This window comes from Arthrobacter sp. RT-1 (assembly GCF_003367205.1).
In the GTDB taxonomy this organism is placed as follows: Bacteria; Actinomycetota; Actinomycetes; order Actinomycetales; family Micrococcaceae; genus Arthrobacter.
In genome coordinates this window covers 431-55,428 of the sequence record NZ_QRGQ01000038.1, presented here as the reverse complement: position 1 = coordinate 55,428, position 54,998 = coordinate 431, and the positions used below count along the sequence as shown (strand labels likewise).

Genomic DNA, 54,998 nt, shown 5'->3' with positions numbered 1-54,998 from the left:
GGCGAGGTCGTCGCGGGAGACGGTCAGCGGGCCGGTGAACTCGGGGGCGCTGCCCTTGTTCGCGAGGTTCTGGGCGTACCACTCGCGGTAGCGCGGGGTGTTCAGGCCCAGCGACATCTGCAGTGACTCGTCCTCGCCCCGGACCGTGAAGCGCTCCTGGAACTCGGTGTTTTTGATGTCCAGCGTCAGCACGCCCGGCAGGCCGCCGTCGCGCTGGTAAGCGAGCGGGTAGCCCTCGGCGGTTTGGCGTCCGGAGTACCAGTCACCGGAGATGGCGCCGGCGGTGATGTGGGTGAACGGCAGGGCGTCGATGCCAAACAGTTCGGACCAGCCTGCCAGGGAGTCGCCTTCGCGGAGGTTCTCGATGCTGTGGGTGTGTCCGCCCAGCGCAACCACCTCACGGCCTTCGAGGATCTTGTAGATCTCCTTGACCTGTTCCACCTGGTGCTTGCTGCTGCCCTGGTCGGCGTAATCGAGCAGCGGGATGTGTGCCGCGAGGACGATCAGCTGGTTCTGCGGTACCTGGGCGATGTCGTTGCGCAGCCATTCCAGCTGCTGCTCATCCAGCGAACCGGTGTAGTCGCCCTTGGCGGCCGGAAGCTTGGTGGGGAATTCCACGGTGTTCAAGGCCACGACGTGTGCCTTGCCGGCGTCATAGGAGTAGTACTCCGGACCCAGGTTGGCCTTGAAGGTGTCGAACGTGTGCTCGCTGCTGGTGGCATCAAAGTCAAGGTCGTGGTTGCCGGGCAGGAAACGGGCCGGGCCGTTCAGCATGCCGGCCAGTTCCCTGGTCTGCGGGTAGAGCGAGAGGTCGTCGCCCACCACGTCTCCGATGAACAGGGCGCCGCAGCCTGCATAGTCCGTCCGCGCGGCCAGGTCGGCGAAGGCGCCGGTGCGGGCGTATCCCACCTCGTCCTGATCGTAGGTCTGGACGTCGCCGCCGATGACGCAGTGCTGTTCCGGCGACTGGGTCAGGCCGCTCTTGGCCAGCGGGAAGTTCACCTGGTCCGGCAGCTCTCCGGTCGGCTCGATACCGCCGAACTTCAGCTCCGGGGAACCGGCCGGCAGATGGTGGTAGAAGAACTGGGCCACGTTGTCCCCGTCCACCGGAACCTGGTAGCCGCGGGGCTGGGTCACGAAGACGGTCATGTTGTCGAAGGCCGGCAGCTCGTAGCGGCCCTGGCTGTCCGTTGTCGTGACGTCACGCCCATTGGACACGGTCACTGCCGCCAGGCCGCGCTCGTTTCCGTCCTGCACGGAGTCCTGGTCATCGTCCACGAAGGCGACGCCGTCGATCACCTGCTGGTTCTCGTCAGGCCCTTCGACGACGTTGACGCTGCCGCGGTAGGCGGTGGCGTCCCAGTCGGCAGGCTCGGCGGCGTTGCCGGCGGAAGGGTTCATCAGGGACGCTGCGGCGATGACGGCCAGGGTGCTGGCGGTCAGCGCCAACGGCCTGGCGGGATGGAACTTGGACGGTCTGGCAATCAGGTACACGAAGGTCCTCCGGGTCGAGTGAATGCTGCCGGCCGTTCCAGCCGGCGCATCCACCCTCACAGGACCAGGTAAACGGTTACCCACGGGTAGGCCACGGCAAGTGGACGTACACGTAACCACTCGTAAAGCGGCAGGACCCGCCCAAGCTGCCTGCCGCCGTCGGACCCGCTCTGAGGTGAGGGAACGCTGTTCCCCTGTTTCAGGCCGCGGGTTTGATGTTCTGGTTGACATGGAACAGGTTGCCGGGATCGTACTTCGCCTTGATCCTGGCCAGCCTGGCGTAGTTGCCGCCGTAGTTGTCCTCGATGCTGGACTGGTCGTCGGCATCAAGGAAGTTGACGTAGCCCCCGCCGGCTCCATAGGGATGCAGGGCCTGGTGGTAGTCCTTGACCCATCTCGTGTTGGCCGCGTTGTCCTCAGGGGACTCCCACATTCCGGCGATGGCTACCGAGAAGTTGGCATCCCGGTAAGGAAAGGCAGTCTCATCCTGTCCCACACGTTGCGCCGCACCGTTAATCGGATAGAAATGATTGGCGGTCTGGGGACTGGGCACCCCGGCTCCGAACTTCCGGGCGACACCGATCACATCGTCGCTCAGCTCCGGAAGGAACTCCGCCTTCCAATATGCCTGTAGGCCCTTCGGGAGCATCGGGTCGAACAACGTGTTGAGCACCGGGTACGGGAGCGGGCCGACAAAAGACCCTGCTACCGGGGCGACCTCCAGGAACTGCTGCCATTGCCGCTCGCCTTCATCGTGGGGACCGGTCCAGCCGCCCACCACAACCACCACAGGTTTGCCGTGGTGCTCCTCCGGTAGGAAGGGAACCGGCGGGCCCTGGTGGAATCCGAGGAAGATGCCCATGTCTTCGGGAGCTGTGGCGATGTAGTCCCGGTACAGCTGCCCAACAGCCTCGGCGTGCTCGAGCAGGTAGATCACCACACCGCCGTAGACCACGTCCACCGGATGCAGGGTGAATTCCAAGGACGTGACCGCGCCGAAGTTTCCGGTGCCGCCGCGTAGCGCCCAGAAGAGATCGTCGTTCTCGGTGGCGCTGGCCGTGAGAAACTTCCCGTCCGCGGTGACCACGTCCGCGGATATGAGGTTGTCGCAGGACAGGCCGTGCTTGCGGGCGAGGTAGCCAATGCCGCCGCCCAGCGTCAGTCCGGCAACACCTGTGGATCCGATAATGCCGCCGGTTGTTGCCAGGCCGAACGCGTTTGTGGCGTGGTTGAAGTCGGCCCAGGTGGTGCCTGCCTCGGCCCGGGCCGTCCGGGCAGCAGGATCCACCCGGACGCCCGTACGGTCCGCGAAGTCCAGCACCAGGCCGCCGTCGCAGGTTCCGAAGCCGGGGGCGCTGTGACCACCGCCCCGAAGCGCGAGGTCCATGCCGTTGTCGCGGGCAAAATTCACGCCGGCGATGACGTCCGCGACTTGCGACACCCGCAGTATGGCTGCGGGGCGTTTGTCGATCATGCCGTTATAGACGGTCCGTGACGCGTCGTACTGGGGGTGGTCTGAAGTGATGACGTGGCCCCGGACTTTGTCCTGCAGGGCCTGGAATCCGTTGTTGTCCATGGAGACTTCCATTCGCCCCGAGCATGGCCGCTCGGGGACTTGGCACGGCATCCCCCGGCCGTGCGGGTCCTTCATGATGCAGCCGCTGCGGTCCCGGAAGAGTCCGGGAACAGGCCTGGCGGCCCTGAAGCAGCGGCGGAGACCGGATGCGCCGGTGCTGCATGCAGGTGGCATGCAGCACCGGCGTGATTCTCGAATATGCGCCTGCCGGCGACGCTGCCGGGCGAAGCTTGGGACACCCTTGGGCCGACGACTAACCGTAAGCTACGCCTGCCCGTTTTCAAGGTCAAGAAGCGGTAGGAAAAGGTACGTCCCGGCATGGGTGGCCGGGACGATGCGGACCGTGCGCCGCGGGAACGGCGCGGCGCACGGTCTACTCGTGCTAGATCCGCGCGGTTTCCTTCTCGCGGTCGGCCTTCTTGTAGGACTCCCAGAAGGTGGCCCCCGTGATGCTGAGGGGCTGCGGGTCGAAGACGGGGTCGAGGCCGAGCTTCTGCTGCCGCTCGAAGTCCTTGAGGGCCTTGAGCGCGGGCTTCTGCAGGATCAGGATGCCCACGATGTTCAGCCAGGCCATCAGCCCGACGCCGATATCGCCCATCACCCACGCATCGGCGGCGGTGTTCACGCAACCGTAGGCAGCGGCGACGAGGATGGCCATCTGCAGGGCGATGGTGGTGGCGCGGCCGAGGCTGGTCCGGAGGCCGGGGATCACCCTGGCCGACGAGTTGCCCAGGAGGAAGCGCAGGTTGGTCTCGGCCATGTAGTAGTACGCGATGACGGTGGTCAGGCAGAAGAAGATCAGCGTGACGGCGATGAACGCGGCGCCGACGCCGGGGAACACGGAGTCGAATCCGGCCTGCACATACTGGGGTCCGACGACGGCCGAGGCGGACAGCAGACCGCCTTCGGCGAGGATCTCACCGTCTTCACTGCCGCCGGAGAAGACGCGGTAGGCGCCGGTGGAGAGGATCAGGAAGCCGGTGGCCGAGCAGACGAACAGCGTGTCGATGTACACCGCGAAGGCCTGGACGAGGCCCTGCTTGGCCGGGTGCGAGACTTCGGCTGCGGCGGCGGCGTGCGGGCCCGTTCCCTGGCCGGCCTCGTTGGAGTAGACGCCGCGCTTGACGCCCCACATCACGGCCAGGCCGATGATGGCGCCGAGGGCCGAATCCATGCCGACGGCGCTGCGGAACACCAGCGAGAGGATCTCCGGCAGCTGGGCGGCGTTGATGACGACGACGATCAGGGCGAGGATGATGTAGCCGGCGGCCATGAACGGCACCACGAAGGCGGCGACGCTGGCGATGCGCTTTATGCCGCCCATGACCACAAGTGCCAGGAGGATGACCGAGCCGACGGCAACAATCCACGGCTCGAGGGCCCAGGCGCCGCTGATCGCGGTGGCCATGGAGTTGGTCTGGACACCCGGCATCAGAACGCCGCAGGCAAGGACGGTCACGGCCGCGAAGACGTAGCCGTAGACCTTAAAGAAACCGGCACCCTTGGTGTGTGCGAACCCGCGGGAGAAGTAGTAGGCCGGGCCGCCGCGGTACTCGCCGGTCAGCGGATCACGGGTCTTGTAGATCTGGCCGAGGGTGGACTCGATGAACGACGTGGACGCGCCCAGGAAGGCGACCGCCCAGATCCAGAACAGGGCGCCCGGTCCTCCGAAGGCGATCGCGGTGGCGACGCCGGCGACGTTGCCGGTGCCGACGCGGCCGGACAGGGACATGGCCAGGGCCTGGAACGAGGAGACGCCGGAGGCGGACTTCTCGCCGTGAACGAGCTGCTGGAACATCCCCTTAACGTGCCGGACCTGCAGGAAACGTGTTCGGATGGAGAAGTAGACTCCGGTGGCGAGGCAGAGATAGACGAGCCAGTCGCTCCAGATCACGTTATTGATGGCTGATAAGGCATCGCTCATAAGTGTGGGTTCCCTCCATGAAGAGCGTAGGGGATGCGTTTGGTGCTGCGCGGCGTCGGTCGACGCGATGTGGCGCACCACACCAAAACCTGTGAAGCCTCTCACAAAGAGTTATTCCAGTCCATTTGGCTTCCCGGTGGGGGCTCTTGTACCTGCTGGTGCTCAGGCCTACCTTCGTTACATGAGCTGGCTGCTTCGTGGAGGGACCCGAACTGCGGGTGCTGTCATGACTGCAGGGTCCGCGTCTTTTCTTGCCGGGGCCTTCATGCCTGTCTCGCGTGTTTACGTGGAACGGGAACGGCAACGCAAACTTGAGATTTTGCTGGCGAACCCCGTGCAGTGGAGGGCGCAGACTGTGTTGCTCGGCGCGGGCACAATTGTGCTGCCTGCCGGTGTGGCGGTGCTCGCCGGAGAGTGGGACCGGGGACGCGCGGGTGGCGAACAGGAACGACTGGCAGGGCGGCGGCTCGCCCAAGCCGGCGCAGTCCTCCTGGCCGGTGGAGCTGCCGTCTTCCCTGTGGACCTGGCAGCCCGGTTCACCGACCCCGAGGGCTTCGCGCTGGGGCGGCAGCCCGAGTGGCCATTTTATGGGTACGTGTGGGTGAGCCTGGCGGGGATGGCGGCCCTTGGCGGCGCCCTGCTCCAGCGGTCCCGCACGCACGCCGGTTTTCCGCGCTGGCCCGGCTGGCTGAATCTCGGTGGTGCGGCAACCTTCGCCGGCGTGCTGGCCAGCACTGGCGACCTTCCGCCCCTGTCCATTTACTGCATCGAATTGGCCACCGGGATTGCGCTGGTTCTTCGGGGCGGCCAACGGCAGCCATCAGGGGATACGGGCCAACCGCCGCCACTAAAATAAGGCATGGACATCGCGGATACGCTCTGGACGGTGCTGGGGGCCGGGCTGATTCTCTTGATGCTCGCGGACGTCTTCCACACCCTCCTGTATCCGCACGACTCCGGTCCCACCGGGCGCGCGATCATGCGGGGAATCTGGCTGCTGACGAAAAAAGTCCGGGGCCGGGCATCCTCCGTTGCGGCGCCCCTGGCCATGGCCGCCGTGATCGCAACCTGGGCGAGCCTGGCCGCCGTCGGCTGGGCCCTGCTGTACCTGCCCCACCTGCCGGACGGCTTTGTGTACGGGACCGGTGTTCCGCAGCGGGCCGATTTTGCCGAAGCCCTCTACATCTCGCTCGTCACTCTTTCCACTGTGGGGTTCGGCGAAATCGTGGCTGCCAGTCCGCTGCTCCGGCTGGTCTCCGCCCTGCAGGCCGTGACCGGCTTCGGGCTGCTGACCGCCACGGTCTCCTGGATCCTGCAGACCTACCCTGCCCTGAACCGGCGACGGGCTCTGGCCCACCAGCTGAACCTGTTCCGGGAGGCGGCCGGCCCTGATGGTGTAGCGGCACTGGAACCCGCCCATGCAGCCGGACTGCTGGAGTCGCTGGCCCGGAACGTAGCGACCGTGGGGATAGACCTGTTGGCGTTCCACGAAACCTACTATTTCCGCGAAGTGGACCAGCGGAGCTCCCTGCCTGCCACGCTTGCCTACGCCCAGCAGCTGGCATCGGACGCCGAACGGAGCAAAAGCCGGGAACTCCAGTTCGCCGGACGGATGCTGCACGCGGCACTGGATGGGCTCGCGGACGTCCTCCGCGGCAAATTCGGCCATGCCGGAACCACCTCCTCCGACGTGTTCGACAGCTACGAGCTGCACCACCGCCACCGGCGGGAGGGGGAACCGGACCGGTGACGCCGTCAGCCGAGGCAGGTGCGGGCGTGCGAAGAAGCTCCCGGTTTTCGCGTTGGTTCCTGTTGTGCCTCCTGGCTGTTGCCGTTCTCTTACGTCCTTTCGAACACGCCGCCGCCGTCGTCCCCCAGGCCCCGCCCGCCGTCGTCCCTGACCAACAGACTTATGAAGCAGTAGATGCCTTCCTGCAGGAACAAATGGCCGCGATCGGGCTCCCGGGCGCCGCCGTCGTCGTCGTTCAGGACGGGGTCCCGGTGCATGCCGCCGCCTACGGCAGCGCCGACAACTCGGGCCGTCCGATGACCGTCGACACCCCGGTACTGCTGGCCTCCACCAGCAAGTCCCTCACGGCCATCGCCGTAATGCAGCAGGTGGAGGCCGGCCGGCTCCGCCTGGACGAACCCGTCCGGACCTACCTGCCGTGGTTCACCCTGCAGGACAGCCGCGCGTCCGCGATCACCGTCCGGCACCTGCTGCACCAGGCCAGCGGCATGGCGTCCAAGGACACTGCCTTCGAAGGCTCCTTCGCGCAGCACCCGCAGGCCCTCGAAGAAGGCGTCCGGGACCTCGCTGATTCCCCGCTGGCGGGAGTCCCGGGTGCTGCCTTCGGCTACGCCAACGCCAACTTCAACGTCCTGGGCCTCCTGGTTCAGACGGTCTCCGGGCAGCCGTTCGGGGACTACATGCGCCAGCATGTTTTTGACCCCCTGGACATGAGCCATAGCCATGCGACCCGCGCTGCTGCCCTTGCGGATGGTGCCGCCGCCGGCCACTCGCTGTGGTTCGGCACTTTCTGGCAGCAGACGGAGGTGCCCGCGCCGACCACCGGGATGCCGTCGAGCACCATGTACGCCTCGGCGAATGACCTGGGCCGGGAGCTCAGCATGCTGCTGGACGAGGGGCAGTACCGGGACGGGCGCATCCTTCAGCCCGACAGCGTCCGGGCCATGCTCAAGCCCGGGGTCCGGGTTGACGGGTCAAAGATGTACGCGATGGGGTGGTTCACCCGTCCGCTTGTTGAATCCGTCCCTGCCGCGGAGGCCGCCGACAATGCCTCCTTGCCGTTGCTCGCAGAGCACCAGGGCGAGTGGGGCAACAGCCATACGTACCTGGCGATGGTTCCCTCCACCAGGCTGGGCGTCGCACTGGTCATCAACGCGAACGACACCTCGGCTCCCTCCCGGCTCAAGGCCATCGACACGAACATACTGCGGATCCTCCACGGCCAGCAGCCCATTCCCGCCGTCGTCCAGGAGGACTGGCTGCAGCGCTACAGCTGGGCGGTCGCGCTGGGGCTGCTGGTGGCGGAACTGCTGAGCCTGTGGCTGGCACTTGGCGTGTTGCTGCGGAGCGGTGGAACGTACGACGGCGGCGGGAGGCTTCCGCTGTTGGCGGCGGGTTTGGCGGCGCTCGCTCTCGACGCCTTCGCCCTGTGGCTCTGCTTCATCTACGCACCCGCCCGGTTCGACACCGGCCTGCTGGTCATCATCCGCCAGTTCCCGGACGTCGGCGTCTCGCTGGTGCCGGTGCTCGGGCTGGCCATCCTGTGGGCTGTTCCGCGGACGGTGTGGCTGCTCATCCGGGCACTGCGCCCTGGCCCGCACGGCGTAACCTGAAACCATGGCGGCGGGTGTCAGTTCTGTTCATACCCTGGAGGCGCGGCTGAAGTCGGCCTACGACAACCTGCCCCTGCCGGCGCCCGTCGTGGCCGCGATGGCTCTCGATCTCGTCCTTGCCAGGTTCCGTCCCCTGCCGCTCCCCGGCTCACGCGCCGTTCACAGCATGGCGGGGACTGGACTGGTGATCGCCGGAGTCGGACTCAATGCCTGGGCCCTGGCTGAACGCCGGCGGCGCTCGGCGGGCCGCTTCGAGCTGGAGCGGCCGGAGGATCTGGTGGTCACAGGCCCCTATGCGATGACCCGCCATCCCATGTACGTGGGCTGGTGGCTCATTCAACTCGGCGCGGGAGTCCTGGCCGGTTCGTCCTGGGTCCTCGTGCTGCTGCCGGCCGAGGTGCTGGTGGAGCACCGCTTTGTCGTCGGCGAAGAAGCTGCCCTCGCGGAGCTCTTTCCGCAGTCCTACCCCGGCTACGCGGAAAGGGTTCCACGCTATCTGGGGCTCCCCCGCGCGTAGGCGCCTTCGCCTCCAAACCCAGCGGGCCGCCGTCGTAATTCACGACGGCGGCCCGCTGGCTTTGGCGCCGGGCTCCCCTACTGCCCCGGCGCCCGGTAGGACGGCGTCTTCTTGGCGGCGTTGTCGAGGTCTTCCACGGTCAGGAGCGGCTTCAGGCGGACGTTGACGTTCCCCGTCGAGTTGATCAGCAGCGACAGCGCTGCGGCGCTTGCATCGTCCGGCGCTTCAAAAACACCCAGGACGTCGTAGTAACCAAAGGCGTAGTAGAAGCTCTCCAGTGAGCCTCCTACCGAGCCGAGGGCCTCCACCAGTGCGTCACGCCGCGCGGTGCCGCCTTCCTTCATCAGCCCTTTGATGCCCTGGCCCACGTACGTCGCTTCAAACAGATACTTTGGCATGGTCTTTTCCCTTTCCTGCATCTTCATCCCGGTTGTCGCCGCAGGAACTTCATACCGGCCCTGAGGACACCGTTGTAGCAGGGCCGAAGTGGCACGGATGCGGCGCCTCACTCGGTGATAACGGGGTGAATGCCCCGCTAGCGCAGACGCTATTCCTCGGGTTAAGGGCAGTCAATATGCTGGGGATACCCAATGCCCGGCACCTTCACTGTGGCCAATCCTGCAGAGACGAAGCAGCGGGGGCAGGCTACGGCTCAGCCCGGGTCAAGAGCCATGCTGCGTCCATGTCCGGCTTGGGCTTTGACCGGCGAACCTTCCGCACCAGGACGATGAACGGCAGGAGCAGCAATTGGAGAACACCGGCTGCAATCAACAGCACAACGATGAGGACGACGATGGGTAAGTACAGCATGAACACGCCGGCAAGGGTGGCAAAGTACCCGAAAGTGAACCCGATAATTGTTCCGGTATCCATGTCTACCCCCAAGAACTAATTACCGTGAACCGGATGAAGCTTAATGATTGTTTGTTGTCGGCGGTGCGACGCTTGGCAGGGCCCTCCATGTGCGGACTTTCCTGACGCCCGGCATGCGGTGCCGAGCTGAATGGTGCCCGGTTATTGGGCGCACTCGGCGCCAAGGCCTGTATGCGAGTTCACTGTTCTGGCCGGAGGGAGGGGCAGCCGAAGCCACCACCGACGACCCTTTCCGGCGGCGCCGCAAGCGTAGGAGTACGAAGACCGTTAATCCCACCCAAGCGAAAGCTGCACCGAAGATTAGGACTACTGAAGGGATCGTACCCATGCCTGAGTTTAGGCCCGAAACAGGCTGCAGTCCTTACCTGTTTTCTGAGTGCTGGCTACTCGTGATACCCCGTCGGTACCTACTGCGCAGGTCTTCCAGTCCGAGCCAAATACCCTTTCTTCTGTCACGCCGCCGGCCGTAGGCTATGGGCATCCATCCCACACAGGAGGCACCCATGCGTACGGCAGAACCCATGACTGAAACCGAGCAGCTCCACCATCTTCTGGAAAACCTCACCACCCGTCTGGCCAGGGGCAAGGAATGGGCCACGCCCGGCGTGCAGGCTGCTCTGCAAAGAGCGGTGGCCGGCCTGGATACCGGCATCGAAACTGCGTCCCCGCGCCTGCAAATGCTTCTGCGCGCGCTGGCGGACGAGCTTGCAGGCGGTGTGGAGACGCTGACTCCCCGGGTGCGGGAACAGTTGAAGCGTGTTGGGCCGAAAGCCACTGCCGAGGTCCCGGTGGAAGCGGGTCGGTCGGCAGCCAGGACATTGTGGTGGCTCGGCGCGATGCTGCTCGCGGCGGGGGCCGGAGTGGGCGTGTGGCGCTCCTTGCAGGCATCAGGGGAAGAGTCTGTGCCCTCGCTAACTGTGCAGGAGACCGGCAGCAAGAGTTCTGATGATGACCCCGAGCTCGCCGCTGGCCGGATATAAGGGCTTCGTACGCGGGGCGCACCAGAATAGTTCCGCCGCCGCAAAGCCGGGCAGGTGTTGAAGAAAGTCTCCGCAGGGCCCGCCGAGCAACTGCGCGACCTTTTGAGGTGAGCGGCTTGCCAGATCAATAGTAAGCGTGCTTAGTATTGATCTGGCGCAAAGCCAAAGGCCCTGAAATCAATCCAAGGAGACACCATGTTCGCCAAGGAAAACATTGACACCCTGCTCAACGCCGGCGGTAACGTCCTGAGTGCTGACGGGGACAAGATCGGTTCCATCGGCCAGGTCTACGCCGATGATGAGACAGGCCAGCCCTCCTTCGTCACTGTAAAGACCGGGCTTTTCGGTACGTCCCAATCGTTCGTCCCGCTGGAAGGTGCCCGCACTGAGGGCAACGACATTGTTGTGCCTTACGGCAAGGACCAGGTCAAGGATGCACCGCGGGTCGCTGAAGACGGCCATCTGGAACCGGCCGAGGAAGAACGGCTGTACACCTACTACAACCTCGGTGGTGGTACCTCCTACAGCGGGACCCCTTCCCGGACCGGCACAGCCGACACCGGCGAAAGGACGGGCACCGTGGGCCATGACACCTCCGGCCCAACGACTGATGATGCAATGACCCGGTCGGAAGAGCAGCTCCGCGTCGGCACCGAAAAGCAGGCCGCAGGCAGGGCCCGGCTTCGCAAATACGTCACCACCGAGAACGTCACCAAGACCGTACCGGTGCAGCGTGAAGAAGTCAGGATCGAGCGCGAACCCATCACCGACGCGAACGTCGGCGCCGCGATGGATGGACCTGCGATCAGCGAGGAAGAACACGAAGTCATCCTCCACGAAGAACGCCCCGTGGTGGAAAAGGAGACCGTCCCTGTCGAACGGGTCCGCCTGGACAAGGCCACCGTGACCGAAAACGTCACCGTCAACGAGGAAGTCCGCAAGGAAAACATCGACACCGACGGAACCGGCGGCACCCGCCGCTAAACCAAGTTGTGCACAAGGGCCCGGGCACCAACCCCCGGGCCCTTTGCATGCCTTCCAGGCTGCAGGGCTCCCGCCGGGTTGGCAGAGCGAACCTTAAGAAACTGATGGACGATTTTCGGCTGCAAGTGCGGCCAGGTCCCGGATCAGCCGCTGGACTTCATGTTCCCGGCCTCTCCGGGGCGGGGTCAGTTGCACCGCGCACGGCCTTACCAGGCGGCTCTTAGGCGGAGCTGGAACAGGAGCGGACTTTCGCGGCTCCATTGACGGACGCGACTCCTTTGCCCCGCGCGGAATATCCATGCCCATACGTCCCCCTCGACGTAGTTGTTCTGCTGCCCTGTAAAAACACTTTAGGAAGCCAGAGGACCGGGCGGAAGCGCATATGTCCATCATCGGGATTTATTGTGCCGATCTTGAGCCTTCGCTGCGCCACGGGGCATCGGCGGGTCATCAAGCACCGGGTGCGGAGCCGGCGACGGCTGGGGGAGGCGTTCGTGGTCTCAGGCGAACGCCCACGTCGCCGGCTCCAGTTATCACCATATGACCCCTGCCTTCGGAGGACCCGAGTAATTGATACGCGTTTCGTGAACCCGAAGTACCTACCCAAAGGTTTGTGGCGGTTAATCGAGCGAACGAAGGAACGTCCTCACCTCGGCATTGAAGGCGTCGGCGGCCTCTATGTTGCTCAGGTGCCCGACTCCGGGGAGTACGACGAGCTGCGATGCGGGAATTTTCGTGTGCAGCTCCTTCCCGACCGCCAGCGGCGAGCGCGCGTCGAGGTCGCCATGCAGCACCAGCGTCGGGATGTCGATGTCAGGAAGGATGCCGCGAAGGTCGGCATCCGCCATCGCCCGGAGCATCGTCAAACTGGCTCGCGGGTGAATATCTGACATCAGCGCGAGTGTCTGTTCGGCCATTTCCCGCGGTGCAGACCCGGTGAGCATGCCGGGAAGGTACTTGGGCAGCCAGTCCGCGGGAGGCTGAGTGACGTCCTCACTGATCATCTGAACGCGCCGCTGCACCTCGTCGGCTGGCAAGGAGCCCGCCCAGCCGGCATAAGCCCCTGCCAAGATCAGGCTTCTGGGCACGCTCGGGTGTCGCCCATAGAGCGCCAAGGCAAGTGCTCCGCCGAACGACAGGCCAAGGACGTGCGGGCTAGGCAGGCCCAGCGCGTTCACGAACCCGGCCAGGGTGTCGGCGTAGTCGTCCATGGAGAAGGACTCAGGCGGGTCATCGGATCCTCCGCTGCCCGGAGCGTCCCACGCGACCAGATTGAACTCGTCACTGAGAGCGTCGAACTGCGGGCCCCAGGAGCGGCTGTCAAAACCAAAGCCCCCATGAAGAAGGATGAGGGGTTCGCCGGATCCCGCAACCCGATAGTTGATTTTGAGGCCGGACACGGTAACTGCGCCCATGTACGTAGCTTGGCATCCGGCGGCCAAGCCTGGCAACGCCGCCAGACGACGCTCCGGGCTGCTAGGTCTCGGTCCAGCTCTCTGCAGCTACCCCGTACTCCGGCCGGCCGGCGGGCCGGTACTTCTGGATGACGAGACCGCGGGATGTAGTGGACGACTCAAGCAGCTCTAGCTTGTAGTCCGGCCCGGACTCCGGGAACAGCCTGTTGCCCTGACCAACGACCACGGGATAGACAGTCAGGTCGATTTGGTCCACGAAGTCGTTGGCAAGCAACCAGCGGACGAGGGAGAGGCTGCCGGGCACAACCAGGTCGCCCTCCCCTTCCTCTTTCAGCTTCCGGATGTGTGATTCAATGTCACCGGTCAGGACAGTCGTCGGTTCCCACGCCGGCTGGGAAAGCGTGGTAGATACGACGTACTTCGGGCGGTTGTTCAGCGCCGCAGCGACCGGATCTTCCGTAGCGTCAGCCATCCCCGAACCCCAGGAACCGGCGAACACCTCGTACGTCCACTTGCCGAACAGGAATGCTGCGGCGTTCCCGTATACCTCGTTGAGGTAGTCGCGGGACTCGGGGTCCAGCAGCGGACCGGCCCAGCCCCCGCGTTCGAAGCCGCCTCGACGATCCTCATCGGGACCACCGAGGCCTTGCATGACGCCATCAACGGTGACGTTCATCGTGACTTTCAATTCCATTTCCTGCTCACTTTCTCCGGCGATAGGTACAGGTGCGGGATGAAGGCGGGACTGTGTCAGCCCGAACAGTTTCCATCCTGTGCTTGAGGCACCGCTACCTATGCTGTCCGTCTTCATGAAAAAGGTTTTTAGGGGGACTCCTGGCCCGCGCTTCTATCCAGCACCCGTGGGCACGAGCCGGTAGGCGAAGCGGCCGTCCACGCCATCGTCCGGGCTCATCGTGAAATCCGCTCCCTGCATCGGCAGCAGCAGGGGTGTCTTCACCGCCTGTCCGTCGCACGCGACCCGCACGGGGGCAAGGACTTCAGCCCCCGCCGACGTGGACACGGACAGCTCAGCAAAGGTTGGCCCTATGCAGACAAAGTGCAGTTCGTACTCGCCCGGTTCGGCCATAAGCGTTCCCGTGGTGGTCGTGTTGCCGCCGCTGGTCCCGCGTAGCTCGCCCGGGATGCGTGGCTGCAACTGCTTAGCTGACCACTCCGAAAAGTCCTCCAGCTCCGAAGCCCTGGGGTCCGGGTTGGTCTGCACCTCGAAGGACCGCGGCTGCGGTGTTGCCGCCGGCGGGGACGCCGGGGCCGGCCGATCCTCCGGCCCAGCGTACTCACAGCCGGGAAGGGCAACGGCCATAACGGCCACACCGAACAAAAGTACCCCGCGCCGTGCCGGCGCTCCCCCATGAGCTGACATGGGTCCGAGTCTATGGCCTGCCGCCTCCGGCAGTGCCAGTATGTGGAGGATCAGGTTCACTCCGAGCGCCCCCTCCGGGCAGCAAGGACGCGCGACTCATGACGTATGTAACCGGCCTGGCCGATGTGGGACCGGACGACGTCGCCGTATCCGGTGGCAAGGCCGTCGGGTTGGGCGGCCTCATCCAGGCCGGACTGCCGGTCCCGCCGGGGTTCGTCCTGACCACCGCCGCCTACGCGGATTTTGTCACTGAAAATCACCTTGCGACGGCGGTCCACGACGTGGCTGCACTGCCACGGCAGGCGTCGCCGCAGGACTACGAGGACGCCTCGGAGCAGATCCGCACCCTGTTCAGGAGCGGCTCCATGCCGGCCGGCATCGCAACAGAATTAACCGCAGCCTACGGGCTTCTCGGCAGTGAAGACGCAGCAGTGGCGGTGCGTTCCTCGGCTACCGCCGAGGACCTCGCCTCGGCCAGCTTCGCCGGTCAGCAGGAAACCTACCTGAACGTCCGCGGCGCGGAGGCCCTGGCGGAAGCCGTGATCCGCTGCTGGGCCTCCCTCTGGACGGCGCGCGCCATGGCCTACCGCGCCCGCGAAGGCGTGGGACCGGACGAGGTGCGCCTCGCCGTCGTGATCCAGCTGATGGTGGAGGCCGAGGCCGCCGGGGTCATGTTCACCGCCAACCCCGCCAACGGGCGGCGGGACCAGACGGTGATCAGTGCCGCGTGGGGCCTGGGCGAATCGGTGGTCAGCGGGACGGTCACCACCGATGACGTGGTGGTCGACGCCGGGACCGGCACCGTGGTCTCGCGGCAGACGGCGGACAAGGACGTCATGACCGTCTACGCGGAGAACGGGACCCGGGAGCAGCCGGTGGCGGCAGACCGCCGCCGTGAGCCCGTCCTTGATGACAGCGCGGCGGCCGAGCTGGCCGGGTACGGACAGCGGATCACGGAGCATTTCGGGACGCCGCAGGACGTCGAGTGGGCGCGCACCGCAGACGGTTTTTTCATCCTGCAGTCCCGCCCCATCACGGCGCTGCCGGACCCGGCGGCCGACACCCCGGACACCTGGCCCCTCCCCTATCCCAAGGGGCTCTACTTCCGCGCGAGCATCGTGGAACAGCTGCCCGATCCGCTCTCACCGCTGTTCGCCGACATGGTTGACGGGTCCGTGGCGCGGTCGCTGCAGGCACTGCTGGCTGAGGCCCTGGGCAAGAACGTGATCCGCGACGGCGACGTCGGGCTGCCCACCATCAACGGCTACGCCTACTACTATTACCGCACCTCGGGCATGTGGCGGATGATGGGTAAGGCGCCGGCCGCCGTCGGGGCGCTGGCCCGCGGCAAGGCGCACATGGGAGTGGCCGGCTGGCGCGGGTTCTCCCACCCCCGGTACGAACGGGTGATCAAGGACTGGTCCGCGAAGCCTCCGGCGCAGCTCACCGGCGGGGAACTGCTGGCGGGCGTGCAGGCGCTGCTGGATGCCGGCACCGTGTACTACACGGCCGTGCAGTCCATCATTCCGCTCGCCGCCACCAGCGAGCTCTCCTTCCGGGCGTTCTACGACAAGTTCGTCCGCCGCGACGGCGATCCCGCGGCCCAGACGTTCCTGCTCGGCTACGACAGCGAACCCATCCGCGCGGAGAAGTCGCTGTACGACCTCGCCGGCTGGGCCCGCAGCGATCCCGGGCTGACGGCTGCTTTGCTGGAACGTCCGACGGCGGTACTCGCCGAGTGCCAACGCACCGGTTCCGCGCCCGAAGGTGTGGACGGAGTCCTGTGGCAGGAATGGCGTATCGCCTTCCAGGAACATCTGGCCCTCTACGGCCACGCCGTCTACAACCTGGATTTCGCCAGCCCCGTGGCGGCCGACGATCCGTCCGCCCTGCTGGAAACAGTGAAGTTCTACCTGCGCGGGCAGGGCACCGACCCGCATGAGCGGCAGCGGCTCTCGACCGAACGCCGGGAGGAGCTCACCCGCCAGATGGCCGAGCGCCTGGGACCGCGCCGGCGGACCGCGTTCCTCCGGCTGCTCCGCTGGGCCCAGGAGACGGCGCCGATCCGCGAAGACGCGCTGGCCGACGTCGGGCTTGCCTGGCCGCTGCTGCGGCGGATGCTGCTGGAACTCGGGACCCGGCTGGTGGGTTCCGGCGTCATCGCGTCGGCGGACGACGTGTTCTGGCTGCGCTTCCAGGAGCTGCGGAGCGCCGTCGAATTCGGCCTCGCCGAAGCCGCAACCGGGGCCGGCGTGGCCATTTCCGGAGCCGTCCGGCCCGTCCGCGCCGCCGCCGTCGAGGAACGCAGGATGCTCTGGCGCGGTCAGGCGAAGGCCGCCGCCCCGCAGATGCTGCCCGAGAGCCGGTGGATGGAACGGGCCTTCGCGTCCATGATGCCGGCCGGCTCGCAGCACCAGCACGGCGACGTCATCAAGGGCGCCGGGGCCAGCGCGGGCCGGGTCACCGCGCCCGCCCGTGTCCTGGCCGGTCCCCAGGACTTCGGCCAGATGGAGCCCGGGGACGTCCTGGTGGCCCGCATCACCACTCCCGCATGGACGTCACTCTTCGCGATGGCCTCCGCCGTGGTGACCGACGTGGGCGGACCACTGAGCCACAGCTCCATCGTGGCCCGCGAGTACGGCATCCCCGCCGTCCTCGGCACCGGAGTTGCCACCCAGCGGCTTGCCACCGGCCAGCAGATCACGGTGGATGGCGACGCCGGGACGGTCACCCCCGAGCGGCCGGCCGGGAACGGTAGTGCTCCGCCAGCCTCGCCAGTCCCTCATCGATGGAGACTTTGGGGGTCCAGCTAAGAAGCTCCCGGCTCTCGCGCTGGTCGAACCAGTGGGCTGTGGAGAGCTGCTCGGCGAGGAACCTGGTCATCGGCGGCTCCTCTTGCCGTCCGGCCCAGGTCCACAGCTTCTCCACCACCGCTCCCGCCGCCCGTGCCACAACACCGGGCACGGACCACGACGGCGCGGGGACGCCTCCCGCGGCGCAAATGCCCGCCAGCAGCTCACCTACCGGGCGGGGCTCCCCGTTGCTCACTACCAGGGCCCGGCCGTGAACGTGGTCCATCCGGTGCAGCGCGGCGACGATGGCCGCAGCGGCGTTGTCCACGTACGTGGTGTCGATCAGGGCTGCGCCGGCATCGAGCAGCGGCAGGCGTTGACGGCTGGCGCGGGCCAGGACCCGTTCCACCAGCTGGGTGTCACCCGGGCCCCAGACGATGTGGGGCCGCACTGCAGCGACCCGGAAATCAGGTGCGTCCGCTGCCAGCGCCAGCAGCTCCGCCTCAGCCTTGGTGCGGGAGTAGTCCCCGTGGGCGTGCTCCGGGTCGGCCGGCTCCGCGCCCAGCCCCGCGATGGCGGCGCCGGAGTTGGCGACGGACGGGGAGGACACGAACACCACGTCCCGTACCTTGGCTGCCCGGGCGGCTTCGAGCAGGCGGCGGGTCCCTTCGACGTTGACCTCGTCGAACTCCGCGGCGCGGCCCGTGAAGGACACCTTCGCGGCGAGATGGATGACCCCTTCGGCGCCCTGGACTGCTTCCCGGAGCGCATCATCATCCGTGACGGACCCGCGAAAGTCCGTGACGCCGTCCACCCCTGACGGACGGCGCTGGAAGGTAACGACGTCATGGCCCTGGCGCACCAGCAGCCGGGCAACTTCTCCCCCGAGCAGCCCGCTTGCGCCCGTGACGAGGACCCTCACGGCTTTCCCGGACGGCCGCCGGCCAACACCCTCGACGCCCAGCGGGACAGCCGGGTCCTGTCGATCTTGGCGTTGTGCCGGATGTCGGTGGGCTGCGCGGGGACTGCGAGCACGGCCGAGACCTCGACGCCGGACTCAAGGGCTGCCCTCCGCACATCCCCGGCCAGCTGCGTCCCCGCAGGGCCGGCTTTCCGCGCGGGCGGGACGGTCTCGACGACGGCGACCACGGCCTGGGTGCCAGCCGGTCCCACCCCGGCGATCGCCGCCAGCCGGACGCCGTCGAGCCGTTCGATGGCCTGTTCCGCGCCCACCGGCGTCACCACTCCACCCGGCGAAGTGACTACATGGGCGAGGCGTCCCTCCACCCAGAGCCGGCCGGCGGCGTCGAAGTGCCCCACGTCGCCGGTGCGGTGCCATCCGGGCAGGCTGTTGCTCTCCTGCTGGGTCAGCCAGAGCCTGTCGTACGCTTCCTTCACGTGCGGGGCGCTGACCAGGATCTCGCCGGTGACCCCGGGCTCCGTCACGGGTTGGGACCCGGATGCGGTGCCGTCCGCTGCCAGCGGGACGACGGCCACCCGGGCGCCGTGCACCGGCCACCCCACGCACACGCCGTTGCCTGCTCCCGCTACGGCGCTGGCAGAAGTCGCAGTGCCGGCGGCAGCATCGGCGTCGGCAGCCTGGATCTGTTCCAGGCTGATGTCCGTGACCGGCAGCGCCTCGGTCATCCCGTACGGGGTATGCAGCGAGGCCGCCGGCAGCAGCCGCTGCACCTCGGCCAGGAGCGGTTCCGGGACGGGCGCGCCGGCGGACAGGAGCAACCCGATACCTTCCAGCGCTTTATGCCCGGCCTCGTTCAAACCATCCTGGGTGGCAAGGACATTCCGCAAAGCCGCCGGCGAGGCGAAGACCACCGTGGCGTCGATGGCCGCGGCGGCGTCGGCGAGCGCGCTGGCCGTCAGGGTGCGGGGTGCGGTGACGTCCATGGCCGGCGTCACCGACACCGCTCCCAGCGCCGGTCCCAGCAGGGCGAACGGGGCGAAGCCTGCCACCAGCCGGGCATCGGAGCGGATGCCGAACGTTTCGGCCACCGTGTCCCGCATCGCAGCCAGCTTCCGGTGCGTGTAGAGCACGCCTTTGGCGGGGCCGGTGGAGCCGGACGTGAAGAGGACGGCGGCCGGGGCATCCGGATCCACGCTGTCCGCCAACTGCCCAGGGCTGCGGCCGGCACCGGAGCGTGCCAAGGCCTCAAGGGAGTTTTCCGCCCCCAGCATCCGACAGCGGGCGGCCGGGAGGTCCCGCACGCTGATCCGCCGTCCCGGCCAGCCGAGCACCGAGGCCGCTGCCAGCGCCTTGTCGATCCCAATGAGGAAGTCCGGGGTGGCACCTTTCACGGCGCGGCTGAGGCCCTTGGTTCCCAGTCCGGCGTCGGCCACCACCACCACGGCGCCCAGACGCAGGCACGCGTACAGGGCTACGGTCAGGTCCACGCCGGGCGGAACCATCAGGCTGACCCGGCTGCCGCTTCCCACTCCGGCGTCCCGCAGCCCCGCGGCGAGGTCCAGGATGTTCCGGTCCAGCTGCCGCCAGCTGAGCGAGCGGGCCACCCTGCCGTCCGGCGCCATTTCCGCGACGGCGGTATCGCCTCCGGCCGGGCCCGCCGCCTGCTCGCCGAGCAGGTCCCACAGGGGCCGGAATTCCGACGGCGCCGGCTCGGCTGTGTCCTTCGGCCCCTGGCTCCCGGCCGTAATGGCTTCGGTTTCAAGGGATCCACTGCCGTCTGCACTGATGTTTTCGCCGAGCCACTGGAAGATCGGCGCGGCAATATTCCGGTCTTCCGCCACAAGGTGGCCGGCGCCTTCGAAGCGGTGCACGTCCGCGTGGGGAAGCCGGGTGATGAGGTCCTTGAGGTACCGGTCCGAAAAAATGGGATCTTTGGGGCCCCAGAGCATGAGCGCCGGGACTTTCAACCCGTGCAGCCCTTCCGCCACACCGCTGAGCGCCGGGAAGCTGGGGTGGGAGGCGTCCACGGGAATGTCCGCCACAAAGTTTCCCACTCCGGCCCGCCTGTCGGCTCGGCGGTAGGGGGCCATATAGGCCTGGCGCACGTCGGCGCGCAGCGGCGGGTGTGCCAGCGAGTGGGTCACCCGCAGGAAGGCGTCCGACGTCGTTGTTCCCCACTGGTGCACCGCGGGGTGCAGGGCAAGCCGCAGAGCCGGCGGGATGTCCGACCCGGATGGTTGGTGGACGGCCGTGTTGGTCAGCACCACCCCGGCGAGGTGCTGCGGGTGGGCCAGGGCCCAGCCCAGGCTGATCACGCCGCCCCAGTCGTGGCCCACCGTCACCACGGGCCCGTCCAGGCCGAGCGCGTCCGTCAGGTCACCGAGGTCGTTGATCCGGTCTGCCAGCCGGCGGAAGGTGCCGGTGCGCTCCGAGTAGCCCATGTCCAGTTGGTCCACTGCCACAACGCGCCACGGGTGGGCCGGATCTGATCCGGCTTCCGCCAGCGTCCGCCACAGATACGACCAGGTGGGGTTGCCGTGCACGCACAGCAGAGTGCCGGCGGGGGCCAGGCCGAGCCGGGCGAGCTGTGCGCCGTTGTCCAGCAGGTGCCAGCGGCGAACCGTCCCCGGTTCATCGGCACCGGACGTGGACACGACATCGACGTCGCGCGACCACTCCGGGTCAACGCCAGGCCAGTCTGCGGCTACCAAACGATTTCCATCATGGCGGTGTTCAACCCGGACCCCACGCCCATGCAGAGCACCCGGTCCCCCGCTTCCAGGGATTGTGCCTCGGCGGCGAGGGTCATGGGGAGCGACGCCGGGCCCACGTTGCCCCAGTGCGGGAACGTGATGGGCACCTTGGCGGGATCCAGGTCGATGGCGTCGATGATGGCCTGCGTGTAGGCGTTGCTCACCTGGTGCGTGACGTAACGGTCCATGTCTGCCCAGTCCCACTCCGGACGAGCCTCGTGCCAGGCGTCGACCACAAGCTGCAGGCCGCCGTCGAGCAGGCCTTTGGTGTCGGTGGCCATGCCGTCAATGCCGCCCACGCACAACTCATGGTGTTCGGTGCCGGCACGCATCACGCCGCCGACGATCCGGTGCGCACCCGGGTGTTGGTCCGCCGGGCCCAGGACGGCGGCGGCAGCTCCGGAGCCCAGGGTCAGCGTGGCGAACTCGCGGTTGAAGTCCTCGCGCGTGGTCTCGGGCCGCTGGAGACGGGCCAGCGTGGCCTCCTGCGTGGCCTCGGCATCCTCGGCGTTGACGATCATGGCGTACTTGATCTGGCCGGAGTCGATCATGTTGGCCGCCAACGTCAGGCCGTTCACGAAGCCCAGGCAGGCGTTGGCAAGGTCGAAGTTCATGGCCGACGACGGCAGGCCCAGCCCGTGGTGGATCTTCACCGCAACGGACGGCTCAAGGTTCCGCCGCGTGACCGAGGTGTTGATCAGCAGGCCGACGTCGGACGGTTCCACGCCGGCCTCGGCCAGGGCCTTCGCGCCCGCTTCCGTGGCAGCATCATCGAACGACGTCCCGGCCGCCCACCAGCGCCGGTGCGTGACACCGGCAACCCGCTCAAGAAGCCGGGGCGGGAACTTGAGCCGGTGCAGGGTGGACGCCAACCTGCGGTCGAAATCCGTGGAACTCACAATCCGTGGAGCTTCGACACTGCTCACCGAAAGCAACGCGGTGTTGCTGTGCCGGAAGGTTGCATTTCCTGCCAATTCAAGCCCCTGTTCGTTTCCGTCCTGCAGCCATGCGCTGACAGTACGTTAGCCGACTGACCAGAAACGCGATGGTAAGCATGCTTAGGATATGTTACAGGCGCATCGGCGGGCCGCCAACCAAAAGTGGACAAGCTGCGCGGGCGAATTCATGGGACAAGCCTGACGTTCCCGCCCCGGAGGCTGGTACGGAAGCCGTCATCCTGGACGGTGACGTCCTCAAGCACGAGGCCTTCGGGCAGACCCTCGATGCTGTGCTCGATGGTGACGAATGTGCGCACCACGGCCGCGGTGGCCCCGGAGAGGAAGTCCGGCCCGCCAACGTCGATCGAGCTGGGCTCGACAACCAGTTTGCCGCCCTCTACCTCCACCGTTCCGGTGGCGGTGACGCGCAGTTCGCGGCCCAGGGCCTCAACGGTGCGGACCACCGTGGCCTGGCCACCGTCGGCGGGACGGACCACGGACCCGCCGCCAAGCTCGTCTGCGACAACCTCGAACGGGACCGTCGCATCCACGGCCAGGCGTGCAGCCACCAGCCCGTCCGGCCCTGTGACTACGTCCTGCCCCACGGCTCGGACGTCACGGAGCATCGAGCCCGCAGCCACCACTGTCCCGGCGTCCAGTTCCAGGTCGGCAAGCCACACCTCATCCCCGCCCAGGTCCGCGGGAGGCTCTGCGCCTGGCCGGGGCCCGGCCCCCTCCGTTGGCAGCGGTACGGGGCGCGCTTCTCCCCCGCCGGCCGGGCTGCTCGTTACCCACCACATGATCATCACCGCGACCGCCAGGAGGAAGACCATCCCACCGGCACCGATCAGCCAATCCTTCGCACGCATCCACTCCACTAGGACAGTATGGGTGGCCAGGCTGCGTCCGGCCGGCGCTTCGCACGTGTCATCATCACGGGCTGATTCCGGAACCGGACTCCCGCTGTGATAATCCGGTAGGTATGTCTTCCTTATCCCAATCGTCCACGACGGCATCAGCCGCCGAGGAACGCAGCGCCCGCATCGCCGTCACCCTCTTTCCCTTGCTCATCCTGGCCGGAGGCGGCGTTGCGCTTGCCGCCCCCTCAGCCTTCACGGGGCTTGCTCCCTGGATCAACCCCCTGCTCGGAGTCATCATGTTCGGCATGGGGCTGACGCTGACGCCGCCCGACTTCGCAGTCATCGCCAAACGCCCGGTCCCGGTGGTGATCGGAGTCGTGGCGCAGTACGCCATCATGCCGTTCCTGGGCTGGCTGGTCGCGGCGGCGCTGGGGCTGCCGCCGGCACTGACCGCGGGCGTCATCCTGGTGGGCTGCTGCCCCGGTGGAACGGCTTCAAATGTTGTGTCCTACCTGGCCAAGGGTGACGTCGCCCTGTCCGTGGCGATGACCACCGTGTCAACGCTGCTCGCTCCCCTGCTGACCCCGGTGCTGGCCTTGTGGCTGGCCGGCCAGTACATGCCGGTGGACGCCGGTTCCATGGCATGGTCCATCGTCCAGGTTGTGCTGTTCCCCGTGCTGCTGGGACTGGTGATCCGGCTCTTCCTGCCGCGCCTCGTCAACAAGGCGCTGCCGGCCCTTCCCTGGATTTCGGTGCTTGCCATCACGTTAGTGGTGGTTGCCGTTGTTTCCGGAAGCGCCAAAGCCATTTTCGCCGCCGGACTGCTGGTTCTTGTGGCCGTTATTCTGCATAACGGCCTGGGGTACGCCCTCGGCTACGCTGCTGCCCGCCTGTGCAAGCTGCCGATTCCTTCCAGGCGCACCACTGCCATCGAAGTCGGCATGCAAAACTCAGGCCTGGCAGCGGGGCTGGCACGGCAGTACCTGACTCCCGAAGCGGCCCTCCCCGGCGCCATTTTCTCTGTCTGGCACAACGTGTCCGGAGCGGTCCTGGCGGCTTACTGGCGCCGCCGCAGCGCTCCTGTCCTGCGCGACGGTCAGCCGGTTCCGGCGGCTGTTGTGGAGTAAGCGCTTTTCCTGCCCGGCCAACACGCCGGCACCCAGCCAAGCGCCGCCGTCGTAATTTACGACGGCGGCGCTTGGCTATGTGGAGAGTCCGGGCGCAGTGACCCCGCGGCGGGAAAGGCGCATAGTTGGACCATGACAATCCCTTACACCCGGGGTGACTCCTTCAGTGGCGGAGATTCCCGGGAACATATCAAACGGGCGCTGGTGGGCTACGGGGCCACCGACGTGCTTTTCAGCCAACGCGGGCACCGGAGCGCCATCGCCTTCAGGGGTGGCGGGAGGCAATTCCGCATCGTCCTTGCTCTGTCGCAATCCGACGAGATTTCCCTCGGCCGGGGGGACACAGCGGAGGGCCCTGTCCGCGAAGCGAAGGCAAAATTGTTCGAACGGGCCAACCGCAGGTCCTGGCATGCCCTTGCCCTGGCAATAGATGCCAAACTCGCGGCGGTGGCGGCTGGCATTTCCACCCTGGAATCGGAATTCCTGGCACATGTGGTTCTCCCGGGGAACCGCACTGTGTTCGACGAACTCGAACCCGTCATCGACTCCGCCTACCGGTCCGGCCGGCGTCCCCTGTTCGGTGATTCGGCCGCGTCCACACCCGCAGCAGCGCCGGAGATCCCGGCAGATGTCCCGGTCCTGCACCCGGTACCGGGGCCGGCAGCCCTCGGGTGGGCATAGCTGCCTGGATTGGATCGGGCTTCTCCGCCCTTTAGCGCGCCAATAGGGCGTAGACTCCGGGTACGTCGGACGCCATGTAAGCCCGTGCACCAATGCCCTGAAAGGCACCCTCAATGACCGAGAGCAGCATCCGCGACCAGTGGCACCGGCTTCCTTCCACCGTTACCCAGTGGCTGATTGATAACCCCGGCTGCGTGATCCTTCCCCGGACCTTGTCCGCGGAAATCATTGCGGCAACGGGCCAGCCCCTCCACCAGGACCTCCACGGCGAAACCGCGCTCGGGCAGCAGGATGTGGATTTCATCCGGATGAAGTCGCGCGAGGCCGAAACCGGGCACCCGAACACCGATTACACGTTCTTCGACTCCGTGCAGCCCTAGCCGTCCCCGGACGCGGCATCAGGACCACAGCCCCGCGGAGATCGGTCAGATTGTGGCGAGGGCTCCCTGGGCGCTTTCCACCAGGACGTGGGTGCCGGCCTGGACATGGACCACTTCGCCGTCGATCTGGCAAGGAACAGCGTTCCGCGTTGTAAAGGCATAACTGCTTACGCTGGGTTGATGCCCCAGTCCCAGCGTGACGGCCCGAAGGGTCATCAGCGCCATCTTCCAGCGCCCGGCGTGGGGCAAGGTCACCACCTCGAACCGGCCGTCGTCCGGGTGGTGGGACTCGCTGACCGTTCCATACTTGGCCATCCGCGAAATGTTGGCCAGGATCAGGCTGTCGAAGCGCGCGGTGGCCCCGTCGTCCCGCACGAGCTCGAACGGCCTCAGGCCGGAGAGCGTCCGGGCAACCGAGATGAGTTCGAGGATTTTCCCCTTGCCGCCCTTCTCGATGCCGATGGCCATCAACGGCGTGAGCCCGAACCCTATGTAGGAGTGGGCGTAGTGAACCTGCTCCCGAGAGGGACCGCGGAAGCTTATGCGCAGCAGGTCGATACGGCGGACCCGGTTCCCGTGGAGGTCCTCCATCAGTGACTTTTCCGGCATGCTCCGGTGATGATCATTTGCGTTGCCGGCAGGTAGGACGGTGCACACCGCCCTGCTGCCGGGGACCTCCAGGACGCCGTTGACAACCTCGTTGTACCCGCCGTCGCCGCTGACCGAAACGATGAGCGGGGCTCCTTCCGCGGCCGCAGAGCGCGCCAGGTCACGGGCATGACCCGCAAAATCTGTTGGCATCAGCTCAACGTGAAGACCCGGCAGCTCAGCGGCGATATCCTGCTGCAGGGCATCGATCCGGCTGGCCATTCCGGCCCTGGACGGATTGAAAATCAGGACTACCCTGTCGAACGGGCCGGCAGGTGCGGGGTCATCAGCCATGGCGCCCATCCTCCCACGGTAGCCGGGGCCGTGTAGAACAGGCCCCCCGGCCGCGCGCTATTCGAAGCCCTACTCCGCAGTCCAAACTGCCGCCGGTTCCACTCCGCGGACCTTCCTTTGCCTGCGCAGCACAACGACGAGGGTAGCCGCACCGGCCAGCAGCAAGGCACCCGTCCCTGCCGCGATGACCGGAAGTCCTGCACCGAAAGCGCTACCGCCATCCGCGGCACCCGCCCGCGAGCCGTCGTCGTCCGCTGCCTCCAGCGGCTCCGACGACGGGACGGGGGCCGGAGCGGGCCCAGCCGATCCGGCGCTGATCACTGTGAGGTTCTTATCGCCCCTGTTGACCACCGCCACCGAGCCGTCCGCGGTGACTGCGAGGCGGCCCGGGTCTTCCCCGGTGGCAATGGCGTCACTCGCATGGTCAGCCCCGGAAGGGATGACCGAAACGGTGTTGTCCCCCGCGTTCGTCACGTAAACCGTTCCGTCCGGGGCCACCACCACCTCCTGCGGTTCGCGCCCCACCCGGATCCGCCGCGCAACGGTTGTGCCGCCGGGCTCGATGACGGCGACGTCGTTGGACAGGACGTTTGCCACGTAGACCGTCCCGTCAGGCGCCGCCGCAATCCCATGCGGACTCGACGTCCGGCCCACATCAACGGTGTGCGAAGGGCCGGTGGCGCCGGCCGGGATCACCGTAACTGCTCCCGCATACTGGTTGGCAGCATAGGTTGTGCCGTCCACGGCCACGGTGACCTCCACCGGAGAGGGCCCGGCCTCGATCACACGCGCAATGCGCGCGCTGCCCGGCAGGACCACCGAAACGGTCCCCTCCGACGGGCTTGTTACATACAGCGACCCGTCCGGCGCCGCCGCCAGCCAATGTGATCCCTGCGCCAGCGGGATGGTGGCCGATACTTCACTGGCTCCGGGTGCCACGATCCCCAGTTCAGTTTCCATGGACTCCGTAATCTGGAGCACGTACAGCGTCCCGTCCGAGGTCATGGCCAGGGACGTCGGCCAGCAGCCCACCTTGATCTGCCGGGAGGCCTTGGCCTCCCCCGGCCGGTAAACGCTGACGCCGCCCGCCCAGTTGTAGTCGCTGACGTACAGCTCACCGTCCGGCCCGGCGGCCACGCCTAGCGGCTGGCCCGACACGTCAATTTCCGTGGAGCTATCAGCGGACGAGTTACCGGCAGACGCAGGAACGGCTACGACGGCGGGCGCGGCCAGGAGGGCAGCGGCAACAAGGAGCGGCGCCAGTGCGCGCCGAGTGTTCTTCACTTGGCTCCCATGAGCCGGGCCAGCACAGTGCGGACGGGAACCGCGAACCACACCAAAGCAACCGTAAGCAGCACGCCAGCGGTGGTGATGACCAACGGCGGATTGACTGGTTGGGTGCTGGCTGCCTGGCCGCTCGTCACACTGGCTGCCACTGGTGCCGATGACGACGGAGAGGCAGCCGCCGTGGGACTTGCGGATGGGGTATGGATGGCATCAGTGCCTGCTTCCGCAGGAGCCGTTTGCACAGCGATCACTTCAGGCACGGCTTGCGCCGGCGCTTCAACAATGGCCTCGGTTCCCTCCGCGGCCGGAACGTATCCCGGCTGCGGAGGGACGTAGACCGGCACAGGCACCTGATTGCTGAGGGCCGGCGGCGGGACGGGCACCGGATTGACCGGTGCCGGAACGGGCTGAACCGGTGCCGGTTGGGCGGGAACGGGCTGAATCCAAGGCTGCTCTACGGAGGCGGCAGGCGGAGTCGGGATGTAAGTGGGCTCCTCCACCGGTACCGGCTCGGGTTCTGCCGGGACCTGGCGGTCGTTGGGGTCGTAGCAGTAACGGATGCCGTCGGACATCCAGCAGACGAATTCAGCGTGGGCCGGGGCTGGTGCCAACAGCATTGCTGCTCCCGCGGCCATGGCAATAAAAGCGGCGCGTCCCAACGGCGTGATTCTCACGATAGTTTCCCCCAAAACTGTGGCCGGCCTGCGGCGTTCTTTCGATCCTACCCGTCACGGGCATGCTGCCCTGCCTGGACCACGGGCCGTCAGGCGGTTCTCCAGGCCGCGTGCCGCCGTCGTACTTCCCCGCCTGAGTACCTGCGGCGACCCCTTGACTTTTTTCTGAGCGAGGTCATAATTGAGTGTAATCAGTTATTCTCTTCAACCCATTCCAGAAGGAACACCACATGCGAGCGTTCGTCGTCACCCAGTACAAGGAGCCGCTGCGGGAAGCGGACGTGCCCGAGCCCACGGTCGGCGAGCGCGACGTGCTGGTCCAGGTCCACGCAGCCGGCCTTAACCAGCTGGACGAGAAGATCCGGCTGGGTGAGTTCAAGCAGATCCTCCCCTACAAGCTCCAGCTGGTCCTCGGCAACGATGTGGCGGGCACGGTCCTGCGCGTCGGAGCAAAGGTAAGCCAGTTCAAGCCGTGTGACGAGGTCTACGCCCGCCCGGCCAAGGACCGCATCGGTACCTTCGCTGAACGGATCGCCGTCGCGGAGGAAGACTTGGCACTGAAACCCGCGTCGGCCAGCATGGCGGAAGCCGGATCGCTGCCGCTGGTGGCACTGACGGCATGGCAGGCCCTCGTGGAGCAGGGCAACGTGAAGCCCGGACAGAAGGTCCTGATCCATGCCGGAGCCGGCGGGGTGGGCTCCATCGCGATCCAGCTCGCCAAGCACCTGGGCGCTGGCGTGGCCACCACTGCGAGCGCGGCAAACGCCGACTTCGTCCGCAGCCTGGGCGCGGACACGGTGATCGATTACCGCGCGCAGGACTTCGAGCAGCTCCTCACCGGCTACGACCTGGTACTGGACAGCTTAGGCGGGGAGAATCTCGAAAAGTCGCTGCGCATCCTAAAGCCCGGCGGAAAGGCGATCGGAATCTCCGGCCCGCCGGACCCGGCGTTCGCCCGCGAGGCAGGCCTCAACCCCGTGCTGCGCCTGGCGATCGCCGGACTCAGCAGCAAGATCCGGCGGCAGGCGAAGAAGCTCGGCGTCAGGTACGAGTTCCTGTTCATGCGCGCCAGCGGCGAGCAGCTGCGCCGGATCACCGAACTGGTGGATAACGGCGTGCTGCGCCCGGTGGTGGGCAAGGTCTTCGACTTCGACGACACCCCGGAGGCACTGCAGTCCCTCGCCGACGGCGGGATCCGCGGCAAGGCCGTGGTCACGCTGTGAACCGCCTGCATCCCCTTCAGCCAACAGACCATCCAGGAGAACACCCGTCATGAGCAATCCCGGGAACGACTCCGTCATCACCTCATATGCCGATGCGCCAACCAAGACCGTCACCGCCGGTGGCACCACCTACGCCTACCGCGAGCTGGGACCCAAGGGCGGCATCCCGGTCGTGTTCTTTGTGCACCTCGCCGCCACCCTGGACAACTGGGATCCGCGCATCATCGACCCCGTCGCCCGGAACCGCCACGTCATCACCTTCGACCAGCCCGGCGTGGGCGCCTCCACAGGACAGGTTCCCGGCAGCATCGAGGAAATGGCCGACGACGCATACACCTTCATCCGTGCCCTCGGCTTCGACACGGTCGACGTCTTCTCCTTCTCGCTGGGAGGCATGATCGCCCAGGACCTGGCCCTGAAGCACCCCGGGCTTGTCCGCAGGCTCGTGCTGACCGGCACCGGCCCGCGGGGCGGCAAGGACATGGACAAGGTGGTGGGCATTACGTACTTCGACATCCTCCGTGCGGCACTGACCCGGTCCGATCCAAAGGAGTTCCTGTTCTTCAACCGCAACGCCACCGGCAAGCACGCCGCAAAGGCGTTCATCAGGCGCCTCCAGGAGCGCACCATGGACCGGGACAAGCCGATCAGCACCGCCGCGTTCCAGACGCAGCTGAAGGCGATCCAGAAGTTCGGCCGCTCGGCCCCGGCAGACCTGTCCAAGCTCACGCAGCCCACGCTCATCGCCAACGGCGACAACGACCGGATGGTGCCCTCCATCCTGTCCGAGGAGCTGCACCGCCGCATCAAGGGATCCGAGCTGGTCATCTACCCGGACTCCGGCCACGGCGGCATCTTCCAGCACCACGCCGCCTTCGCCCCCGCCGCCGTCGACTTCCTCGCCGGCTGACGCGCCGGACCTATACTCCTTACTGAGCCCAGTCAGTTACACCGAGAGGAACGCCATGCCCGTCGCTTCCCAGCCGCTTGGACGCCGCGAGCGGAACAAGCAGCAGAAGCTCGAGCGCATCATTGCCGCCGCCAGCGAGCTGTTTGCCGAGAACGGGGTGGAGGATGTCACCACGCAGCAGATCGCCCAGAAGGCGGACATCGGCACCGGAACCCTGTTCCTCTACGCCAAGACCAAGGGCGAGCTCCTCCTGCTCGTGCAGAATGCGAACTACGCCGAAGCACTGGAGCGGGGCCGGGCCGATGCCGAAACCATCCCCGATGCACTGGATGCGGTGCTGGCCATCGTGCGGCCCATCGTGGAATGCAACCGCAGCCAGGTGGACAACGGCCGCACCTACCTGCGGGAGATGGTCTTCGGCGATCCCACGGAACCGCACCACAGTGAAGCCCTGACCATCGTCGCGCAGACCGAGGAAGCCATCGCGGCTGTCCTGGGCCGGGATGGGCTGATGGCAACCGATGCGGCAGCAACCGTGGCACGCATCGTGTCGGCGATCATGTTTATCAGCATGGCAGCCAGCGTGAACGCCGGCGCGGGGATCGAGGCGATTGTGCAGGACATCAGGACCCAGATCAGCCTGCTGTTGCCCCGCTGACTGCTGCGGGAACGCACCAAAGCCGCGTGCCGCCGTCGTACATTACGACGGCGGCGCGCGGCTTGGTGCGTTGGGCGGCAGGCTGAGGCGCTGGCCTCCCGCTGGAGTCAGCGGACCCCGGCGGCCGCCAGGTCAGTGGTGTCCGGGGCGGCAGAAGCGCCCGCCGCGACGTCCGCCAGCCGGAGCCAGGTGTCCACCACGGTGTCCGGGTTCAGCGAGACGGACTCGATGCCCTCCTGGACCAGCCACTCGGCGAGGTCCGGGTGGTCGCTGGGGCCCTGACCGCAGATGCCCACGTACTTGCCGCGCTCCCGGCAGGCCCTGATGGCCATCCGGAGGAGCTTCTTGACGGCAGGATCGCGTTCATCGAAGCCGCCGGACACGATGGCGGAGTCCCGGTCCAGTCCGAGGGCCAGCTGCGTCATGTCGTTGGAGCCGATGGAGAAGCCGTCAAAGAACTCGAGGAACTCGTCGGCGAGCAGCGCGTTGGAGGGCAGCTCGCACATCATGATCACCTCCAGGCCGTTCTCGCCGCGGCGCAGCCCGTTCTCGGCCAGCAGCTCGATGACGCCGCGGGCCTCCTCCAGGGTGCGCACGAACGGGATCATCAGCTTGACGTTGGTCAGGCCCATCTCGTTGCGGACGAAGGACAGGGCCTCGCACTCGAGGTCGAAGCAGTCCCGGAAGGACGGCTCCAGGTAGCGTGAGGCGCCGCGGAAACCGAGCATCGGGTTCTCTTCGTGCGGCTCGTATGCCGGTCCGCCCAGGAGGTTGGCGTACTCGTTGGACTTGAAGTCGGACATGCGCACAATCACCGGCTCGGGCGCGAACGCCGCGGCGATGGTGGACACCCCTTCGGCCAGGCGCTTGACGTAGTACTCCCGCGGGCTGCTGTACGCGGCGATCCGCTCCCGGATCTCCGCGGCCACCTCCGCCGGCTGGCTGTCCAGGTTCAGCAGGGCCTTGGGGTGGATGCCGATCTGGCGGTTGATGATGAACTCGAGCCGGGCCAGGCCCACGCCATGGTTGGGCAGCTGGGCGAAGGTGAACGCCTGCTCGGGGGTGCCCACGTTCATCATGACCTTCACCGGGGCCTCGGGCATCTTGGTGATCCCGGTTTCCTCCACGGTGAAGTCCAGCAGGCCTGCGTAGATGACGCCGGTCTCGCCGTCGGCGCAGGAGACGGTGACCTCCTGCCCGTCGGAGAGGGAGTCGGTGGCGTGGCCGGTTCCGACGACGGCGGGGATCCCCAGTTCACGGGCGATGATGGCCGCGTGGCAGGTCCGTCCGCCGCGGTTGGTGACGATCGCGGAGGCGCGCTTCATGATCGGTTCCCAGTCCGGATCGGTCATGTCGGCCACCAGCACGTCGCCGGTCTGGAACGCGGCCATCTGGTCGATGGCGGTGAGGATGCGGACGCTGCCGGCACCGATCCGCTGGCCGATCGCGCGGCCCTCGGCCAGCACGGGGCCGGTTTCGTTGAGGCGGAAGCGGCTCTGGCTGCCGGGGGCGCGGCGGGACTGCACGGTTTCCGGGCGCGCCTGCAGGATGTACAGGCCGCCGTCGATCCCGTCCTTGCCCCATTCAATGTCCATGGGACGGCCGTAGTGCTTTTCGATGGCCACGGCGTGCCGTGCGAGCTGCTCGACGTCCTCGTCGCTGAGGCTGAAGCGGTTCCGCAGGGACGCCTCTACCGGCACGAAGTCGATGGTGCGGCCGATTTCCTGGCTTGCCGTGTAGGTCATCTGCAGGGCCTTCTCGCCCAGTCCGCGCTTGAGGATGGCGGGCCGGCCGGCCTGCAGCGCCGGCTTGTAGACGTAGAACTCGTCCGGGTTCACGGCGCCCTGGACCACGGCCTCGCCGAGGCCGTAGGAGGACGTGACGAACACGGCGTCCTGGAAGCCGGACTCGGTGTCCATGGTGAACATGACGCCGGAGGCCCCGACGTCGGAGCGCACCATCCGCTGGATGCCTGCCGAAAGTGCGACGTCGGCGTGCTCGAACTTGTGGTGCACGCGGTAGGCGATGGCGCGGTCGTTGTAGAGCGACGCAAAGACGTCCTTGATGGCGGCGAGGATGTTCTCGATGCCGCGGACGTTCAGGAAGGTTTCCTGCTGGCCGGCGAAGGACGCGTCGGGGAGGTCTTCCGCCGTCGCGCTTGACCGCACAGCCCAGGAAAGATCATCGGAGCCGCCGTGCTTTTCCACCAGCTCCCGGTAGGCGCTGCGCAGCTGCTGTTCGAAGTCCGGCAGGAACGGCGTCTCGCGCACCAGGGACCGGATCTCCTGCCCGGCCGCGGCCAGCGCCGTCACGTCGTCGGTGTCCAGGCCCACCAGCCGGTCGGCGATCTGCTGGTCCAGGCCGGAATCCGCCAGGAAACGGCGGTAGGCATCGGCAGTGGTGGCGAAACCGTCCGGGACCTGCACGCCGGCGGAGGTCAGGTTCTGCACCATCTCCCCCAGGGAGGCGTTCTTGCCGCCCACCCGGTCCAGGTCTTTGAGCCCAAGTTCCGAGAACCACAGGATGTCCGTTGTCATTATTTACTGCTCCTTCGCAGAGTGTGGCGTGCAGGGGCGTGCCCGGGGCGGTAACCGGCTTGGGCACAAATCTCCTCCACAGTGGCAGGCCTTGGAGAGGTGCGCCACATGATGTACGCCACACTCTGCTTGTGAAAACCTTCCCTAATGCTTCAGGTTCATCTTCTGCAGGATGGTGGCCGCCATTTCCTCGACCGAAACGCTGGCCGAGTTGAGGTACGGAATCCCGTGGAATTCGTACAAACGCTCCGCGCTGCGCAGCTCAAAACCGCACTGCCGCAGCGAGGCGTAGGGCGAGCCGCGGCGCCGTTCGGTACGGACCTGGCTGAGGCGCAGGGCGTTGGTGGTCAGGCCGAAACATTTCGACACGAAGGGCTTCAGGGACCCGGGGAGCCCTTCCCGTTCAAAGTCCTCATCCACCAGCGGAAAGTTCGCCGCGAAGATTCCGTGCTGGAGAGCCAGGTACATGGTGGTGGGCGTCTTGCCGCAGCGCGACGGGGCCACCAGGATCACCTGGGCCTTCTCCAGCGCGCGCAGGCTCTGGCCGTCGTCGTGCTCCATGGCATATTCGACGGCGGCCATCCGGGACTGGTACCGCGCTGCGTTCCCCAGGCCGTGCGCCCGCCCGGGTTCACCGCTGGCATGGCTGCCCAGGGCGTGCTCCAGCTGCCCCACATGCGTCCCGATCAGGTCCACCACGATGCCCTTGCACCCGGACAGGGTCTGGCGGATGTCGCTGCTGACCGCCGTCGAGAAGACGATGGGGGCGGGCCCGGCCTCGGCGATGCCGTCGATGGTCCTGACCACGGACCGGGCCTGGGCCACGGTGGTGATGAAGGGGATGGTGATCCGGTCGAAGTTGTTCCCGGGGAATTGGGTCAGCAGCGTGTTGCCGAGCGTTTCCGCCGTGATGCCGGTGCTGTCCGAGAGGAAATAGACAGGCCGGAGATCGTCATTAACCATGGCACGACCTTATCGGGCGTACTGCGCATCCCCGTCCCCGTTCACCGGCCACCGCAGTTCGGTAGTGTCAGTCCATGGACAGCGACACCGTGGTCAACTTCCTGTTGGTGCTCTTCTTTGTGCTGCTGGGCGGGGTCTTCGCCGGCACGGAGATGGCGCTGGTTTCCCTCCGGGAGAGCCAGGTCCGCCGGATGGAAAAGGCCGGCAAACGCGGCGCCCAGATTGCAGCGCTCGCCGGCAATCCCAACCGCTTCCTCTCCACCATCCAGATCGGTGTGACGCTCTCCGGGTTCTTCTCCGCCGCATATGGGGCCTCCACCATCGCCCCCGACGTCGAACCCCTCCTGGAAGGCCTTGGCCTTGGCGCCGCGGCCCAATCCGTGGCCTTCATCGGCATGACGCTGCTGGTGGCCTACCTCTCCCTGGTGCTGGGCGAACTGGTACCCAAGCGCCTGGCCATGCAGAGCGCCGTCGGCTTCGCGAGGGTCCTGGCCCCGCCCCTGCTGTTCCTCTCGGAACTGATGCGCCCCGCCGTCTGGCTGCTGTCCGTCTCCACCGACGCCGTGGTCCGGCTGTTCGGCGGCGACCCGAAGGCCAAGCAGGAAAGCGTCACGGCGGAGGAACTGCATGACATGGTCTCGGGGAGCGAGGCGCTGGAAGAAAGCCACCGGAACATCCTCACGGACGTCTTCGGGGCCGCGGACCGCACCCTGCAGGAGGTGATGCGCCCCCGCCCCGACGTCGCCTTCATCAGCGGCGGCCTCACCGTCGGCGAGGCCCGCAGCATCGTCCAGAACGGCCCCTACTCCCGCTTCCCCGTGACCGGCGGCAGCCCGGATGACGTCCTGGGCTTCATCCATATCCGCGACCTCATGCCCGGCGACGCCGCGTCGGACCAACGGCCGGTGCGGGACATCGTCCGCGAAATCCTCGCGCTGCCCGGAACGAACAAGGTGCTGCCTTCGCTGTCCCGGCTGCGCCGGCTGGGCCAGCAGATTGCCCTGGTGGTGGACGAATACGGCGGGACGGACGGCATCGTCACCCTGGAGGACCTCGTGGAGGAACTGGTGGGCGAAATTTACGACGAGTTCGACGCCGGCGCCGACCCCGAGGACCGCGTCACCGTCGCCCACGGTGAGGTGGACGTCGACGGCGGGCTCATCCTCCAGGAGTTCACGTCAGCGTCCGGGCTGGCTTTGCCCGAAGGGCATTACGAGACGGTGGCAGGGTTTGTCATCGACCGGCTGGGCCGGCTGCCCCGGGTTGGGGACCGGGTTGAAATAGATGGGCATGCGCTGACGGTCACCGCGATGGACCGGCTGCGCATCGCCCGGATCCGCGTGACAGGTGTGCAGGCCGAGCCCGAGGAACCCTGAAAAGTCTGTCCTCAACACGCCTGGTTGAGTGCCGCCACCGCCGCTTCCTCCATCTCGTACGAGTCCCATTCGCCGAGACCAAACGGATCGGACTTCGGGGCGCGGGCCACGGCCATGGCAATCTGCCGCGAGCCGTCGGCGCTGGTCAGCGCCAGCGCCGCGTAGCCCCGCACCACTCCCACGTGCCCGTAATAGTCGTTGTTGGAGCAGGAATCGTAATGCCGCACCACACCGAGGCCATAGGTCTGGAACTTGGGGTGGTGCATCTCCGCCACGCTTTGGGCGGTCAGCAACGCCCCTTTCTGCAGGGCAGCGAAGTAGGTGTTGAGTTCAGGAACGGTGGAGATCACTCCGCTATCGGGTGCACCACTGTGGATCGGGGCCAGGGCGTTGTCCTCCAGTTCGCCGCTTGCCGTCTTGGTGTAGCCACGGATCATCTGCCGCGGCCCCGGCTCGTCACCGGCCAGCAGGGTGTCCTGCAGCCCGAGCGGTTCCACGTTGTCGGCGCGGATTACCGTGGAAAGGCTCTGTCCCCGCAGCTTCTCGAGGAGCAGGGCCAGCACCGCATAGTTGGTGGCGGAGAAACTGAACAGGCTGCCTGAGCCGCCGGTCCACGGCATGGCGGCGGCGTAGGAAATCCGCTCCTCGTGGGTGGAGCGCCTATTCCCTACCTCCACCAGGCTCACCCGGTAGTCCGGCATCCCGGAGCGGTGGCTGAGCAGGCTGCCGATGGTGATGGGACCGGGCGGCTTGATGATGCTTTCGAAGTCCGGGAGGTGCTGCTGGACGGGGTCATCCAGCTGGATTTTCCCTTCCTCCACGAGCTTCATGACGGACACCGCCACCATGGTCATGGTGATGTCCCCGGCATGCGTCTGGTCCGTCAGCTGCACGGGTTCGTTGGTGTCGAGGCTCCGGACGCCCTCTGCCGAGGACCAGCCGCCCACGCGGGACTTCACCTCAATCACGACGGCGGTGGCTCCCCCGGCGCGCATATCCTCGCTGTACTTCTCCAGGGCCGCGGCGTACGCCGGAACAGGCGGGGCGGTGGCGGTGACGGCCGCCGTCGGACTTTGCGCGTCCGGTGGCTCCGGCGCACCGATGCAGCCTGCGACGGCGGGAATCACCAGGGCGGCAACGGCCGCGGCAACGCCGCGCAACAGGGTGGAACGGCCTGCCTGCATCTCATCCCCTTAGGAGACGCCGGCCGCAGCTGGACTCCGGGGAGACCGCCAGTTGCACCGGCAACCTTGATGTTCCTCAGCGCCGAAGGAGGTGTCAAGGCTTCTCAGGCAGGAGGGAAACAACCATAAATTGGGTGACGTATTGAGCGAACCGCTGAAGCGACCAGCCCCGCTTCGTCACGAGCAGTTCATAGAGCTCAGCTGAGCTGCATACCCACAGTATGTCCGTGGCTTCCCCCACGGAGACGCCTTCGCGGAGGTAACCACGGTCCTTCAGGTACCGGGCGTGGTGCCGCATTCGCTTGAGGCGCTCATTGTCAATGTCCTCAAGCAGGCTTGCCATCTCCTGGTCGTGGACGGCCGCCGAACGCATCAGCAGCCGGATAGGTGTGACCAGGGAGGCTACTTCGGCAGTAAGGAGCCCCCACTCCCGCATGATGGTCCGGGGATCGGTTTCGTGTTCCCGCATGTCATCGGAGCGCTCGTAGGCAGGGACGGGGCCCGCTCCGGCCAAGCCTCGCTCGTACAGTGCACGGACCAGCCCGGCCTTTCCGCCGAAGGCCTTGTAGATCGTCTCGACCGAAACTCCGGCCTCCTCGGCGATGGCCGCAACCGTGGCGCCCGCGTACCCGCGCTCACCAAGCTGCCGCTCCGCGGCCTCCAGGATGGCAACCCTGTTCCGCCGGGCCTGCTCCAGGCGGCCGCTGGAGTTGTAGCGGCGCTTGCTCTTGACGTGTCCCAATATTCGTTCCATGCTTGAGTATCAGATACATATGACTGTATCAAATCAATCGAGGAGTCGGAATGACTAGCTCGGCGGATGCCACAGGGAAAGTACTTGAGCAGCTGCTCCAGTCAGTGAACGGCCACGAGCTGGACAAGCTCGTTTCATGTTTCGCCGACGACTATGTCAATGAGACCCCCGCCCACCCCCACAGGGGTTTCCGCGGGCGGGAGCAAGTGCGCCGCAATTGGACGGATATCTTTGCCCGAGTCCCCGACGTCCATGCAGAGGTCCGTAGGAGCGCGCTTCAGGACGATGCGCTGTGGACCGAATGGGAGATGTCCGGAACACGGATCGATGGAGCTGCGTTCCTGATGCGCGGAGTGGTCATCTTCGCCGTCACTGGAGGCAGCATCTCCTCAGCCCGGTTCTACCTGGAACCGGTGGAGGAAATCAGCGGCGACGTCAATGCAGCAGTCAGCCGCGTGGTCGGCAATGCTGCCGAATCCAGATAGAAGGAAACATCATGATTCTTGTTGTTGGGGCTACCGGCCAGTTGGGTGGCCTCATTGCCCAGGCTTTGATCGACAAGGGTTTCCAGGTGCGCATCCTGGTGCGCGAAGGTTCGGCGTACGACGCGCTGGTGCAGGCAGGTGCCGAAGCTCCGATCGGAGACCTCAAGGACCCTGCCTCTCTCGCGGCAGCATGTGCCGGCGTGGACACGATCGTGACCACCGCAAACTCCTCGGCGCGTGGCGGTGAGGACACCGTGGATTCAGTGGACCGGCGCGGCAACCGCAACCTGATTGAGGCAGCAGTCACTGCGGGCGTCCACCGTTTCGTTTTCGTTTCAAACCTCGGCGCCAGCCCCGAGAGCCCCAACCCGTTCATGGCTGCCAAGGGCGAGACCGAGCGGCTGCTCCGCAACAGCGGCATGTCCTGGACAATCCTTCAGCCCAACCTGTTCATGGACAAGTTGCCAGCCATCGTGGTTGGCTTTCCGGCTGTGGCTGGCCAGCCTGTCACTCTCGTGGGAGAGGGGCGGAGGGTGCATTCGCTTGTGGCCATGCAGGACGTGGCTCGGTATGTGCTTGCGGTGCTAGAGCATCCAGAGAGGGATGGGCAACTGCTGGTCATCGGCGGTCCAACGGCCGTCTCCTGGCGCGATGCCGTGGCCGAATTCGAGCTCGAACTGGGGCGCGAGGTTCCGGTACGGACCGTACCCCCGGGACAACCGATTCCCGGCATGCCGGACATGCTTAGCGGTTTCCTTGCTCTGCTGGAGACTTACGACTCAAGGCTGGACATGGAGGAGCTGTCCGCGCGTTACGACGTCCCGCCCACCACGCTCCGGACCTGGGTGCATGACTTCGTGCTAAAAAGCGTGGCCGAGCGCCCGCGGGTTTAACCTCCGCTCCAACTTTTGGCACCAAACGCGCCACCTGTCCTCCCTAGCGTGGACGGGTCGCCGGCCACCAGCCGGCCCCGTCATCCCAGGAGGAAACCCATGCGCCAAGTCCTGACTGCCGCGGCAGCCGCCGCCCTGATCGCCGCCATGGCGAGCCCCGCCGTCGCCGCCCCGGAGACGCAGGCCGGCACGCCGTCGTCGAACGCTGCCGGAACCGCCACCTCCGCACTCACGGTGAACGAGCGCAACGGCTCCTTCGACCTGCAGAGCCACCGCGGCGGCCGCGGCGAATGGACCGAGGAATCCCTGGCCGCGTTCACGAACTCGCTGGCGCTGGGCGTGACCACCCTGGAGCTGGACACTCACCTGACCCAGGACGGCAAGGTGATCGTGTGGCACGACGACACCATCCAGGCCGCCAAGTGCATCGACACCGCACCCGCCACCGCCGGCGACCCCGAGTTCCCGTACGTCGGCGACCGCGTGGCCGAGCTGTCCCTGGCCCAGGTGCAGACCCTGAACTGCGGCTACGTGCAGCTGGCCGGCTACCCGGAGCAGGAGGTCATCGAGGGCAACCGGATCGCCGAGCTGAAGGACGTCTACCAGCTGGTCCGCGACACGAACGCCGCCAAGGTCCGTTTCAATGTCGAGACCAAGGTGGAAAGCAGCCAGATCGGCGGCGCCGGCATGGAGTCCCTCACCCGCGCCGTGGTGGCCGACATCCAGGCCTCGGGCATGGCGGACCGCACCACCCTGCAGTCCTTCGACTGGTCCTCGCTGAACCTCACCAAGGACCTCGCCCCGGAAATGCCGCTGGTGGCGCTCTCCAGCGGCGACACCTGGATGGGCGTGGGCCAGCCCGGCGCCAGCCCCAACCTGGGCGGCATCGACATCGACGACTACGACGGTTCCCTTCCCAAGGCGGCGGCTGCCCAGGGGTACGACGTCGTCTCCCCCACGTTCCGCTCCGTCACCGCAGAGATGATCGCCGAGGCCCACGAACTGGGCCTGCCGGTCATTCCATGGACCGTGAACACCACCGCCGACATGGAGCACCTGATGGACCTGGGCGTGGACGGCATCATCACCGACTACCCCACGCGCCTGCGCACCCTCATGGAGGAGCGCGGCCTGAAGCTGCCGAAGGCGTACGGGCTGAAGGGCTAAGCCCCCTCACTGACGGGGCGGGGCCCGGCGCCAGCTTCTTCGAGCTGGTGCCGGGCCTTCCCCGTTTAAGGGTCCACCGTTTACCGGTCCAGCTTCACCGCCGTGAACAGTATTGCTGAGTCCTCCTCGGCCTCCAGGCTGTGCATGCCGTCCGGGACGATCAGCAGGTCGCCTGCCTTGCCCTGCCAGGCTTCGGCGCCCGCCTTCAGCCAGACGGAGCCCTTGATGACGAAGACCGTGGCCTCGCCGGGGTTCAGGTGCTCGCTGAGCTGGGTCCCGGCGCGGAAGCCATCACGGTCTGGCGCAGCCGTTTTTCGTGGCCGCCGAACACGGTGTCCGAGGCGCGGCCGCTGGATCCGGACACTGCTGCCTGGAGTTGCTGACGGGCCAGGGCATCAATCGACATCTTCTGCATGAGGACAACGTACCCACCTGGCGCCCCAGGATGCTGCCGAAGGTCATCGCTGCCGTACCGAGCAGCTCCCGCTGCGCCGGCGTCGTGTCTCGTGACTAACGATGAACACTCGATTTTTACCAGAAGGCCGTTCAGGCTGCGGTGCCTTGGAGGCGCGACCGGAGGGTCGGCACGCCTGGGCCGTTGAGCTGGTCAAGGTAGGTTTCGCGGCCAGCCATGCCCATCACCAGAGCGAGGGTCGATCCGGTGACCAGAGGGCCGGTGCCCGCAGCGAACGGCCCGTCGTCGGCCCGCAACCGCAGGCCGGCCACGTGGGTGCGGCTGGCAACGGTGAAGTCGTGCCGGGCGAAGAATTCGGCCACGGGTGTCAGCGCCTCGATGCTCGGTGTGCGGGGAAGCCCAAGGGGCTGGCGGATGTCTTGGGCGTGCACGACGACCTCGCCAAGGTAGGCCGGGGTGTGTCCTGAGGGTGCCGTGGTACTCCTGACGACGGCGCGGAAACGGTCGAGTGTCTCTTTCGGATTCTTGCCGCGGTGCTCGGACAGCCGGCGCTGGTTGTGCACGTCGGGACGGAAACGCGCGCCGAGCATGCTGCGCAGCCACTGCCACTGGTTCAGGCTGGCCGCGGCGCTCAGGTGAGCGACGACCTGCTCGACGTTCCACTGCCCGCACAGAGTGGGGTGCTGCCATTGCTCTGCGCTGAGGTTCGCCAGGTCCTGCGCCAGAGCGGTGCGCTCGGCGTGTGCCAGCGCCCACAGGTCGTCATTCTGCCATCTCGTCATAGCGCTTCGGGCGCCTCTCCTCGTATACGCGATTCATCGGTTGCCGAGCTGGCCACGAAGCGGGAGGCTCCGCTGCCTTTGAAGCTCCCCCGGTCCACGCGACGCCCGGAAACCGCGAGCAGCAGATCAAGCGGATCGGCCTCGACATCGTCTCCCTGGCCCCAGACCGCCCCGGTCTTCCGGTCGATCAGCCGAAGTCCGGCGACACGCTCGCGTCCTCCGCCGAAGGAGACGGGGGTGCGCAGCTGGTATGTGAGCGCCTGAACGACCGCAGGTTCGGGGTAACTTCCGGCAATGCCCAGGGGCCGGCGAATGTCCTCGCCGTGCACGATGGCCTCCACCAGGCGTGTTGCGAGGTTCGCCGGCGGCGTCCGCGTGAGTTCCGCAGCTTCCACGAGCGCGTTGACCGTGTCCCGCGGATCCTGCCGTTTCTCTCTAGCAATACCGTTTTCGTTCGCCCGATCGAAGTCCATGCGTGCCGTCAGCAGGTCTCGGACGAAGGCGAGCCGGCCGGTTCGTGCCGTGTCCACCAGGTGCGCAAGGACATCGTGGACATCCCACCCTGGGCAGAGGGAGGGGAAGCGCCATTGTTCGTCGAGCAGGTCGGAGAGATCCGCGGCGAGCCGTCGCCTCTCAGAATGAACGGTCTGCCAGACCGCTTCTGCTGCCCTGCGCATGCCGTTCCTTCCCGGTGATGTCTCGGTAACCAACACTATGAGTGCTGGACTAGACACTACTGCCATGCCCTGCCATACGTGGCCGGTCGAGTAAGCAGGTCAACCCGCCCGGGGCAGACAGCTGGAACACAAACGGCGGCACCCCAGCCGGGTGCCGCCGTCGTACGCCTGGTCCAGGGCCCGCTACGTAAGCTTCAGGACCAGCACCGGGGTGTTCTGCTTGTAGGCCTCATAGTCGGACTGGCCGCCCCACTTCCTGTCCGCTTTCTCCTCCAGCGGGGGCACGCCGCTGCCCTTGATCAGCAGCAGCGCCACAAACACCGGGGACACCAGGGCAGGCCACTGCCAGCCCTGCAGTACCGGCAGGGCAATGATGGCCACGCCCACCCACAGCGTGATCTCGCCGAAGTAGTTGGGATGCCGGGACCTGGACCAGAGGCCGGTGCTGATGAAGCGGCCCTTGTTGCCGGGGTCGGCCTTGAAACGGGTTTTCTGGACGTCCGCCACGGTCTCAATTGTGATCCCCAGCGCCCAGACCAGCAGGCCCGCCCAGAAGAACCCGTCCAGGCCCACCTTCCGGTCCGAGGTGATGGCCACCCATGCCAGCGCCGCGGTGAGCACCACCCACAGCCCCTGCAGGGTCCAGGTGTTCAGGAACCGGGCAAAGTCCTTCTTGAGCTCATCAAACCGGTCGTCCTTGCCATGCTTCATCACCCGCTGGAAAAGGTAGCCGCCCAGCCGCGCAGCCCACAACACCACCATCGCCGCCAGCAGCATGCCGCGCGCGTCCACGCCGGGCGAAGCCAGCACCAGGAACACCGTAATGGTGATGTACGTCAGGGCGCCGGTGAGGTCGTAAAACTTCTCCGTCTGCGCCTTGTAGGAGGGAATGAACACGAGCCACTGGATCACGAAGGCGGCGGCCACACCCAGTGCGAACACGGGGAAACCGCCCACGGTGGAGCCGCCCTGGCTCCCCGCGAGGGCGATGAGGACCGCGGCCACCACCGCGATGGGAATGCTGATGAGCGCCTTGCGGCGTTTTTCGGTCATGCGGGTGTGGTCCTTTCACGCAATCCGCCTGGTTCACATAGTCTTCGGAGCCGGGGCGGTGTTGTATGGGTGGCTCCGCACTGCCCGGTCCCCGTGACTCCCGGGGAATGGCCACCGGGCGTAGACTCAGCGCACCACTGACGGCAGAGGCGGGAAGCCATGAAGAGCATCCGGGCGCAGGTCCTTGAAGCAGAACAAAGCGCTGAACTTGGGCCCGGTGAGGACGAACGGTTTTCCGGCTACGGCGTGATGGGCCTGCCCTTCAGCTCCGGCCACGTCCTGGCCATGCGGCGGTTCCCCGTGACCAGCGTTGGGCCCGGCTACACCTCGTTGTGGCTGCGGCGCCCCACCGGCGCCTGGACCATTTACGCCGACGCCCCGCCCGAGCTCTCCTGCGCCCGCTACTTTGGCGCGGCCCTGGATGAGGCAGTCCAATGCCCTGTTGATGTCACCTGGACGGGCGACGCCGCCTTCAGCGTCACTGTAGGCGGGGATGTGGACCTGGCATGGGACCTCGAGCTGACGCCCACTCCCGTGACCCGCGCCATGACGGCGGTGATGAGCGCACTGCCCGCACCGCTCCTGGAAAGCCCTCCTTTCCTGCGGGTCATGGGCGCCGCAGCAGGACCTGCGCTGAGGGCGGGTCGGCTCGGGCTGACGGGCACCGTGCCCAACCGGCAGGGCTTCCGCGCCAAACCACGCCGGATGTGGTTTGTGTCCGGCAGTTCGGCGTCCCTTGACGGCGAGGATTTCGGCAGCCCGCAGCCCCTGCGCATCCAGACCGGGCTGGGCGATTTCTGGATCCCGCAGCGCGGCATCTTCCTGATCGGCGCGTCATCCTACGACCGGTTTGACCCGGTCCGGCATCTTCCGGCCAGCGCGCGCAGGGCCGCCTAGCCTCAACCGGTCACGCCACCAGCCTTGCCACGAGCTCGCCGCGGCTGCCCACACCCACCTTCCCGAAGAGTGACTTCAGATGGTCGTGCACCGTGTGCGGGGAGATGAACAGGTGGCGGGCGATGTCCGCCGTCGCGTTTCCGGACAGCACCTCCAGGCACACGTCCCGCTCGCGGGCCGTCACCCCATAGGCCGCCAGCAGCAGGGTGGCCAGGTCCTGCGTGGTGGCCGGCTCCACGGTGACCACCATCTGTTCGGGGTCGTCGCCGGTAATCAGGCGGCTGGCCTGCAGCACCACCCAGTTCTCCCCGGCGTCACGCATCCTGGCCCGCGCCGTGCCGGAAACGGAAGCGTGGGCCTGAGCCACTACCGAGTGCAGCGTCATGGTGAAGCGGCCCGGTGCCGCGTCCTCCACTTCGGTCAGCCAGGCAGCCGCGGCGGGCGTGGCAGCCCGCAGCTCACCGTGCAGCCCGGCGATCACAATTACGGGCCCGACGGCGGCGGGGCGGGCCGGGTGCCCCGTGCGGACGGCGATCCTGGTCGCCGCGGCCAGGGTGGCCGTCACGGCCTCCAGGAATTCCACCTCCCGGTCGGTGAAGTCCTTGCCGCCGGCCCGGAAGATGCTGCCCACTCCCCAGCACGCGTCGTCGATCCGGAAGGCGGCGCGCAGTTCGTGGTCCAGCCCCTGCGGCTTCAAGAGCTCGTTGATCCGGACGCTGCGGACCACGTCCCGGTGCGCGGCGTCCGAGATCCTCGCAATCGGGCGCTGCCGCCGCAGCAGCTCAGCGAACGTGTTCGGTTCCTGGCCCGTGTATTCGCATTCGGCGAAGCGGAGGCTGTACTCCTCATATTCGTCCTTGCCGACCGGCCATGGCCGGTAGTTGGTGATGGACGTCATCACCATGGAGTCGGGGTCGACGGCGGCCCAGCAGCCCTGCTCGAACGGCACCTCCCGCTGCACGACGGCGAGCGCCGACGGGTAAAGGTCGGCCAGGTTCATCCCGCCCGCGGCGAAGGCGGCGATCTCCCGCCGGGCACGCTCGGCGCGCTCCTCCCACATAGCTCCAGTATCCGCCCAGGGGGCGGCGCCGCAATCCCCCAAAGTGGGGGTTCTTCAAGCACCCCGGAACCCCCTTGTGGGGGATGGGGCCGGCGCGCACCGCCGTCGTACTCTTCCCTCATGAACGCCGTATCCCAGGTTTTCGCGGTACTGGCCGCCCTGATCTACATCGTGGTGTTCCCGCTGGAAAGTTTCCTGATGCACCGCCCGGCGGCGCAGAAGTTCCTGAGCACCCCGCCGCAGAACGTGCCGGCCGTGATGATGTGGGCCATCCCCACCGGGTTCCGCAACCTGGTGATCGGCCTGGGAGTCCTGGCCGGAGTGGTGGCGGTGAACATGGGCTACCTGGTGGCGGGCTACACCCTGGTGATCTACTGCTGCGCGAACATGGTGCTCACCGCGCCCGCCATGCTCCTGGCGGACATGCTGGGCCATTACCCGAAAAAGGGCGACAGCATCCCGGGAACCCTGGGTGCCACGGTGCCGGCCCTGATAGCGCTGATCGCGCTGCCGTTTTGAAGGAGTATTGGAGGTCAACAATGGGACAGGCCCGCGACGTGATGGACCGCCTGATGGCGGCCATGGGATCAAAAGACAAGGAAACGCTGGCACGCTGCTACGCCCCCGGCGCTGTGGCCTACACCCCTGACCAGGGGGAACTCCGCGGCCGTGATGCCATCGCCGGGTACCTTTTTGGCTTTTGGGAAGCCATGCCGGATGTCCGGTACGAGCATGCGGAAAAGCACGAGGCAGGCAACGTGGCCATCGACGAGGGGTTTGTGGTGGGCACCAACACCGGGCCCCTGCGCATGCCCTCCGGCGAAACCCTGCCCGCCACCGGCCGGCAGCTTCGGATCAGGAGCTGCGACGTGGCCACGGTGGAGGGCGCCGGGATCACCTCCCACCACTTCTACTTCGACCAGGTGGAGTTCCTGGCGCAGCTCGGGCTGATGCCCCAAATGTCCGAACACTGACCGATGTCCAGGCAGGGACCGGGCAGGTCCCTCAAAAGTTTGCCGCCGCAAGTGCGTCGTCCAGGATCGCCAGTCCCGAGGCGGCGTCAGCGTCGCTCACGTTGAGGGGCGGGGCCACATGGATCCGGTTGCCCATGATCAACGGCAACAGGCCACGCTCCAGGCATGCCTTGGCGAAAGAGGCCATCGGCGCGTTCGACGCACCGACGGCTCCCGGCGGCACGAGCGGTTCCTTGGTGGTTCGGTCGCGGACCAGTTCCATGCTCCACAGGCCGCCGATGCCGCGGACGTCCCCGATCACCTCGTGCGTGCCGGCCAGCTCCTTCAGTCCTGGCCCGAGAATGTCTGTGCCGAGGCGGGCCGCTGCTTCCACGGTTGCCTCTTCATGCATGGCGTTGATGGCGCCGACGGCTGCCGCGCAGGCGAGCGGGTGGCCGCTGTACGTCAGGCCGGCCGGGTAGGGGCGCTGGGTGAACATCTCATAGATCGCATCACCAATCAGGACTCCGCCCAACGGCACGTAGCCCGAGTTCACACCCTTGGCGAACACCAGCAGGTCCGGTGCCACGCCGTCGTGGTCGACGCCGAACCAGGCTCCCGTGCGGCCAAAGCCCACCATCACCTCGTCGGCTATGTAGACGATGCCGTGCCGGCTGCACAGTTCGCGGACCCCGCGCAGGTAGCCGGCCGGCGGCACGATGACGCCCGAGCTGCCGGTCACGGATTCCAGGACCAGCCCTGCGATAGTGGACGGGCCTTCCAGGAGGATCACCTGCTCCAGGTGCGCGAGGGCCCGCTCACACTCTTCGTCTGCGGTGCTTGATCCGAATGCCGTCCGGTACAGGAAGGGTCCAAAGAAGTGCACGGCACCCGCTGTGCCGGTGTCCGAGATCCAGCGGCGGGGATCTCCGGTGAGATGGATGGATGTGGTGGTGGAGCCATGGTACGAGCGGTACGCGGAAAGGACTTTCGGCCGGCCGGTGAAGAGACGCGCCATCCGGACGGCGTGCTCGATCGCCTCCGTGCCGCCGGTGGTGAACAGGACGTGCCCGAGCCCCTCGGGCGCGACCTCCACAATCAGACGCGCCGCCTCGCCCCGGATGTCGGACGCGTTCCCGGGTGCGAGCGTGCACAGCCGGTCGGCCTGCTCCTTGATGGCGGCGACAATCTTCGGATGCTGGTGGCCGAGGTTGGTGAATACCAGCTGGGAGCTGAAGTCCAGGTAGCGCCTGCCGCTGACGTCGGTGACATGGCTCCCGGATCCGCCCACCAGGGTGGGGACATCGCGTGGACCCTGGACAGCCCACGGGTGGAAGACCAGTTCGTCGAGGTTCATTGACACGTTCCTTCCGCACACCCACGCGGGCCGCTGCTGCTTCAGCGCAGGGCGGCCCGTGGTCGGTGGCTATCCCGTCAACTGGCTACTGTGTGCGCTGGGAGAGGTTAAGGATGTTGCCCTCGCTGTCCAGGAACCAGGCCGATTTGCCCCAGTCATCCGTGGCAAGGCCGTTCTCCGTCTTCAGCCCGGGCATGTCGTAGTCCTCGAAGACCACTCCCCTGCCCCGCAGTTCCTCCATGTCGCGTTCGATGTTGTCCGATTCCCAGCCCATCTGCGTGTTCTTCGCCGAACCCGCATTATCGGTCTGGTAGATGAGGAAACTCGTTCCGTTGCCGCAGCGGTACAGGAGGCTGTACTCCTCCATGGCCTCTGAAGATTCAAGGCCGAGCTTGTCCCGATAAAATTCCTTCGCCCTGTTGATGTCCTTCGCAGCGAGGACGGCCATGACTGCAGAATCCTTGAGCATGATGAATTCCTTTGTGCATTGTTCGCGTCGGCGGCGATGCTCTCCCCTGTGACGTTCCCGGAATATCCCTACTCCGGGGCCGCGTGGCAACCCTTTCCGCCATAAGCCGGGTTGGCCACCTGGGACCCTGCTGCGCAACGCCAGCCTTCATCGGCGCGAAAGAGTCCCCGAAGCTTATGGGCCCATTATGGAACCGAAATGCGGCTACGGAAATAGGCGATTCTTAGTGGCTGTGCGACCCGTTCAAACCCTTGGCGTAGGCAGCCTGGCCCACGTGCTGGAGGCAGTCCGCGAGGATGCTGACCAGGCGTACGCCGAGGGTGACGGGCGGGTCCCAGCGGGTGTCCACCACGCGGTCCAGATCTCCGCCCTCGAGTGTTTTCAGGAACCCCACGGTCTGCCGGTGGACCGCGTCGTAGTACTCCAGCAGCAGGCCCGCCGGCGCCTGCACGGCGTCCACCTGGTCGCTCGAATGGCCGTAGCCGGTATCCTTCCGGGACAACGGAAGACCGAAGCGGCCCACGAAATCCTGCGCGGTCCAGACCTGTTCGAGGCCGGCCGCGTCCGCCACCTGCGCGTCCTCCACCCGGCCCAGGTGCCAGATCAGCCATGCAATCGAGTTGCCGGTGCCCGCCGGCCTGTCGGTGAGGGATCCGTCGTCGAGCCCTTCAAGGACCGCTTCCACCGTTTCCCGGATCCTGCCGAAGGCGTCCAGCAGCAGATCATTCGACTTCATCATGAGCTCCTTAGGGCCATCTTTTGGTTCACATCCGAGCGGGAACCATGGCGCCATCCTATGCGCGCCGTTTTTCGTTGAGGGACGGCGGGGCTGCGGAAGGTGAACAATGATCTCATGAGCTACCGGAAGGACCCCCGAGTGGACCAGTACATTGATGCCCTTCCGCCGTGGCAGCAGGACATCTGCCACCAGGTGCGGGACCTCGTCCACGCGGCCGACCCCGACGTTGAGGAGACCATCAAGCGGACCGTCCAGCCCTACTTCGTCCTGGAAGGCAACGTTTGTGCGCTCCTCGCGGCCAAGGACCATGTGAACGTTTTCCTGTACGACGGCGGGCTCTCCCCGGACCCGCAGGGCATCATCACCGGAGGGCACGGTAACAAGACCGGCCGCACCGTAGCCGTCAGGGAAGGGGAGCCCATCAACGGGCAGGCTTTGGGCGACATTTTCAGGGCGATCATCGCCACCAACCGTGCCGGCGGCTGGCGGAAGGTCACTTCGGGCCAGTAGCCGGTCGCGCGCGAACCATGCGGATCTCTGGCAGGCTTTCCCATTCCGGCGGCAACAGCGCGCTCCTTCCGTCAGGCCGGAAGCCGTTCTTGCGGTAGAAAGCGTGCGCGCGGGGGTTGTTCTCCAGCACCCACAAGTACGCCGGTTGCTCCCCCACGGCGGCTGCCAGCAGCGCTGCCCCAAGCCCCGTGCCGTGCGTCCGCCGCAGCGTGTAGATCGAGTACAGCTCCAGCGGCACGGGACCGTCCTCGTCACGGCCCGGACCGGCGTCGGCAAATCCCACCACAGCGCCAGTAGCGTCCTCGGCGACGATCCGGGGCGCGGCATCAGCAAGAAAATGACGACGGCGTTCCACGCGTTCCGGGACGGCTGCCCGGCGGGCACGGAAAAAGTCAGCCGACAACAGGTGCGGGTAGCACTCCTCGTGGGCCAGCGTGTGCATCTCCACCAGCGCCTCGGCGTCGCCAGGAACAGCCTGGCGAAGAACGTAGTCCATCCCCCAGCCTAACCAGTGGCGGCCTGCCCAACCCATCCGATCCTCCCGAGCCAGCCGGCCAGGATGGGCAGCACCACTGAACTGTGCATCGCGCTCAGGTGGTTGAGGCCGGGAAGGACGTGCACCTCCCAGCCGGCAGCCACGAGTTCATCCCGGCGCTCAGCCAACGGCGCGCCGATCCGCACCTGCACCCCGCCCCACTGCGGGCTGTAGTCGATCTGGTCGTCTCCGCCGGCGAAGGCGAGGCGCGGCAAGGCAGCCGGGGCCGCCGTCGTCGAATCGTTGAAGTCCCGGAGCGCCTCGTAGAGGGTGACGAACTGGCGGGTCTGGGCCTCCGTGGTCTGGACGGCAGCAGAGTCCCAGTCCCCCGGCTCGGCCTCGGCCGCCGGCACAGACGCCGGATCCGGGGCTTGGGTGGACGCGGCGTGCGCGGCGCGGGTCACGGCCAGCATACTCCGGTACGGGCCGTCCATCGGCGGGAATCCGCCCATGGCGAGGGCGCGGAGACGGTCGGTGCGGAGGGACAGCTGGAGGCCGGCCAGTGCCAACCAGGAGTAGCCGTAGTAGCCAAAGGCGTCCGCGCCGGCGGCGTCGGCGATGGCCAGGAGGTCGGCGGCCAGGTTGTCCGGCGTGAGGGTGTCCGGGGCGGGGTAAGCCATCCGGTGGCCTTCATAGTCGGCCGTGATCACCCGGTTCGTCGGCGACAGACCGTTCACGAGGGCCGGTCCGAGTTCCGGCTCGCCGCCCCATTTGCTGATGATCTCGGCCTCGGCGGGCGGATGCGGCTGCAGCCGGACGGGCAGCAGCAGTGCCGGACCGTGACCGTGGACCGTGACGGGAACGGTGGAACCATCGTGAAGCACGGCCTCCAGCTCAGCAGCCATTGCGGGTCCCTCTCCTGGGTGCGGATGCGCAGCACCTTCAGCATGGCACCCGCTCCTGCGTCTGTCGTCGTTTGTCCATCTGGAATACCAAAGGTGTAGTGAGATACCTCGGAGTAGGGGTTGTTCCACCCTTGGAATACCAAGTACCATCAACGGAGCCCGTTTCCCCGCCGGGCGCCATCCCCAAGGAGACAATGATGTGCCTTCATGACCACAGCTCTGCCCCTACGCCGGCGGCCAGCCTCCCGCGCCGTGGCATCCTCGCCGGAGCCGCGGCGCTCGCCGGAATCTCCGTGGCCAGCATCGCCGCGCAGCTCGGCGGCGCATCCGCGGCGCAGGCCGGCGAGAAGCCCTCATCAGGCCCGAACTACCACGGCAGTCCGCTGACCCATCCACCGGTGATTATCGAAGGCGGCACCATCGTGGATCCCCAGACCGGCGGTGCCATCGAGGACGGCGTCCTGGTGCTCGACGGCGGCAAGGTGGCCGCCGTCGGAACGCGCGACGAGACACGCGAGGCCGTTGCCGCCGTCGCCGGCCGTGCCCGTGTCCTGAACGCGTCCGGCAGGTGGGTGCTGCCTGGTCTTGTGGACGTCCACGTCCACGCGAACGCGCTTGCCGACGCGCGGGCCATCCTGCAGGGCGGCGCCACCAGCGTCCGGAGCGGATCCAGCAGCTTCTACCAGGACGTGGCGCTGGCAGCACTGCCGGCCTGGGCGCCCGGTGTTTCCCCGCGCATGACGCCTGCCGGGCTGTTTATCTCCCCGGACCTCGGCGACTCGCTCCTTGCCGATCCGGACCTCGCCCCGCTGGCCACCCTTCCCACCGGCGTCCGGGAAACTGCTGACCTGGCGTACCTCACCCGCGTGAACCTTTCGCGCGGCGCCCAGGTCATCAAGACCCGCGCCAACCCGCGTGCGGGCATCCCGGAGCAGGACCCGCGCGAACTGGTTTACAACCAGGAGCAGCTGTCCGCTGTTGTGAAGGCGGCCAGGGGCGCGGGCGTGCTCTGCCACGCCTACAGCGCGGAGGGGATCGACGGCGCCGTCCGCGCCGGGGTGCGCAGCATCGAACACGGCGTCTTCGTCTCCGAGGGCACCATCGCGGAGATGGTGCGCCGGGGGACCTATTTCACGCCCACCATGGACGCGATCACCAGCATGGCGGCTTCCCCGAACCCCGTCCTCGCAGCGCGCGGCAAGGAATACGCCCCCATCCTGCAGGCCGCGGTGCGGGCAGCAAAGGAGGCCGGCGTGACCATCGTGGCCGGCACCGACTCCTTCGGAACGGACGTCACCCCGATCGGCACCGAAGCCCGCCTGCTCGCCGAAGCCGGCCTGTCCCCGCTGGAGGCGTTGCAGTCAGCCACCGTCCACGCGGCGCGGCTGCTCGGGCTGGGCAACGACGCCGGCCGGCTGGTCCGAGGCGGCTTCGCCGACGCGATTGTGGTGGACGCGGATCCGCTGGCCAGTGCGTCCGCACTTGAGCAGGTCCGGGTTGTTGTGGCGCAGGGAGCGGTTGTCCGGAACGGGCTTTAACGACGAAATGCCGCGGACACCTTCGCTGGTGTCCGCGGCATTCCTGGTTTGCCTTACTTGTCGCAGCCGATGCCGTCCCCATCGCGGTCCAGGTGCTTCCCGTAACCGGGTGAACCTGCGTAGACAGGTGCCGCGCCGGCAGCGCGCGCAGCAGTGCAGTTCGCGTAGTAGACGGCGGCCGGAGCGGGGGCAGCCGGAGCCGCGGGAACCGCGGGAGCCGGTGCCGGGGCGGGTGCAGCAGGAGCGGCCGGTGCCGGTACGGCCTTGCGGGCTGCGGCATCCCGTGCAGCCTGCTCCGCCGCGGCCTGTGCGGCAGCGGCCGCTTCCGCAGCAGCCTTTTCGGCTGCTGCCTTTTGAGCCGCGGCCAGTTCGGCGGCAACCTTTTCTGCAGCGGCCTTTTCGGCGGCAACCTTCTCGGCCTCGATCAGTTCGAGGGACTTGACCCCGAGTTTCACGGTGGAGCCCTCTTCCGCCTGGGTATTCTCAGCCGGGTCCTGGGAGATTACCTGCCAGTTGCTCTTCTTGACGATCGACTTGCCGTCCACAATGTCTTTCGCCTCGACCTCAAACCCGAGGTCTTCCAGCTGCTCCGTCGCCTTATCGAGGGTCAGGCCCACGACACCGGGAACGCCAACCTTTGCCGCAGCCGTGGTGGCCACAGCAGTTGCCGCCGACGCCGGTTCCGTTGCCTCCTGCTTGCTGCTGCAGCCTGTGAGCATCAAGCCAGCGAGCACAACCACTGCCAGCGTCTTCTTCAGGGCTCCTCCCGGAGCCTGCGGATTGAGTGTCATTTTTCCCCCTGGGAATGTTTGTGTGGGTGATGCGGATGGGTGCGAAACCCGGGTAAAGAGAGCGCCTATTCGCAGGCCACGCCGTCCGAGTCCCTGTCAAGCGCGGGCCGGTAGCCACCCTGTCCGGCATACAGCGGAGCGGCGCCGGCAGCCTTCGCCGCGGCACAGTTCGCGTAGTAGGCAGCCGCCGGTGCGGGCGCCGGGGCTGCAGGCGCCGGGGCAGGTGCCACGGGGGCGGGAGCAGGGGCTGCAGGTGCCGGGGCGGGTGCTGCGGGTGCAGGAGCAACCGGGGCCGGAGCCTGGACAGCAGGAGCAGGTGCAACAGCGGCGGGTGCCGGCTCAGGTGCCACAGGTGCCGGTGAGGCCACAGGAGCCTGGGAAGTCGTCGGCGCGAGCTGTCCGCTGCAGTCAGCGAGGATGCGTGCCATGGCGTCGTGCTCTGCCTGGGTCACCCACAACCCGTAGGTCGCCTTCACGGAAATCTGCCGGGCGACGTATTCGCACCGGAAGCCCTTGTTCGGCGGCAGCCAGGTGGCGGCGTCGCCGTCGCCCTTTTTCATGTTGGTCGGCCCGTCGGTCGCCTGAAGGTTCAGCGGATCGTTGGCGAACGCTGTCCGCTGGTCAGTGGTCAGCTGCTGTGCGCCCTTCTGCCAGGCGTCGCTCAGGGCGACCACGTGGTCGATCTGGACAGCCGAGCTGGTTGCGGTCCCCCGCAGGAAGCTGATGTTCGTGCCCGTGTAGGGGTCCGCCAGCATACCGGACTGCACCTTGCACGGGACGCTGTTGGTGAACGTGATTCCCGTCAGGTCGCGTTTGAGGGTGTCGTTGCGGGTGTCGCAGCCGTTGCGGTCAACGTCCGCCCACGCCTGGCCGAACAGCGCGCGGTCATATCCCGTCTTCGGCGCGCGTCCCTTGATGGGAAGTGTGGCCAGCAGATCCAGCGCCTTGGTTGCGTAGGCTGGCTGCGAGTTGGGCGACGTCACGGAGACACCCTGCGCCACCAGGGAGGGCGTCTCGGGATCCAGCGGGGCACCCGTTTCCTGTGCGGTAGGAGTGGACGACGGCGTTGCGCCGGCTGTGGCTGATGGGCTCGCCTTTGAGAATGCGGCTGTCGCGGCGGTGTCAGATGCGGCTGCCTCGAGGTCCTGCGTCGACACACGAGGGAGGGCGAGTCCACCGGCGATGAAAAGCACGAAAGCGGTGGCGAGGGCAACGGCGCCCGCCTTCCGCTTGGCGGGAAGCCACGCCCAGGATCGGCGTCCGGTGAGCAGGACATAAAGCCCGGTAAGGGCCGCCGAGATGGCCGCAAAGACCAGTGCGAGCCCAATCCCGCTGCTCAGCGCGCCCAACAGCATAAAGAGTGCGGTGATGCCGGCGACGATAAACGTGGAGGCGCCCGGTTTACGCGGCGGCTTCGGCGACGGAACGGATGGTGCTGGACCCAAAAGGGCCTCGTATTCGGACATTCTTTCCCCAATTAAGTGGGCCCACAAAAAAGGCCCGGCAATTTGCCGGGCCTTCTGCTTAGCCCGGCAAATGTGTCGTCGACGAGCCTATTTCTCTTTTTTGGGGTTAACGCACGATTACCGTGATCCTCGCCTAAGATTGAGCAGCTCTTGATCAGGCCTTGAGGAAACTGTCCGGGCTGCGCAGTTTCGGCTTAACAATTGCAATTACACAACGGGCATGCTGTCAACAGCCGCATTCTTCCCGCGTTTGCTTCTGCCCACAGCAACGGAAATTGCCACGATCACGCCAATCATGACGAAAAGGGCGGTTATGAGAGTGCCGGCTCCGCGGAACCACACTCCGTCGCTTTCGTAGCCGAGCACTATCGCGTGGCTGGGATCCGCTTCCCGGTAGACCACTGTGACGTACGCGCCGACCTCGGGGTGCTGGTCATGGTCTACGGCTGCCCAGGTAACGTGGTACGTCCCGTCCAGGGACATGAATTCCACCTCAATGTCGCGCTCGGAAGCCTTGGTGACGTCGTCGAATTCAACGATGGTCCCCGTTGTGTGGGTGCCGGTTCGGGCCAATTCTTCGTCGATGTTGATAAGGTGCTGCCCGAACACGATCATCGCGGGCCCCAGGCAGAGGACCAGCACCGTCACAACGAGGTTCAGCACCTGCCCCAGCGACAACTTCGACTTACGGTTTTCAGCAGTTCTACGCCCAGTCACTGCACCATTCTGCCGGACAGAAGACCTGCCCGTTGCCACACCGACCCACGCACAAACCGTCCCCGCTCCCTCGTTGCTCTGTCAGTTGTCGTTGCCATCCGGGTCGGTTGGGTGCGTTATCTGATATAGCATCCCGGGCTTGTTGGGGTGTTGTTTAAATGCGGGAGGCCCCAACCATGTA

The 54,998-nt window shown here is 66.8% G+C and carries 53 protein-coding genes and 1 pseudogene (1 of these 54 cut by a window edge); 22 read left to right on the top strand and 32 right to left on the bottom strand.

The window, feature by feature from the left end; all coding sequences use genetic code 11:
• The 3 genes from DXK94_RS18140 to DXK94_RS18130 all read right to left on the bottom strand — a co-directional run.
• Nucleotides 1-1,494 carry the 5' portion of a calcineurin-like phosphoesterase family protein gene (locus DXK94_RS18140; protein WP_258868605.1) on the bottom strand. It extends 327 nt beyond the left edge of the window, so the window shows 1,494 of its 1,821 coding nt (coding positions 1-1,494); the start codon lies at nt 1,492-1,494; the stop codon falls past the left edge of the window.
• Nucleotides 1,495-1,693: 199 nt separating this feature from the next.
• On the bottom strand, nt 1,694-3,070 hold the full coding sequence (locus DXK94_RS18135; RefSeq protein WP_181884873.1) for an FAD-binding oxidoreductase: 1,377 nt from the start codon (nt 3,068-3,070) through the stop codon (nt 1,694-1,696).
• A gap of 382 nt (nt 3,071-3,452) precedes the next feature.
• The gene (locus DXK94_RS18130) at nt 3,453-4,994 is read right to left on the bottom strand and encodes a sodium:alanine symporter family protein (protein ID WP_115525999.1); all 1,542 of its coding nucleotides are present in this window, start codon (nt 4,992-4,994) and stop codon (nt 3,453-3,455) included.
• Between the two features lie 226 nt (nt 4,995-5,220).
• Here DXK94_RS18130 and DXK94_RS18125 point away from each other — a divergent pair, with 226 nt between their 5' ends.
• The 4 genes from DXK94_RS18125 to DXK94_RS18110 are packed head-to-tail and all read left to right on the top strand — an operon-like array spanning nt 5,221 to nt 8,874.
• The gene (locus tag DXK94_RS18125; RefSeq protein WP_115525998.1) at nt 5,221-5,850 is read left to right on the top strand and encodes a hypothetical protein; all 630 of its coding nucleotides are present in this window, start codon (nt 5,221-5,223) and stop codon (nt 5,848-5,850) included.
• Nucleotides 5,851-5,853: 3 nt separating this feature from the next.
• Nucleotides 5,854-6,744: a potassium channel family protein gene (locus tag DXK94_RS18120; RefSeq protein ID WP_115525997.1), complete on the top strand. Its 891-nt coding sequence runs from the start codon at nt 5,854-5,856 to the stop codon at nt 6,742-6,744.
• A gap of 26 nt (nt 6,745-6,770) precedes the next feature.
• A complete protein-coding gene (locus DXK94_RS18115) occupies nt 6,771-8,357 on the top strand; it encodes a serine hydrolase (protein ID WP_115526006.1) in 1,587 nt (528 codons plus the stop codon).
• Between the two features lie 4 nt (nt 8,358-8,361).
• Nucleotides 8,362-8,874: an isoprenylcysteine carboxylmethyltransferase family protein gene (locus tag DXK94_RS18110; protein ID WP_115525996.1), complete on the top strand. Its 513-nt coding sequence runs from the start codon at nt 8,362-8,364 to the stop codon at nt 8,872-8,874.
• Between the two features lie 77 nt (nt 8,875-8,951).
• On the opposite strand, the gene DXK94_RS18105 is transcribed toward DXK94_RS18110, so the two are convergent.
• Both DXK94_RS18105 and DXK94_RS18100 read right to left on the bottom strand, forming a co-directional pair.
• A complete protein-coding gene (locus DXK94_RS18105; protein ID WP_079598516.1) occupies nt 8,952-9,272 on the bottom strand; it encodes a GYD domain-containing protein in 321 nt (106 codons plus the stop codon).
• 247 nt (nt 9,273-9,519) lie between these two features.
• A complete protein-coding gene (locus DXK94_RS18100) occupies nt 9,520-9,747 on the bottom strand; it encodes a hypothetical protein (protein ID WP_115525995.1) in 228 nt (75 codons plus the stop codon).
• A 503-nt stretch (nt 9,748-10,250) separates the two neighbouring features.
• Between DXK94_RS18100 and DXK94_RS18095 the strand changes: the two genes are divergently transcribed.
• Both DXK94_RS18095 and DXK94_RS18090 read left to right on the top strand, forming a co-directional pair.
• Nucleotides 10,251-10,727, top strand: a complete 477-nt coding sequence (locus DXK94_RS18095; protein WP_115525994.1) for a hypothetical protein — start codon at nt 10,251-10,253, stop codon at nt 10,725-10,727.
• Between the two features lie 195 nt (nt 10,728-10,922).
• On the top strand, nt 10,923-11,711 hold the full coding sequence (locus DXK94_RS18090; RefSeq protein WP_115525993.1) for a DUF2382 domain-containing protein: 789 nt from the start codon (nt 10,923-10,925) through the stop codon (nt 11,709-11,711).
• 620 nt (nt 11,712-12,331) lie between these two features.
• Here DXK94_RS18090 and DXK94_RS18085 read toward each other — a convergent pair.
• The 3 genes from DXK94_RS18085 to DXK94_RS18075 form a co-directional block, all read right to left on the bottom strand.
• Entirely contained in the window at nt 12,332-13,126 is a 795-nt protein-coding gene (locus tag DXK94_RS18085) for an alpha/beta fold hydrolase (protein WP_115525992.1), read from the bottom strand.
• A 61-nt stretch (nt 13,127-13,187) separates the two neighbouring features.
• Entirely contained in the window at nt 13,188-13,820 is a 633-nt protein-coding gene (locus DXK94_RS18080) for a dihydrofolate reductase family protein (RefSeq protein ID WP_115525991.1), read from the bottom strand.
• Between the two features lie 153 nt (nt 13,821-13,973).
• On the bottom strand, nt 13,974-14,507 hold the full coding sequence (locus tag DXK94_RS18075) for a hypothetical protein (protein ID WP_147294402.1): 534 nt from the start codon (nt 14,505-14,507) through the stop codon (nt 13,974-13,976).
• 98 nt (nt 14,508-14,605) lie between these two features.
• Between DXK94_RS18075 and DXK94_RS18070 the strand changes: the two genes are divergently transcribed.
• A complete protein-coding gene (locus tag DXK94_RS18070; protein ID WP_115525989.1) occupies nt 14,606-17,320 on the top strand; it encodes a PEP/pyruvate-binding domain-containing protein in 2,715 nt (904 codons plus the stop codon).
• Here DXK94_RS18070 and DXK94_RS18065 read toward each other — a convergent pair.
• From DXK94_RS18065 to DXK94_RS18050, 4 genes are all read right to left on the bottom strand, one after another.
• Nucleotides 17,235-18,221, bottom strand: a complete 987-nt coding sequence (locus DXK94_RS18065; protein ID WP_115525988.1) for an NAD(P)-dependent oxidoreductase — start codon at nt 18,219-18,221, stop codon at nt 17,235-17,237. The two genes, DXK94_RS18070 and DXK94_RS18065, sit on opposite strands and share 86 nt — an antisense overlap.
• Nucleotides 18,218-20,932, bottom strand: a complete 2,715-nt coding sequence (locus DXK94_RS18060) for an alpha/beta fold hydrolase (RefSeq protein WP_115525987.1) — start codon at nt 20,930-20,932, stop codon at nt 18,218-18,220. Before DXK94_RS18060 ends, DXK94_RS18065 begins: the two co-directional genes overlap by 4 nt.
• The gene (locus DXK94_RS18055) at nt 20,926-21,948 is read right to left on the bottom strand and encodes a 3-oxoacyl-ACP synthase III (RefSeq protein ID WP_176156915.1); all 1,023 of its coding nucleotides are present in this window, start codon (nt 21,946-21,948) and stop codon (nt 20,926-20,928) included. The genes DXK94_RS18060 and DXK94_RS18055 overlap by 7 nt, the downstream gene beginning before the upstream one ends.
• 149 nt (nt 21,949-22,097) lie before the next feature.
• Complete coding sequence (locus tag DXK94_RS18050; RefSeq protein WP_258868606.1) at nt 22,098-22,781, bottom strand: DUF2993 domain-containing protein; 684 nt, start codon at nt 22,779-22,781, stop codon at nt 22,098-22,100.
• Nucleotides 22,782-22,894: 113 nt separating this feature from the next.
• Between DXK94_RS18050 and DXK94_RS18045 the strand changes: the two genes are divergently transcribed.
• The 3 genes from DXK94_RS18045 (at nt 22,895) to DXK94_RS18035 (ending at nt 24,960) form a co-directional block, all read left to right on the top strand.
• Nucleotides 22,895-23,899: a bile acid:sodium symporter family protein gene (locus tag DXK94_RS18045; RefSeq protein WP_115525985.1), complete on the top strand. Its 1,005-nt coding sequence runs from the start codon at nt 22,895-22,897 to the stop codon at nt 23,897-23,899.
• Nucleotides 23,900-24,031: 132 nt separating this feature from the next.
• Nucleotides 24,032-24,580, top strand: a complete 549-nt coding sequence (locus tag DXK94_RS18040) for a hypothetical protein (RefSeq protein WP_258868604.1) — start codon at nt 24,032-24,034, stop codon at nt 24,578-24,580.
• 113 nt (nt 24,581-24,693) lie between these two features.
• A complete protein-coding gene (locus DXK94_RS18035) occupies nt 24,694-24,960 on the top strand; it encodes a hypothetical protein (RefSeq protein WP_115525984.1) in 267 nt (88 codons plus the stop codon).
• Nucleotides 24,961-25,005: 45 nt separating this feature from the next.
• Here DXK94_RS18035 and DXK94_RS18030 read toward each other — a convergent pair whose 3' ends face one another.
• The 3 genes from DXK94_RS18030 to DXK94_RS18020 all read right to left on the bottom strand — a co-directional run bounded on the left by DXK94_RS18030 (nt 25,006) and on the right by DXK94_RS18020 (nt 27,863).
• Complete coding sequence (locus DXK94_RS18030) at nt 25,006-25,902, bottom strand: diacylglycerol kinase family protein (protein WP_115525983.1); 897 nt, start codon at nt 25,900-25,902, stop codon at nt 25,006-25,008.
• A gap of 69 nt (nt 25,903-25,971) precedes the next feature.
• A complete protein-coding gene (locus tag DXK94_RS18025) occupies nt 25,972-27,186 on the bottom strand; it encodes a YncE family protein (protein WP_115525982.1) in 1,215 nt (404 codons plus the stop codon).
• On the bottom strand, nt 27,183-27,863 hold the full coding sequence (locus DXK94_RS18020; RefSeq protein WP_147294401.1) for a hypothetical protein: 681 nt from the start codon (nt 27,861-27,863) through the stop codon (nt 27,183-27,185). The genes DXK94_RS18025 and DXK94_RS18020 overlap by 4 nt, the downstream gene beginning before the upstream one ends.
• 230 nt (nt 27,864-28,093) lie before the next feature.
• Here DXK94_RS18020 and DXK94_RS18015 point away from each other — a divergent pair, with 230 nt between their 5' ends.
• Genes DXK94_RS18015 through DXK94_RS18005 form a run of 3 tightly spaced genes read left to right on the top strand, consistent with a single transcriptional unit; the run spans nt 28,094 to nt 30,654 of the window.
• Nucleotides 28,094-29,086, top strand: a complete 993-nt coding sequence (locus tag DXK94_RS18015) for an NADP-dependent oxidoreductase (RefSeq protein WP_115525980.1) — start codon at nt 28,094-28,096, stop codon at nt 29,084-29,086.
• A gap of 49 nt (nt 29,087-29,135) precedes the next feature.
• Nucleotides 29,136-29,996 carry an alpha/beta fold hydrolase gene (locus DXK94_RS18010; protein WP_115525979.1) on the top strand — a complete coding sequence of 287 codons (861 nt, stop codon included), beginning with the start codon at nt 29,136-29,138 and terminating at the stop codon, nt 29,994-29,996.
• Between the two features lie 55 nt (nt 29,997-30,051).
• A complete protein-coding gene (locus DXK94_RS18005) occupies nt 30,052-30,654 on the top strand; it encodes a TetR/AcrR family transcriptional regulator (RefSeq protein WP_115525978.1) in 603 nt (200 codons plus the stop codon).
• 107 nt (nt 30,655-30,761) lie between these two features.
• On the opposite strand, the gene ppsA is transcribed toward DXK94_RS18005, so the two are convergent.
• Both ppsA and DXK94_RS17995 read right to left on the bottom strand, forming a co-directional pair.
• Nucleotides 30,762-33,191, bottom strand: coding sequence for a phosphoenolpyruvate synthase (gene ppsA, locus DXK94_RS18000; RefSeq protein WP_115525977.1), 2,430 nt, complete (start codon nt 33,189-33,191; stop codon nt 30,762-30,764).
• Nucleotides 33,192-33,335: 144 nt separating this feature from the next.
• On the bottom strand, nt 33,336-34,154 hold the full coding sequence (locus tag DXK94_RS17995; protein ID WP_115525976.1) for a pyruvate, water dikinase regulatory protein: 819 nt from the start codon (nt 34,152-34,154) through the stop codon (nt 33,336-33,338).
• Nucleotides 34,155-34,228: 74 nt separating this feature from the next.
• Between DXK94_RS17995 and DXK94_RS17990 the strand changes: the two genes are divergently transcribed.
• Entirely contained in the window at nt 34,229-35,530 is a 1,302-nt protein-coding gene (locus DXK94_RS17990; protein WP_115525975.1) for a hemolysin family protein, read from the top strand.
• A gap of 11 nt (nt 35,531-35,541) precedes the next feature.
• Here the strand turns inward: DXK94_RS17990 and DXK94_RS17985 are convergent, their stop codons facing one another.
• Complete coding sequence (locus DXK94_RS17985) at nt 35,542-36,714, bottom strand: serine hydrolase (protein ID WP_115525974.1); 1,173 nt, start codon at nt 36,712-36,714, stop codon at nt 35,542-35,544.
• 94 nt (nt 36,715-36,808) lie between these two features.
• Nucleotides 36,809-37,468, bottom strand: coding sequence for a TetR/AcrR family transcriptional regulator (locus DXK94_RS17980; protein WP_115525973.1), 660 nt, complete (start codon nt 37,466-37,468; stop codon nt 36,809-36,811).
• 50 nt (nt 37,469-37,518) lie between these two features.
• On the opposite strand from DXK94_RS17980, the gene DXK94_RS17975 reads away from it, so the two are divergent.
• From DXK94_RS17975 to DXK94_RS17965, 3 genes are all read left to right on the top strand, one after another.
• Nucleotides 37,519-37,953 (top strand): nuclear transport factor 2 family protein, encoded by a 435-nt coding sequence (locus DXK94_RS17975; RefSeq protein WP_115525972.1) that lies wholly within the window; start codon nt 37,519-37,521, stop codon nt 37,951-37,953.
• Nucleotides 37,954-37,964: 11 nt separating this feature from the next.
• Nucleotides 37,965-38,846: an SDR family oxidoreductase gene (locus DXK94_RS17970; protein WP_115525971.1), complete on the top strand. Its 882-nt coding sequence runs from the start codon at nt 37,965-37,967 to the stop codon at nt 38,844-38,846.
• A gap of 99 nt (nt 38,847-38,945) precedes the next feature.
• A complete protein-coding gene (locus tag DXK94_RS17965; protein WP_115525970.1) occupies nt 38,946-40,013 on the top strand; it encodes a glycerophosphodiester phosphodiesterase family protein in 1,068 nt (355 codons plus the stop codon).
• Nucleotides 40,014-40,093: 80 nt separating this feature from the next.
• Here the strand turns inward: DXK94_RS17965 and DXK94_RS17960 are convergent.
• From DXK94_RS17960 to DXK94_RS17945, 4 genes and pseudogenes are all read right to left on the bottom strand, one after another.
• Nucleotides 40,094-40,428, bottom strand: a pseudogene (locus DXK94_RS17960) (cupin domain-containing protein).
• 131 nt (nt 40,429-40,559) lie between these two features.
• Nucleotides 40,560-41,210 carry a maleylpyruvate isomerase family mycothiol-dependent enzyme gene (locus tag DXK94_RS17955; protein WP_115525969.1) on the bottom strand — a complete coding sequence of 217 codons (651 nt, stop codon included), beginning with the start codon at nt 41,208-41,210 and terminating at the stop codon, nt 40,560-40,562.
• Nucleotides 41,207-41,887 (bottom strand): maleylpyruvate isomerase family mycothiol-dependent enzyme, encoded by a 681-nt coding sequence (locus DXK94_RS17950; RefSeq protein ID WP_115525968.1) that lies wholly within the window; start codon nt 41,885-41,887, stop codon nt 41,207-41,209. Before DXK94_RS17950 ends, DXK94_RS17955 begins: the two co-directional genes overlap by 4 nt.
• A gap of 183 nt (nt 41,888-42,070) precedes the next feature.
• A complete protein-coding gene (locus DXK94_RS17945) occupies nt 42,071-42,940 on the bottom strand; it encodes a DUF1295 domain-containing protein (RefSeq protein ID WP_115525967.1) in 870 nt (289 codons plus the stop codon).
• Nucleotides 42,941-43,099: 159 nt separating this feature from the next.
• On the opposite strand from DXK94_RS17945, the gene DXK94_RS17940 reads away from it, so the two are divergent.
• Nucleotides 43,100-43,837 carry a hypothetical protein gene (locus DXK94_RS17940; protein ID WP_115525966.1) on the top strand — a complete coding sequence of 246 codons (738 nt, stop codon included), beginning with the start codon at nt 43,100-43,102 and terminating at the stop codon, nt 43,835-43,837.
• A gap of 10 nt (nt 43,838-43,847) precedes the next feature.
• Here DXK94_RS17940 and DXK94_RS17935 read toward each other — a convergent pair whose 3' ends face one another.
• Nucleotides 43,848-44,897, bottom strand: coding sequence for a helix-turn-helix transcriptional regulator (locus DXK94_RS17935; protein WP_115525965.1), 1,050 nt, complete (start codon nt 44,895-44,897; stop codon nt 43,848-43,850).
• 120 nt (nt 44,898-45,017) lie between these two features.
• Here DXK94_RS17935 and DXK94_RS17930 point away from each other — a divergent pair, with 120 nt between their 5' ends.
• Both DXK94_RS17930 and DXK94_RS17925 read left to right on the top strand, forming a co-directional pair.
• Complete coding sequence (locus tag DXK94_RS17930) at nt 45,018-45,416, top strand: DUF1304 domain-containing protein (protein ID WP_079598502.1); 399 nt, start codon at nt 45,018-45,020, stop codon at nt 45,414-45,416.
• A 20-nt stretch (nt 45,417-45,436) separates the two neighbouring features.
• Nucleotides 45,437-45,871 carry a nuclear transport factor 2 family protein gene (locus DXK94_RS17925; protein WP_115525964.1) on the top strand — a complete coding sequence of 145 codons (435 nt, stop codon included), beginning with the start codon at nt 45,437-45,439 and terminating at the stop codon, nt 45,869-45,871.
• 31 nt (nt 45,872-45,902) lie between these two features.
• On the opposite strand, the gene DXK94_RS17920 is transcribed toward DXK94_RS17925, so the two are convergent.
• The 3 genes from DXK94_RS17920 to DXK94_RS17910 all read right to left on the bottom strand — a co-directional run bounded on the left by DXK94_RS17920 (nt 45,903) and on the right by DXK94_RS17910 (nt 48,412).
• The gene (locus DXK94_RS17920) at nt 45,903-47,207 is read right to left on the bottom strand and encodes an aspartate aminotransferase family protein (protein ID WP_115525963.1); all 1,305 of its coding nucleotides are present in this window, start codon (nt 47,205-47,207) and stop codon (nt 45,903-45,905) included.
• 85 nt (nt 47,208-47,292) lie between these two features.
• Entirely contained in the window at nt 47,293-47,676 is a 384-nt protein-coding gene (locus DXK94_RS17915; protein ID WP_079598505.1) for a VOC family protein, read from the bottom strand.
• 223 nt (nt 47,677-47,899) lie between these two features.
• The gene (locus DXK94_RS17910; protein ID WP_115526005.1) at nt 47,900-48,412 is read right to left on the bottom strand and encodes a mycothiol transferase; all 513 of its coding nucleotides are present in this window, start codon (nt 48,410-48,412) and stop codon (nt 47,900-47,902) included.
• Between the two features lie 117 nt (nt 48,413-48,529).
• Here DXK94_RS17910 and DXK94_RS17905 point away from each other — a divergent pair, with 117 nt between their 5' ends.
• Nucleotides 48,530-48,925 (top strand): DUF1801 domain-containing protein, encoded by a 396-nt coding sequence (locus DXK94_RS17905; RefSeq protein ID WP_115525962.1) that lies wholly within the window; start codon nt 48,530-48,532, stop codon nt 48,923-48,925.
• On the opposite strand, the gene DXK94_RS17900 is transcribed toward DXK94_RS17905, so the two are convergent.
• Both DXK94_RS17900 and DXK94_RS17895 read right to left on the bottom strand, forming a co-directional pair.
• Nucleotides 48,909-49,421: a GNAT family N-acetyltransferase gene (locus tag DXK94_RS17900; protein WP_115525961.1), complete on the bottom strand. Its 513-nt coding sequence runs from the start codon at nt 49,419-49,421 to the stop codon at nt 48,909-48,911. The genes DXK94_RS17905 and DXK94_RS17900 overlap by 17 nt on opposite strands.
• 8 nt (nt 49,422-49,429) lie before the next feature.
• Nucleotides 49,430-50,305 (bottom strand): alpha/beta hydrolase, encoded by an 876-nt coding sequence (locus DXK94_RS17895; RefSeq protein ID WP_115525960.1) that lies wholly within the window; start codon nt 50,303-50,305, stop codon nt 49,430-49,432.
• 194 nt (nt 50,306-50,499) lie between these two features.
• On the opposite strand from DXK94_RS17895, the gene DXK94_RS17890 reads away from it, so the two are divergent.
• Nucleotides 50,500-51,843, top strand: coding sequence for an amidohydrolase family protein (locus tag DXK94_RS17890; protein WP_258868603.1), 1,344 nt, complete (start codon nt 50,500-50,502; stop codon nt 51,841-51,843).
• Between the two features lie 53 nt (nt 51,844-51,896).
• Here the strand turns inward: DXK94_RS17890 and DXK94_RS17885 are convergent, their stop codons facing one another.
• From DXK94_RS17885 to DXK94_RS17875, 3 genes are all read right to left on the bottom strand, one after another.
• Complete coding sequence (locus DXK94_RS17885; protein ID WP_258868602.1) at nt 51,897-52,634, bottom strand: excalibur calcium-binding domain-containing protein; 738 nt, start codon at nt 52,632-52,634, stop codon at nt 51,897-51,899.
• Nucleotides 52,635-52,699: 65 nt separating this feature from the next.
• On the bottom strand, nt 52,700-54,100 hold the full coding sequence (locus tag DXK94_RS17880) for a DUF1524 domain-containing protein (protein WP_181884872.1): 1,401 nt from the start codon (nt 54,098-54,100) through the stop codon (nt 52,700-52,702).
• A gap of 207 nt (nt 54,101-54,307) precedes the next feature.
• On the bottom strand, nt 54,308-54,817 hold the full coding sequence (locus DXK94_RS17875) for a DUF3592 domain-containing protein (protein WP_258868601.1): 510 nt from the start codon (nt 54,815-54,817) through the stop codon (nt 54,308-54,310).
• Nucleotides 54,818-54,998 lie beyond the last annotated feature (181 nt).

What these genes read in the sequence shown, in the direction of transcription:
- DXK94_RS18095 (WP_115525994.1), top strand. Translation starts at nt 10,251, where the DNA reads ATGCGTACGGCAGAACCCATGACTGAAACCGAGCAGCTCCACCATCTT.
- DXK94_RS18110 (WP_115525996.1), top strand. Translation starts at nt 8,362, where the DNA reads ATGGCGGCGGGTGTCAGTTCTGTTCATACCCTGGAGGCGCGGCTGAAG.
- DXK94_RS17900 (WP_115525961.1), bottom strand. Translation starts at nt 49,421, where the DNA reads ATGGACTACGTTCTTCGCCAGGCTGTTCCTGGCGACGCCGAGGCGCTG.
- DXK94_RS17910 (WP_115526005.1), bottom strand. Translation starts at nt 48,412, where the DNA reads ATGAAGTCGAATGATCTGCTGCTGGACGCCTTCGGCAGGATCCGGGAA.
- DXK94_RS17940 (WP_115525966.1), top strand. Translation starts at nt 43,100, where the DNA reads ATGAAGAGCATCCGGGCGCAGGTCCTTGAAGCAGAACAAAGCGCTGAA.
- DXK94_RS17905 (WP_115525962.1), top strand. Translation starts at nt 48,530, where the DNA reads ATGAGCTACCGGAAGGACCCCCGAGTGGACCAGTACATTGATGCCCTT.
- DXK94_RS17975 (WP_115525972.1), top strand. Translation starts at nt 37,519, where the DNA reads ATGACTAGCTCGGCGGATGCCACAGGGAAAGTACTTGAGCAGCTGCTC.
- DXK94_RS18090 (WP_115525993.1), top strand. Translation starts at nt 10,923, where the DNA reads ATGTTCGCCAAGGAAAACATTGACACCCTGCTCAACGCCGGCGGTAAC.
- DXK94_RS18015 (WP_115525980.1), top strand. Translation starts at nt 28,094, where the DNA reads ATGCGAGCGTTCGTCGTCACCCAGTACAAGGAGCCGCTGCGGGAAGCG.
- DXK94_RS18030 (WP_115525983.1), bottom strand. Translation starts at nt 25,902, where the DNA reads ATGGCTGATGACCCCGCACCTGCCGGCCCGTTCGACAGGGTAGTCCTG.
- DXK94_RS18010 (WP_115525979.1), top strand. Translation starts at nt 29,136, where the DNA reads ATGAGCAATCCCGGGAACGACTCCGTCATCACCTCATATGCCGATGCG.
- DXK94_RS17895 (WP_115525960.1), bottom strand. Translation starts at nt 50,305, where the DNA reads ATGGCTGCTGAGCTGGAGGCCGTGCTTCACGATGGTTCCACCGTTCCC.
- DXK94_RS17890 (WP_258868603.1), top strand. Translation starts at nt 50,500, where the DNA reads ATGATGTGCCTTCATGACCACAGCTCTGCCCCTACGCCGGCGGCCAGC.
- DXK94_RS17980 (WP_115525973.1), bottom strand. Translation starts at nt 37,468, where the DNA reads ATGGAACGAATATTGGGACACGTCAAGAGCAAGCGCCGCTACAACTCC.
- DXK94_RS17950 (WP_115525968.1), bottom strand. Translation starts at nt 41,887, where the DNA reads ATGCGCAGGGCAGCAGAAGCGGTCTGGCAGACCGTTCATTCTGAGAGG.
- DXK94_RS17880 (WP_181884872.1), bottom strand. Translation starts at nt 54,100, where the DNA reads ATGTCCGAATACGAGGCCCTTTTGGGTCCAGCACCATCCGTTCCGTCG.
- DXK94_RS17945 (WP_115525967.1), bottom strand. Translation starts at nt 42,940, where the DNA reads ATGACCGAAAAACGCCGCAAGGCGCTCATCAGCATTCCCATCGCGGTG.
- DXK94_RS17920 (WP_115525963.1), bottom strand. Translation starts at nt 47,207, where the DNA reads ATGAACCTCGACGAACTGGTCTTCCACCCGTGGGCTGTCCAGGGTCCA.
- DXK94_RS18035 (WP_115525984.1), top strand. Translation starts at nt 24,694, where the DNA reads ATGACCGAGAGCAGCATCCGCGACCAGTGGCACCGGCTTCCTTCCACC.
- DXK94_RS18120 (WP_115525997.1), top strand. Translation starts at nt 5,854, where the DNA reads ATGGACATCGCGGATACGCTCTGGACGGTGCTGGGGGCCGGGCTGATT.
- DXK94_RS17985 (WP_115525974.1), bottom strand. Translation starts at nt 36,714, where the DNA reads ATGCAGGCAGGCCGTTCCACCCTGTTGCGCGGCGTTGCCGCGGCCGTT.
- DXK94_RS17930 (WP_079598502.1), top strand. Translation starts at nt 45,018, where the DNA reads ATGAACGCCGTATCCCAGGTTTTCGCGGTACTGGCCGCCCTGATCTAC.
- DXK94_RS17955 (WP_115525969.1), bottom strand. Translation starts at nt 41,210, where the DNA reads ATGACGAGATGGCAGAATGACGACCTGTGGGCGCTGGCACACGCCGAG.
- DXK94_RS18130 (WP_115525999.1), bottom strand. Translation starts at nt 4,994, where the DNA reads ATGAGCGATGCCTTATCAGCCATCAATAACGTGATCTGGAGCGACTGG.
- DXK94_RS17990 (WP_115525975.1), top strand. Translation starts at nt 34,229, where the DNA reads ATGGACAGCGACACCGTGGTCAACTTCCTGTTGGTGCTCTTCTTTGTG.
- DXK94_RS18125 (WP_115525998.1), top strand. Translation starts at nt 5,221, where the DNA reads ATGACTGCAGGGTCCGCGTCTTTTCTTGCCGGGGCCTTCATGCCTGTC.
- DXK94_RS18040 (WP_258868604.1), top strand. Translation starts at nt 24,032, where the DNA reads ATGACAATCCCTTACACCCGGGGTGACTCCTTCAGTGGCGGAGATTCC.
- DXK94_RS17970 (WP_115525971.1), top strand. Translation starts at nt 37,965, where the DNA reads ATGATTCTTGTTGTTGGGGCTACCGGCCAGTTGGGTGGCCTCATTGCC.
- DXK94_RS18100 (WP_115525995.1), bottom strand. Translation starts at nt 9,747, where the DNA reads ATGGATACCGGAACAATTATCGGGTTCACTTTCGGGTACTTTGCCACC.
- DXK94_RS18005 (WP_115525978.1), top strand. Translation starts at nt 30,052, where the DNA reads ATGCCCGTCGCTTCCCAGCCGCTTGGACGCCGCGAGCGGAACAAGCAG.
- DXK94_RS17965 (WP_115525970.1), top strand. Translation starts at nt 38,946, where the DNA reads ATGCGCCAAGTCCTGACTGCCGCGGCAGCCGCCGCCCTGATCGCCGCC.
- DXK94_RS18085 (WP_115525992.1), bottom strand. Translation starts at nt 13,126, where the DNA reads ATGGGCGCAGTTACCGTGTCCGGCCTCAAAATCAACTATCGGGTTGCG.
- DXK94_RS18135 (WP_181884873.1), bottom strand. Translation starts at nt 3,070, where the DNA reads ATGGACAACAACGGATTCCAGGCCCTGCAGGACAAAGTCCGGGGCCAC.
- DXK94_RS18045 (WP_115525985.1), top strand. Translation starts at nt 22,895, where the DNA reads ATGTCTTCCTTATCCCAATCGTCCACGACGGCATCAGCCGCCGAGGAA.
- DXK94_RS17995 (WP_115525976.1), bottom strand. Translation starts at nt 34,154, where the DNA reads ATGGTTAATGACGATCTCCGGCCTGTCTATTTCCTCTCGGACAGCACC.
- ppsA (WP_115525977.1), bottom strand. Translation starts at nt 33,191, where the DNA reads ATGACAACGGACATCCTGTGGTTCTCGGAACTTGGGCTCAAAGACCTG.
- DXK94_RS18050 (WP_258868606.1), bottom strand. Translation starts at nt 22,781, where the DNA reads ATGCGTGCGAAGGATTGGCTGATCGGTGCCGGTGGGATGGTCTTCCTC.
- DXK94_RS18080 (WP_115525991.1), bottom strand. Translation starts at nt 13,820, where the DNA reads ATGGAATTGAAAGTCACGATGAACGTCACCGTTGATGGCGTCATGCAA.
- DXK94_RS17915 (WP_079598505.1), bottom strand. Translation starts at nt 47,676, where the DNA reads ATGCTCAAGGATTCTGCAGTCATGGCCGTCCTCGCTGCGAAGGACATC.
- DXK94_RS18105 (WP_079598516.1), bottom strand. Translation starts at nt 9,272, where the DNA reads ATGCCAAAGTATCTGTTTGAAGCGACGTACGTGGGCCAGGGCATCAAA.
- DXK94_RS17935 (WP_115525965.1), bottom strand. Translation starts at nt 44,897, where the DNA reads ATGTGGGAGGAGCGCGCCGAGCGTGCCCGGCGGGAGATCGCCGCCTTC.
- DXK94_RS18070 (WP_115525989.1), top strand. Translation starts at nt 14,606, where the DNA reads ATGACGTATGTAACCGGCCTGGCCGATGTGGGACCGGACGACGTCGCC.
- DXK94_RS17925 (WP_115525964.1), top strand. Translation starts at nt 45,437, where the DNA reads ATGGGACAGGCCCGCGACGTGATGGACCGCCTGATGGCGGCCATGGGA.
- DXK94_RS18075 (WP_147294402.1), bottom strand. Translation starts at nt 14,507, where the DNA reads ATGTCAGCTCATGGGGGAGCGCCGGCACGGCGCGGGGTACTTTTGTTC.
- DXK94_RS17885 (WP_258868602.1), bottom strand. Translation starts at nt 52,634, where the DNA reads ATGACACTCAATCCGCAGGCTCCGGGAGGAGCCCTGAAGAAGACGCTG.